The organism is Caballeronia sp. BR00000012568055, assembly GCF_029439455.1.
GTDB lineage: Bacteria > Pseudomonadota > Gammaproteobacteria > Burkholderiales > Burkholderiaceae > Caballeronia.
The window spans coordinates 57323-112865 of the sequence record NZ_JAQFVG010000154.1 but is presented as its reverse complement, the minus strand read 5'-3'; the positions used below and the strand labels follow the sequence as shown (position 1 = coordinate 112865).

57 protein-coding genes and 2 tRNA genes (2 of these 59 cut by a window edge) are annotated in these 55543 nt (G+C 61.5%); 25 read left to right on the top strand and 34 right to left on the bottom strand.

The window, feature by feature from the left end; translation table 11 throughout:
• The 13 genes from P7F28_RS08780 to P7F28_RS08720 all read right to left on the bottom strand — a co-directional run.
• On the bottom strand, positions 1-990 hold the 5' portion of the coding sequence (locus tag P7F28_RS08780) for a DegQ family serine endoprotease (RefSeq protein WP_277184118.1). Its footprint begins 567 nt before the window's first position; the window shows 990 of its 1557 coding nt (coding positions 1-990); the start codon lies at positions 988-990; its stop codon lies off the left edge, out of view.
• 17 nt (positions 991-1007) lie between these two features.
• Positions 1008-2051, bottom strand: coding sequence for a MucB/RseB C-terminal domain-containing protein (locus P7F28_RS08775; RefSeq protein WP_277184117.1), 1044 nt, complete (start codon positions 2049-2051; stop codon positions 1008-1010).
• A gap of 4 nt (positions 2052-2055) precedes the next feature.
• Positions 2056-2682 carry a sigma-E factor negative regulatory protein gene (locus P7F28_RS08770; protein ID WP_277184116.1) on the bottom strand — a complete coding sequence of 209 codons (627 nt, stop codon included), beginning with the start codon at positions 2680-2682 and terminating at the stop codon, positions 2056-2058.
• An 81-nt stretch (positions 2683-2763) separates the two neighbouring features.
• The gene (gene rpoE / locus P7F28_RS08765; RefSeq protein WP_277184115.1) at positions 2764-3363 is read right to left on the bottom strand and encodes an RNA polymerase sigma factor RpoE; all 600 of its coding nucleotides are present in this window, start codon (positions 3361-3363) and stop codon (positions 2764-2766) included.
• A 96-nt stretch (positions 3364-3459) separates the two neighbouring features.
• Positions 3460-3906 carry a protein YgfX gene (locus tag P7F28_RS08760; RefSeq protein ID WP_277184114.1) on the bottom strand — a complete coding sequence of 149 codons (447 nt, stop codon included), beginning with the start codon at positions 3904-3906 and terminating at the stop codon, positions 3460-3462.
• 32 nt (positions 3907-3938) lie between these two features.
• Positions 3939-5177, bottom strand: coding sequence for a beta-ketoacyl-ACP synthase II (gene fabF, locus P7F28_RS08755; RefSeq protein WP_277184113.1), 1239 nt, complete (start codon positions 5175-5177; stop codon positions 3939-3941).
• A 147-nt stretch (positions 5178-5324) separates the two neighbouring features.
• Complete coding sequence (gene acpP, locus P7F28_RS08750) at positions 5325-5564, bottom strand: acyl carrier protein (protein WP_004197638.1); 240 nt, start codon at positions 5562-5564, stop codon at positions 5325-5327.
• Positions 5565-5812: 248 nt separating this feature from the next.
• Positions 5813-6553 (bottom strand): 3-oxoacyl-ACP reductase FabG, encoded by a 741-nt coding sequence (fabG, locus tag P7F28_RS08745; RefSeq protein ID WP_277184112.1) that lies wholly within the window; start codon positions 6551-6553, stop codon positions 5813-5815.
• Positions 6554-6564: 11 nt separating this feature from the next.
• Positions 6565-7497 carry an ACP S-malonyltransferase gene (fabD, locus tag P7F28_RS08740; protein WP_277184111.1) on the bottom strand — a complete coding sequence of 311 codons (933 nt, stop codon included), beginning with the start codon at positions 7495-7497 and terminating at the stop codon, positions 6565-6567.
• A gap of 126 nt (positions 7498-7623) precedes the next feature.
• On the bottom strand, positions 7624-8613 hold the full coding sequence (locus tag P7F28_RS08735) for a beta-ketoacyl-ACP synthase III (RefSeq protein WP_277184110.1): 990 nt from the start codon (positions 8611-8613) through the stop codon (positions 7624-7626).
• Entirely contained in the window at positions 8613-9752 is a 1140-nt protein-coding gene (plsX, locus tag P7F28_RS08730; protein WP_277184109.1) for a phosphate acyltransferase PlsX, read from the bottom strand. Before plsX ends, P7F28_RS08735 begins: the two co-directional genes overlap by 1 nt.
• 136 nt (positions 9753-9888) lie before the next feature.
• Positions 9889-10068, bottom strand: a complete 180-nt coding sequence (gene rpmF, locus P7F28_RS08725) for a 50S ribosomal protein L32 (RefSeq protein ID WP_014191965.1) — start codon at positions 10066-10068, stop codon at positions 9889-9891.
• Between the two features lie 124 nt (positions 10069-10192).
• On the bottom strand, positions 10193-10813 hold the full coding sequence (locus P7F28_RS08720; protein ID WP_277184108.1) for a YceD family protein: 621 nt from the start codon (positions 10811-10813) through the stop codon (positions 10193-10195).
• Positions 10814-11112: 299 nt separating this feature from the next.
• Here P7F28_RS08720 and P7F28_RS08715 point away from each other — a divergent pair, with 299 nt between their 5' ends.
• Positions 11113-11724 (top strand): Maf-like protein, encoded by a 612-nt coding sequence (locus P7F28_RS08715; protein WP_277184107.1) that lies wholly within the window; start codon positions 11113-11115, stop codon positions 11722-11724.
• Positions 11721-12440 carry an SAM-dependent methyltransferase gene (locus P7F28_RS08710; protein ID WP_277184106.1) on the top strand — a complete coding sequence of 240 codons (720 nt, stop codon included), beginning with the start codon at positions 11721-11723 and terminating at the stop codon, positions 12438-12440. Before P7F28_RS08715 ends, P7F28_RS08710 begins: the two co-directional genes overlap by 4 nt.
• Positions 12441-12443: 3 nt before the next feature.
• Here P7F28_RS08710 and P7F28_RS08705 read toward each other — a convergent pair whose 3' ends face one another.
• The 4 genes from P7F28_RS08705 to rluC are packed head-to-tail and all read right to left on the bottom strand — an operon-like array spanning position 12444 to position 15463.
• The gene (locus P7F28_RS08705) at positions 12444-13403 is read right to left on the bottom strand and encodes a S49 family peptidase (protein ID WP_277184105.1); all 960 of its coding nucleotides are present in this window, start codon (positions 13401-13403) and stop codon (positions 12444-12446) included.
• Between the two features lie 21 nt (positions 13404-13424).
• On the bottom strand, positions 13425-13808 hold the full coding sequence (locus tag P7F28_RS08700; RefSeq protein ID WP_277184104.1) for a Rieske 2Fe-2S domain-containing protein: 384 nt from the start codon (positions 13806-13808) through the stop codon (positions 13425-13427).
• Positions 13805-14464 carry an HAD-IA family hydrolase gene (locus P7F28_RS08695; protein WP_277184103.1) on the bottom strand — a complete coding sequence of 220 codons (660 nt, stop codon included), beginning with the start codon at positions 14462-14464 and terminating at the stop codon, positions 13805-13807. Before P7F28_RS08695 ends, P7F28_RS08700 begins: the two co-directional genes overlap by 4 nt.
• Positions 14465-15463 carry a 23S rRNA pseudouridine(955/2504/2580) synthase RluC gene (gene rluC, locus P7F28_RS08690; protein WP_277184102.1) on the bottom strand — a complete coding sequence of 333 codons (999 nt, stop codon included), beginning with the start codon at positions 15461-15463 and terminating at the stop codon, positions 14465-14467.
• A 930-nt stretch (positions 15464-16393) separates the two neighbouring features.
• Between rluC and P7F28_RS08685 the strand changes: the two genes are divergently transcribed.
• The 6 genes from P7F28_RS08685 to P7F28_RS08660 all read left to right on the top strand — a co-directional run bounded on the left by P7F28_RS08685 (position 16394) and on the right by P7F28_RS08660 (position 23848).
• Complete coding sequence (locus P7F28_RS08685) at positions 16394-19696, top strand: Rne/Rng family ribonuclease (RefSeq protein ID WP_277184101.1); 3303 nt, start codon at positions 16394-16396, stop codon at positions 19694-19696.
• Positions 19697-19910: 214 nt separating this feature from the next.
• Positions 19911-21005 (top strand): GTP 3',8-cyclase MoaA, encoded by a 1095-nt coding sequence (gene moaA, locus P7F28_RS08680; protein ID WP_277184100.1) that lies wholly within the window; start codon positions 19911-19913, stop codon positions 21003-21005.
• Positions 20968-21621: a molybdenum cofactor guanylyltransferase MobA gene (gene mobA, locus P7F28_RS08675; RefSeq protein ID WP_277184099.1), complete on the top strand. Its 654-nt coding sequence runs from the start codon at positions 20968-20970 to the stop codon at positions 21619-21621. Before moaA ends, mobA begins: the two co-directional genes overlap by 38 nt.
• 81 nt (positions 21622-21702) lie before the next feature.
• Positions 21703-23007, top strand: coding sequence for a gephyrin-like molybdotransferase Glp (glp, locus tag P7F28_RS08670; RefSeq protein ID WP_277184098.1), 1305 nt, complete (start codon positions 21703-21705; stop codon positions 23005-23007).
• An 83-nt stretch (positions 23008-23090) separates the two neighbouring features.
• The gene (locus tag P7F28_RS08665) at positions 23091-23372 is read left to right on the top strand and encodes a hypothetical protein (RefSeq protein WP_277184097.1); all 282 of its coding nucleotides are present in this window, start codon (positions 23091-23093) and stop codon (positions 23370-23372) included.
• Between the two features lie 44 nt (positions 23373-23416).
• A complete protein-coding gene (locus P7F28_RS08660; protein WP_277184137.1) occupies positions 23417-23848 on the top strand; it encodes a GNAT family N-acetyltransferase in 432 nt (143 codons plus the stop codon).
• Between the two features lies 1 nt (position 23849).
• On the opposite strand, the gene P7F28_RS08655 is transcribed toward P7F28_RS08660, so the two are convergent.
• From P7F28_RS08655 to pncB, 5 genes are all read right to left on the bottom strand, one after another.
• Entirely contained in the window at positions 23850-25301 is a 1452-nt protein-coding gene (locus P7F28_RS08655; RefSeq protein ID WP_277184096.1) for a DNA recombination protein RmuC, read from the bottom strand.
• A complete protein-coding gene (locus tag P7F28_RS08650) occupies positions 25298-26281 on the bottom strand; it encodes a D-glycerate dehydrogenase (protein WP_277184095.1) in 984 nt (327 codons plus the stop codon). The genes P7F28_RS08655 and P7F28_RS08650 overlap by 4 nt, the downstream gene beginning before the upstream one ends.
• A 3-nt stretch (positions 26282-26284) precedes the next feature.
• Entirely contained in the window at positions 26285-27697 is a 1413-nt protein-coding gene (locus tag P7F28_RS08645) for a sodium:proton antiporter (RefSeq protein ID WP_277184094.1), read from the bottom strand.
• 4 nt (positions 27698-27701) lie between these two features.
• A complete protein-coding gene (locus P7F28_RS08640; protein ID WP_277184093.1) occupies positions 27702-28373 on the bottom strand; it encodes a lactate utilization protein C in 672 nt (223 codons plus the stop codon).
• A 126-nt stretch (positions 28374-28499) separates the two neighbouring features.
• Positions 28500-29690, bottom strand: coding sequence for a nicotinate phosphoribosyltransferase (gene pncB / locus P7F28_RS08635; RefSeq protein WP_277184092.1), 1191 nt, complete (start codon positions 29688-29690; stop codon positions 28500-28502).
• A gap of 283 nt (positions 29691-29973) precedes the next feature.
• On the opposite strand from pncB, the gene fdxA reads away from it, so the two are divergent.
• The 4 genes from fdxA (at position 29974) to lpxO (ending at position 31750) form a co-directional block, all read left to right on the top strand.
• Entirely contained in the window at positions 29974-30297 is a 324-nt protein-coding gene (fdxA, locus tag P7F28_RS08630) for a ferredoxin FdxA (RefSeq protein ID WP_277184091.1), read from the top strand.
• Between the two features lie 90 nt (positions 30298-30387).
• Positions 30388-30463, top strand: a tRNA-Asn gene (locus P7F28_RS08625).
• 107 nt (positions 30464-30570) lie between these two features.
• Positions 30571-30646, top strand: a tRNA-Asn gene (locus P7F28_RS08620).
• A 201-nt stretch (positions 30647-30847) separates the two neighbouring features.
• Positions 30848-31750 carry a lipid A hydroxylase LpxO gene (gene lpxO / locus P7F28_RS08615; protein ID WP_277184090.1) on the top strand — a complete coding sequence of 301 codons (903 nt, stop codon included), beginning with the start codon at positions 30848-30850 and terminating at the stop codon, positions 31748-31750.
• Here the strand turns inward: lpxO and P7F28_RS08610 are convergent.
• The 3 genes from P7F28_RS08610 to P7F28_RS08600 are packed head-to-tail and all read right to left on the bottom strand — an operon-like array spanning position 31744 to position 34453.
• Positions 31744-32325, bottom strand: a complete 582-nt coding sequence (locus P7F28_RS08610) for an LUD domain-containing protein (protein WP_277184089.1) — start codon at positions 32323-32325, stop codon at positions 31744-31746. The genes lpxO and P7F28_RS08610 overlap by 7 nt on opposite strands.
• Positions 32322-33713, bottom strand: a complete 1392-nt coding sequence (locus P7F28_RS08605; protein WP_277184088.1) for a lactate utilization protein B — start codon at positions 33711-33713, stop codon at positions 32322-32324. The genes P7F28_RS08610 and P7F28_RS08605 overlap by 4 nt, the downstream gene beginning before the upstream one ends.
• A complete protein-coding gene (locus tag P7F28_RS08600; RefSeq protein WP_277184087.1) occupies positions 33710-34453 on the bottom strand; it encodes a (Fe-S)-binding protein in 744 nt (247 codons plus the stop codon). Before P7F28_RS08600 ends, P7F28_RS08605 begins: the two co-directional genes overlap by 4 nt.
• Before the next feature lie 108 nt (positions 34454-34561).
• On the opposite strand from P7F28_RS08600, the gene P7F28_RS08595 reads away from it, so the two are divergent.
• The 6 genes from P7F28_RS08595 (at position 34562) to P7F28_RS08570 (ending at position 38994) form a co-directional block, all read left to right on the top strand.
• Positions 34562-35302 (top strand): FadR/GntR family transcriptional regulator, encoded by a 741-nt coding sequence (locus tag P7F28_RS08595; protein WP_277184086.1) that lies wholly within the window; start codon positions 34562-34564, stop codon positions 35300-35302.
• Between the two features lie 281 nt (positions 35303-35583).
• A complete protein-coding gene (locus P7F28_RS08590; protein ID WP_277184085.1) occupies positions 35584-36066 on the top strand; it encodes a CreA family protein in 483 nt (160 codons plus the stop codon).
• 56 nt (positions 36067-36122) lie between these two features.
• The gene (locus P7F28_RS08585) at positions 36123-36944 is read left to right on the top strand and encodes an AraC family transcriptional regulator (RefSeq protein WP_277184084.1); all 822 of its coding nucleotides are present in this window, start codon (positions 36123-36125) and stop codon (positions 36942-36944) included.
• 148 nt (positions 36945-37092) lie between these two features.
• Positions 37093-37761, top strand: a complete 669-nt coding sequence (locus P7F28_RS08580) for an AzlC family ABC transporter permease (RefSeq protein WP_277184136.1) — start codon at positions 37093-37095, stop codon at positions 37759-37761.
• Positions 37758-38081 carry an AzlD domain-containing protein gene (locus P7F28_RS08575; RefSeq protein ID WP_277184083.1) on the top strand — a complete coding sequence of 108 codons (324 nt, stop codon included), beginning with the start codon at positions 37758-37760 and terminating at the stop codon, positions 38079-38081. The genes P7F28_RS08580 and P7F28_RS08575 overlap by 4 nt, the downstream gene beginning before the upstream one ends.
• A 148-nt stretch (positions 38082-38229) precedes the next feature.
• Entirely contained in the window at positions 38230-38994 is a 765-nt protein-coding gene (locus tag P7F28_RS08570) for a DUF4088 family protein (protein ID WP_277184082.1), read from the top strand.
• A 16-nt stretch (positions 38995-39010) separates the two neighbouring features.
• Here P7F28_RS08570 and P7F28_RS08565 read toward each other — a convergent pair whose 3' ends face one another.
• The 3 genes from P7F28_RS08565 to P7F28_RS08555 form a co-directional block, all read right to left on the bottom strand.
• Positions 39011-41110, bottom strand: a complete 2100-nt coding sequence (locus P7F28_RS08565; RefSeq protein ID WP_277184081.1) for an ATP-dependent helicase — start codon at positions 41108-41110, stop codon at positions 39011-39013.
• Positions 41111-41259: 149 nt separating this feature from the next.
• Entirely contained in the window at positions 41260-41517 is a 258-nt protein-coding gene (locus tag P7F28_RS08560) for a hypothetical protein (protein ID WP_277184080.1), read from the bottom strand.
• Positions 41518-41535: 18 nt separating this feature from the next.
• Complete coding sequence (locus P7F28_RS08555) at positions 41536-41979, bottom strand: hypothetical protein (protein WP_277184079.1); 444 nt, start codon at positions 41977-41979, stop codon at positions 41536-41538.
• Positions 41980-42291: 312 nt separating this feature from the next.
• Between P7F28_RS08555 and P7F28_RS08550 the strand changes: the two genes are divergently transcribed.
• The 4 genes from P7F28_RS08550 (at position 42292) to fumC (ending at position 47473) form a co-directional block, all read left to right on the top strand.
• Entirely contained in the window at positions 42292-42513 is a 222-nt protein-coding gene (locus P7F28_RS08550; RefSeq protein WP_277184078.1) for an RNA-binding S4 domain-containing protein, read from the top strand.
• Between the two features lie 181 nt (positions 42514-42694).
• Positions 42695-44092: an MATE family efflux transporter gene (locus P7F28_RS08545; protein WP_277184077.1), complete on the top strand. Its 1398-nt coding sequence runs from the start codon at positions 42695-42697 to the stop codon at positions 44090-44092.
• 325 nt (positions 44093-44417) lie between these two features.
• Positions 44418-46007, top strand: a complete 1590-nt coding sequence (locus P7F28_RS08540) for a phospholipase D family protein (protein WP_277184076.1) — start codon at positions 44418-44420, stop codon at positions 46005-46007.
• Positions 46008-46057: 50 nt separating this feature from the next.
• The gene (gene fumC, locus P7F28_RS08535; protein ID WP_277184075.1) at positions 46058-47473 is read left to right on the top strand and encodes a class II fumarate hydratase; all 1416 of its coding nucleotides are present in this window, start codon (positions 46058-46060) and stop codon (positions 47471-47473) included.
• A gap of 9 nt (positions 47474-47482) precedes the next feature.
• Here fumC and P7F28_RS08530 read toward each other — a convergent pair whose 3' ends face one another.
• The 4 genes from P7F28_RS08530 to P7F28_RS08515 form a co-directional block, all read right to left on the bottom strand.
• Positions 47483-47914, bottom strand: a complete 432-nt coding sequence (locus tag P7F28_RS08530) for a type II toxin-antitoxin system VapC family toxin (RefSeq protein WP_277184074.1) — start codon at positions 47912-47914, stop codon at positions 47483-47485.
• Positions 47915-48169 carry a type II toxin-antitoxin system Phd/YefM family antitoxin gene (locus P7F28_RS08525; protein WP_277184073.1) on the bottom strand — a complete coding sequence of 85 codons (255 nt, stop codon included), beginning with the start codon at positions 48167-48169 and terminating at the stop codon, positions 47915-47917.
• 80 nt (positions 48170-48249) lie between these two features.
• Complete coding sequence (locus P7F28_RS08520) at positions 48250-48762, bottom strand: acyl-CoA thioesterase (protein WP_277184072.1); 513 nt, start codon at positions 48760-48762, stop codon at positions 48250-48252.
• A 237-nt stretch (positions 48763-48999) separates the two neighbouring features.
• Positions 49000-49134 (bottom strand): hypothetical protein, encoded by a 135-nt coding sequence (locus tag P7F28_RS08515; protein WP_277184071.1) that lies wholly within the window; start codon positions 49132-49134, stop codon positions 49000-49002.
• Positions 49135-49268: 134 nt separating this feature from the next.
• On the opposite strand from P7F28_RS08515, the gene P7F28_RS08510 reads away from it, so the two are divergent.
• Together P7F28_RS08510 and P7F28_RS08505 are read left to right on the top strand one after the other, a co-directional pair.
• Positions 49269-50000: a helix-turn-helix transcriptional regulator gene (locus tag P7F28_RS08510; RefSeq protein WP_277184070.1), complete on the top strand. Its 732-nt coding sequence runs from the start codon at positions 49269-49271 to the stop codon at positions 49998-50000.
• A 149-nt stretch (positions 50001-50149) separates the two neighbouring features.
• Entirely contained in the window at positions 50150-52273 is a 2124-nt protein-coding gene (locus P7F28_RS08505) for a DUF6600 domain-containing protein (RefSeq protein ID WP_370467277.1), read from the top strand.
• A 96-nt stretch (positions 52274-52369) separates the two neighbouring features.
• On the opposite strand, the gene P7F28_RS08500 is transcribed toward P7F28_RS08505, so the two are convergent.
• Together P7F28_RS08500 and P7F28_RS08495 are read right to left on the bottom strand one after the other, a co-directional pair.
• Positions 52370-53341, bottom strand: a complete 972-nt coding sequence (locus P7F28_RS08500) for a thymidylate synthase (protein WP_277184068.1) — start codon at positions 53339-53341, stop codon at positions 52370-52372.
• Between the two features lie 153 nt (positions 53342-53494).
• Positions 53495-54871 carry a sigma-54 dependent transcriptional regulator gene (locus P7F28_RS08495; RefSeq protein WP_277184067.1) on the bottom strand — a complete coding sequence of 459 codons (1377 nt, stop codon included), beginning with the start codon at positions 54869-54871 and terminating at the stop codon, positions 53495-53497.
• Positions 54872-55507: 636 nt separating this feature from the next.
• Between P7F28_RS08495 and P7F28_RS08490 the strand changes: the two genes are divergently transcribed.
• Positions 55508-55543, top strand: partial view of a hypothetical protein gene (locus tag P7F28_RS08490; RefSeq protein WP_277184066.1) — the start only. Its footprint extends 189 nt past the window's final position; the window shows 36 of its 225 coding nt (coding positions 1-36); it begins with the start codon at positions 55508-55510; its stop codon lies beyond the right edge, outside the window.

The following is a 55543-nucleotide window of genomic DNA, read 5'->3' as shown; positions in this document are numbered from 1 at the left end:
CGCCTTCGGCAAACCGAGCGAATCCGCGACATCCTTCGTCACTTCGCCAATCGCCACCGCGATACGACCACGCACGACCTTGCCCGACGTCTTGAGCTGATCGGCGACGCGCATGGCTTCATCGATCGGAATGGCGAACGAAATGCCCATGAAGCCGCCGGTCCGGCTGTAAATCTGCGAGTTGATACCGATAACCTCGCCCGCCATATTGATAAGCGGACCACCCGAGTTGCCCGGATTCACGGCCACATCGGTCTGGATGAACGGCAGGTAATCGCCCGTATCGCGTCCCTTCGCGCTGACGATGCCCGCGGTCACGGTGTTATCGAGTCCGAAAGGCGAACCGATCGCCAACACCCATTCGCCGACCTTCACCTTGTTCGAATCGCCGATGGTGATAGCAGGCAAGTTCGACGCGCTGATCTTGACCACGGCGACGTCTGTGCGCTCGTCCACGCCAACCAGACGCGCCTTGAATTCGCGCTTGTCGGTGAGCGTGACGTAGATGGTGTCCGCGTCGTCCACGACGTGCGCGTTGGTCATCACGTAACCGTCAGTCGAAAGAATGAATCCCGAGCCGACGCCGCTGCTTTGTTCCGAGTTGTCCTGGCTGTCGTCCGGCGTACGGCTGCCGCCCTTGCCCTGATCGCCGCTGCCGTCGCCTTTGTTGCCATCGCCCTTGCCGCCGCCACCGCCACCGCCGCGCGGCGGCTGGCCCGGCATCGGAATGCCAAAGAAGCGGCGGAAGAACTCGGACATGTCGCCTTCATCCAAGCCAGGCGGCAGGCCACGCAAATCGCTGCCCGAACCCACGCGCGAAGTCGTGCGGATATTCACCACGGACGGCCCGACTCGATCGACGAGCGTCGTAAAGTCGGGCAAGGTCACCGTGGGCACCGTCGCTGCCGCATTCGCCGTATGCGAAAAAAACGGCAGGCACACGGCGAGCGCCGCGGCCGCGATCAACTTGCGCAGCGAAGAGTTGCTCATATCTTGGAGGCCGAGATTTACTTGGAAGGCTTGTATTCTATGGTAGAAGCAAATTGCTGCAACGTAGCTTGCGGCACTTCACCCAACAAGGTGATCCAGAAATCTCCGCGCCGCTTCACGAGTACGTGCGTCGCGCCGCTGTTGCCCGCACCTTCCTTGCGCGTACTCTTCTCGACCGGTTCGACGAAAATCGAGATCGCGGCGAGCCCGTCGGAGTAGACGGCTTGATCGACCGGAATCGGTGGCTGGCCTTGCTGACTCGACGCCATCGGGCGACGCAGTTCGCGGATCAATCGGAAGCCGGGAATAGTCGGCGCGATCTTCCAGCCTTGCGCTTGCATATCGACCGGTTGCACCGGCGGCTTCACGACGGTCCAGCCCGTAGTGCTGCGCATGCCGTTGGCAATCGCAGCCTTGTCGATCGCTCCGCCGATACGCACCTGCGAGAACGACAACTGTTCGAGCACCTGACCATCGGTATCGAGCGTTTGTGCGCGGAGCAGCAAGCCGGTCTTGGCGTCTGCCCACAGCTTGTAGGCGAACCGATAGGCGTCTTTGGGATCGAGTTCCAGCACCTGGCTTTCCAGACCGGCTACGCGATCCGTGCCGAGCATCTTTGGCTCGTAGTTGCTGAGCACCTGATCGCCGCTGGTCGATAGAAGCGCCGGAAACGAATCCTTGCTCTGCCGATGTTCCACCACGAGCAAATGACGCTCGGGCACGAACGTGTACATATCGTCGTCGTGGCGCAGCATGCGACGCGGCGCGCCATCCAGACTTTCGAGCGATTCGTACTCGCCATCGCCACGCGTGGCGACGTGCGTGATCCGCGACGACTGAACCGTCGCGCCACGCTGATAGACGAACGTGCCCTCGTAATTCTGCTGTTGCGCCGCATCGTGGATGCGGTTGAGCAGAGCGGCGGCGGACTTGCGTTGGGCAGCGGGGTCGTCGCCTTGAGCGAATGCGGCGTGAGCCGTTGCCAACATCGCGGCTGCACAAAGCATTAACGCCGGCAGCCGCCCCCAATATTTTGTTTTATTCAACCGCACACTCTGCATCAAATTAATTGCCTTGCGTGACAGCCGCCGCGCGGATCAGCGGCATGGCCGCCGGCATGGCGGCCTGCTGCGAGAATTGCTGATGCGCTTCGAGGTATTGATCGAGGTCCGCATCACGGATGATGTTGGCCTCAGTCACCGGCGCACGCGGCGCTGCCGGAACCGTCGCCATCGCCACGTGCTGCACGCCATCGCCCGAACTGACGCTCGCGACCTGCGCACCCTGACGGCTATCGACGCCCTGCAACTGCGGCACGACGATCCACGTCAGCGTGGCCGCAGCGGCGGCGACCGCGAACGCCGGCACCATCCGGCGACGCAGCAAGCCGCCACGCGCCTTCTGCACCGATGCCGCCGGCGCCAGCACATGCGCCTCTGCCTCGAACCGTGCGGAGAACGATGCCATGAACGCGCTGCTGCGCGCCGGGCTTTCCGCGAGTTCGTCGGAACGCAGCGCGTCGCCGATCAGATGGTAATCCGACCACGCCGCGCGCTCGGGATTGCTCATTCCGGCGATGAACTGGCCGAGATCGCCCAATTCACCGAGCGATTCGCCATCCACGAATGCCGACACGCGCTCGCGCGGCAATGTCTGCGCCGAAACCTGTTTTTGCGTCGAAACCGACCCCATGATGCTCCCCATCTCAGACACTACCCCGTAGTGACACTACCTGACTCAGATATCGCGTCCCTGTCCCGTGGATTCCGCCGCCTACCAGCGTTTGCCTTCGGGAGTGTCCAACAATGGACGCAATTTTGCCGCAATGGCCTCGCGAGCACGAAAAATTCTGGATCTGACGGTCCCAATGGGGCAATCCATCATCTCGGCGATTTCCTCGTAACTCAGTCCTTCGATTTCCCGGAGCGTGATGGCGGTGCGCAATTCCTCAGGCAGCAACGCCATCGCAGCATTCACCGTCTCGGCGATCTGCTTGCTCATCAACATCGATTCGGGCGTGTTGATATCCCTTAGTTGGTCGGCGTCGGAGAAAGTTTCCGCTTCTTCCGCATCTGCTTCGGTAGAAGTGGGAGCGCGACGGCCCTGAGTTGCAAGATAGTTCTTCGCCGTATTGACAGCGATCCGATAAAGCCAGGTGTAAAACGCCGATTCGCCGCGAAACTGCGGCAGCGCGCGGTAGGCCTTGATAAAGGCGTCCTGGGCGACGTCCTCGACCTCGGCGGGGTCGCGCACGAGGCGCGAGATCAGTCGAATGATCTTGCGGTGGTATTTGGCAACCAAGAGTTCGAACGCAGCTTTGTCGCCTTTTTGCACGCGTTCGACCAGCACCTGGTCGATTTCTTTTTCACTCACCTAGTGGATTCCGTTTGGCTTGGTCTGTTGCGCGGACGGCTATTGTAACGTCACCGCACCGGGGTTCTCCCGGATGCTCATGCCCGGTTACAGTCTTTACAGGTAGGCTTGTGCGGCGCGGCGGGCGTGGACGGCGAGTTGGCGGAATGTGTCCGGGTCGATGGAATCGGCGGCGATCAGCAGCGTGCGTTTCTTATTCGACGCAAGCGTCAGCGCAAGAAAACGCCCGCCCAATTGCGCGCAGCCGACCATTTGCCAGTGATGCGCCTCGCCGGATCGATCCCACGTCGTAAGACTGTCCGCGTGCGATTCGATTGCAACCGGCTGCGCGTGCCACCAGCGGCGCGCCGCGAGAGTCAGTGCGGCGATGCTTGTGGACGATACGACCACCGCGTGGAACAAGCCGAAATGCCCGAGCACGCAACTAAAAACCGCTGCTCCCGCCATCGCGATAAAAACCGCCATTGCGGCGAGCAGAAAACGCGACGGCCGCATCGCGATCCGTGAATCACGATGCGGCCGTTCAACGCGTGCGCCCGTCATCTTCGACTTCCTTTCCGACGAGCGCGACGCGCTTAGTGACGCTTGAAGACCAGCGAACCGTTCGTGCCGCCAAAGCCGAACGAGTTCTTCACCGCGACATCGATCTTCATTTCCCGCGCGGTGTTCGCGCAGTAGTCCAGGTCGCACTGCGGATCCTGATTGAAGATATTGATGGTCGGCGGCGAAATCTGGTTGTGGATGGCCAGCACCGTGAACACGGATTCCAGCCCGCCCGCGCCGCCGAGCAAGTGCCCGGTCATCGACTTCGTGGAGTTCACGACGGCGTTCTTGGCGGCATCGCCCAATGCGCGCTTGATGCCAATGGTTTCCGCGATATCGCCGAGCGGCGTCGATGTGCCGTGCGCGTTGACGTAGTTCACCTGATCCGCGTTGACGCGCGCGTTCTTCAGCGCGTTGACCATGGCACGGCGGCCGCCGTCGCCATCTTCGGGCGGCGCGGTCATGTGATACGCGTCGCCGCTCATGCCGTAGCCGAGCACTTCGGCGTAGATCTTCGCGCCGCGTGCTTTCGCATGCTCGTACTCTTCGAGCACCATCACGCCTGCGCCTTCGCCGAGCACGAAACCGTCGCGATCCGTGTCCCACGGACGGCTGGCCGTCGAGGGATCATCATTGCGCTGCGACAGCGCGCGCGCCGCCGCAAATCCGCCGATACCCAGCGGCGACACCGTCGCTTCCGCGCCACCGGCGATCATCACGTCCGCATCGCCATATTCGATCAGACGCGATGCTTCGCCGATGCAGTGCAGACCCGTGGTACACGCCGTCACCATCGACAGATTCGGACCTTTGAGGCCGAAGCGGATCGACAGATGCCCGGAGATCATGTTGATGATCGACGCCGGCACGAAGAACGGCGAAATACGACGCGGACCGCGATTGAGCAGCTCGGTCTGCGTGACTTCGATCATCGGCAAACCGCCGATGCCCGAGCCGACCACCACGCCCACGCGCTCCGAGTTTTCATCGGTGATTTCGAGGCCGGAATCCTGCATGGCCTGCACGCCCGCCGCGAAGCCGTAATGGATGAAGGTATCCATATGGCGCGCTTCTTTTGCGGGCATGTAGTCTTCGATATTGAAGCCCTTCACTTCGCCCGCGAAACGCGTGGAAAAGTTCGTGGCATCGAACTTGGTGATATTAGCGATGCCCGACTTGCCCGCGACCAGATTGGCCCAGCCGTCGGCAACGGTATTGCCGACAGGCGAAACGAGCCCAAGGCCTGTAACAACAACTCGACGACGGCTCACGGTAACCCCTTATCCATAGAATGACGAAAAACAAAAGCCACAGCGGCCACAGGAAACCGCCCTGTGTGCCCTGTGGCTATTCATACGGTAGTTCGCCGCGACGACGCATCAAACGTGTTGAGCGATGAGTCGCGTACGCGTCCGGCCTTAGGCCTTGACGTTGGCGCGAGCGTAGTCGATCGCTTGCTGAACCGTGGTGATCTTTTCGGCCTCTTCATCGGGAATTTCCATGCCGAATTCGTCTTCCAGTGCCATCACGAGTTCGACGGTATCGAGCGAGTCAGCGCCCAGATCGTTCACGAACGATGCTTCGTTCTTGATTTCGGCTTCCGCCACGCCCAGTTGTTCGGCGACGATCTTCTTCACGCGCTGTTCGATGTTGTCCATGCAGCCCTCCGAGGGGAAAAAAGTTCAAAAATACGAGTGCGCGCATTTTATCAGGTTTGGACCCGCAAAATACGGCGCGTCAGTTCCATGCTCCGCCGTCCGCTGCGCTTCATCAAGCGTTCGCAACGGCGCAGCAATGTTTCTTATTCTGCCGCGCGTGGGTCGGTGCGCATCGTGCGTTCAGAGCATTTTGCGCGCCCGTCCCGGCGCGGATATTAAGCGAAAATCAGCGAAATGCCTATTACACCTTACATGTACATGCCGCCGTTCACATGCAGCGTCGTTCCGGTGATGTAACCGGCGAACGGCGAAGCCAGGAAAGCCACAGCATGCGCGATATCTTCCGGCGCGCCCAGTCGGCCAAGTGGGATAGACGCGGTGAGCGCGGTGCGCTGTTCTTCCGGCAAAACTTTGGTCATATCCGTGTCGATAAAACCCGGCGCGATGCAGTTGACCGTGATGCCACGGCTGCCGATTTCCCGCGCCAACGCGCGCGTCATGCCCGCCACGCCGGCCTTCGCCGCCGCGTAATTCGCCTGCCCCGGATTGCCCGAGCTTCCCACCACCGACGTGATATTGATGATGCGCCCACCGCGCGCCTTCATCATCGGACGCAGCACGGCGCGCGACAAACGGAATACCGCGCGCAGGTTCGTGTCGATCACAGCGTCGAACTCGTCGTCCTTCATGCGCATCGCGAGCTGATCCTTGGTGATGCCCGCGTTGTTCACGAGCACGTTCAGCCCGCCGAATTCCTTGACCGTCGAGTCGATGAATGCATCGGCGGCGGCTGCGTCGTTGACGTTCAGCACCGCGCCGCGTCCCTTCACGCCCGCTTGCTCGAACGCTTCGGTGATGGCTGCCGCGCCGCTTTCGCTGGTCGCCGTGCCGATCACCGTCGCGCCCTGCTTCGCCAATTCCAGCGCAATCGCCCGTCCGATACCGCGCGACGCGCCCGTCACGATGGCTACTTGCTTATCCAGATTCATGTCGTTCTTCCTCAGCCTGCGATCAGTTTGCGCGTTTCCTCAAGCGATGCCGGATCGAAGATCGAAGCACCAACCAGATTGCCGTCGATACGCTTCGTCAGACCCGCGAGCACCTTGCCCGGACCACATTCGACGATATGCGTCACGCCGTCCTTCGCCATTGCCTGCACGCACTCGACCCAGCGCACCGGACCGGCGGCCTGGCGCACGAGCGCGTCCTTGATCGCAGCGGGATCGTTGACCACGGCGACATCGATGTTATTGATCAGCGGAATCTGCGGTGCCTTGATTTCGACACCGGCGAGATACTCGCGCAGTTGATCCGATGCGGGCTTGAGCAGTGAGGAATGGAAAGGCGCGGAAACGGGCAGCGGCAGCGCGCGCTTCGCGCCCTTCGCCTTCGCCACTTCGCATGCCTTTTCGACGGCAGCCTTCGACCCGGCGATCACCACTTGCGCGGGCGCGTTGAAGTTCACCGCTTCCACGACGCCCGCCGACGATGCTTCGGCGCAGACCGCGCGCACGGTGTCATCGTCGAGGCCGAGGATAGCGGCCATGCCGCCTTCGCCCACCGGCACCGCGCTCTGCATGGCTTGCGCGCGGAAGCGCACGAGCGGCACGGCATCGGCGAAATTGAGTGCGCCCGCGGCGACCAGCGCCGTGTATTCGCCCAAACTGTGGCCCGCGACGATTGCCGGCTTCACGCCGACTTCCGCTTCCCACACGCGGTAGATCGCGTAGGCCGCGGTCAGCATGACCGGCTGCGTGTTTGTGGTCAGCTTCAGTTCTTCGGCCGGACCTTCGGCGATCAGCTTGCCGAGATCCTGACCGAGCGCATCCGACGCTTGTTGCACGGTTTCACGCACGACGGCGTGATCGGCGAAAGCGTTCAGCATGCCGATCGATTGCGAGCCCTGGCCCGGAAAAACGAACGCAAATTTCATATCGTCCTCGTTGAATTGGAATGATCCGCGATGTCTTCACGGACCGCGCGCTCGATTCAAAGCCAGCGCGCGGGGTCGTCGATGAAGGGGATCAGTTACGAATGAATGGAGGAATGATCGAGGGGATCAGACGCGAATGACCGACGCGCCCCACGTGAAGCCGCCGCCAACGCCTTCGATCAGAATGTTCTGGCCACGCTTGATACGGCCGTCACGCACCGCGACGTCCAGCGCGAGCGGAATCGATGCCGCCGACGTATTGCCGTGCTCACCGACCGTCACGACCATGCGCTCCATCGGCAAGCCGAGCTTGCGCGCCGTGCTCTGCATGATGCGGATATTGGCCTGATGCGGAATCAGCCAGTCGATGTCCTGCGGCGTGAGCTTCGCCTTTTCGAGCGCTTCGATCGCGACCTTTTCGAGCACGTTGACCGCGAGCTTGAACACGGCCTGACCATCCATATGCAGGAACGCGCTGCCCGAAATCACGCCGCCGTTCACGTTGCCCGGCGTGCAGAGAATGTTCGAATAGCTGCCATCCGCATGCAACGCGCTCGCGAGCACGCCCGGTTCATCCGATGCCTGCAACACGACCGCGCCCGCGCCGTCGCCGAACAGCACGCAGGTGGTGCGATCCTTGAAGTCGAGAATGCGCGAGAACGTCTCCGCGCCGACCACCAGCGCCGTGCGATTCATGCCGCTGCGAATCAGGGCATCCGCCGTGGCGACCGCATACGCGAAACCGGAACACACGGCCTGCACATCGAATGCCGCGCCATTGTTCTTGATGCCGAGCTTGTTCTGAAGCAGACACGCCGTGCTCGGAAACACGAAGTCCGGTGTGGAGGTCGCCACGATGATCAGATCGATTTCCTGCGCGTCGATACCCGCCGCCTCGATCGCTTTCCGCGATGCGATCAGCGACAAATCACTGGTGGTTTGATCGGGCGCGGCGAAGTGGCGTGCATGAATGCCGGTGCGTGCGACGATCCACTCATCGCTCGTCTCGACGCCTTGCTGCGCGAGACGATCCGCCAATGCCTGATTCGTGATGCGCTCGGATGGCAGATAGCTGCCGGTGCCGAGCACGCGAGCGTATAGGTTGGTTTGAGCCATTATGCCTTCGAGTGTAGCGCAGGTCCGGACTCGCCCGACGGCGGGTTCGATTGAATTGCCTGCTGCGTGTTGGGCTGCTCTGCCGACGGGGCGCTGTCACTAATAGACGCGTCGGGAACGGCGTCACGCACGGCGGGCGCGTTCTCGTTCATCGCGCGCACCAGGCGTTCGAGCACGCCATTTTTGACGGCATCATACCCGCGTTTGATAGCCCACTCAAACCCGAAGGCTTCCGCCGAGCCGTGACTTTTGATGACCAGTCCACGTAGGCCGAGCAAGGCCGCGCCGTTATATTGCGCGGGATCGACACGCTTCTTGAAACGTTTGAGCACGGGCATGGCGACGAGCGCCATCAGCTTCGAAGCAAACGAGCGGCTGAACTCTTCCTTGATGATATCGGCGAGCATTTTCGCCAAACCCTCGGAAGTCTTGAGCGCCACATTGCCGACGAAACCATCGCACACGACCACATCTGTCGTGCCTTTATAGATGTCGTTGCCTTCCACGTTGCCGTAGAAGTTGAGCGTGCTCGCGCGCAGCAACTCGCCTGCGCGCTTGATCGTTTCGTTGCCCTTGATGACTTCTTCGCCGATATTGAGCAAGCCGATGGTCGGCCGCTCGCGCCCTTCGATCGCGGAGACGAGCGCGTGGCCCATTTCGGCGAACTGCAAAAGGTGCTCCGGCTCGCAATCGACATTGGCGCCGAGATCGAGCACGGTGGTATAGCCTTTCTGGCTGGGCATGGCGAACGCGATCGCCGGGCGTTCGATACCCGCGAGCGTCTTCAGCACATAGCGCGAAACGGCCATGAGCGCGCCGGTATTGCCGGCGGAAATGCAGGTCTGCGCCTCGCCCTCTTTGACGAGATTGAGTGCGACGCGCATCGACGAATCTTTCTTCTTGCGCAGCGCGACTTCGACCGGGTCGTCCATTGCGACGACCTCGGTGGCGGGCACCACGGTCAGACGCGGCTCGTCCTGTGCCTTGCACTTTTTGAGCTGCGCGCGAATGGCCTGTTCGATGCCCACGAGCATCAGGTGCGCGTCGGCATGCGAGCGCACGAAATTGACGGCGGCAGGAACGGTCACGGCCGGCCCGTGGTCGCCTCCCATGCAGTCAATGGTTATCTTTACGGTCATGGAAAGCGACGATTTTCAGGCACAAAAAAGCGGCAGTGAAATGCCGCCTTCTTGTCGCACCGGGAAAGTGTCAAAAGCTTGCCGTGCGCGCACGACCGCGAAGCGGTGACGCGCATACAGCCCAAGCGTTAGACGCTTAGTCGTTCTTCGTCTTGACGACTTTCTTGCCACGATAGTAGCCGTTCGGGCTCACGTGGTGACGCAGATGCACTTCGCCCGTGCTCGGCTCGACGGCCAGCGGAGCGCCCGTCAGGAAGTCGTGGGAACGGTGCATGCCGCGCTTCGACGGCGACTTCTTGTTTTGCTGAACTGCCATGATTACTCCAGAAAAATTTTGCGAATTCTAACACAGCTCGATCCGCCGACAGCCCTTGGCTCAACGCCGTCGGGTTGGTCGAGTGCTGATCGCGCTTTCGTTTTCTTGCTACTGCAAATCTGTTTCAGTGCTTCTTGTCGTCCGGTCCGCCCGACTTCAGCTTTCCGAGAACGGCAAATGGATTCGGCTTTTCGGCCTCGTCCTGCGCGCCGCCTTCGTCCGCCTCGTCGTCACTGCCCGCGAGCAGGCTTTCGTGCACTTCGGGACAGACGTTGTGCTTCGGCACGAGCGGCAAGGACAACAACAGCTCCTCTTCGATCAAGTCGACGAGATCGAACTGGCGCGAGCCCACGATCACATCGACTTCATCGTCGTCGAGCGGAAATTCGTCCGCCTCTTCCTCCGTCGCCACGATCCGATAGGTCGCGTCAACATCGACATGCTGCGAATACGGCGTCAGGCAACGCTGGCACAAGAGATACACCGAGCCGTGCACCGCGAGACGCAGATAGGGCTGCGGCGCTTCCGTGCCGTCGTCCTGCAATTCCGGCTGGGTCGAACCTTCACCCTGCCAGGTGAACACGGTATCGCGGTCTGGCGCATCGGCCGGGACTTCGGCTAACATGCGCGGCATCTGCGAGACACGCAGCGCGCCTGCTGCCTGCCGGCCGCTGGTGGCGAAATCGTAGAGATCGAGCGCGCGCGGGTCGGCGGGGCTCGCAGGTTTGCCAGGATTCTGAGTCATGTGCGCTCCTGCATGGGCCGTGCGTTGTGTTCTGCTTCCGGTGAGCATTCAGTATGCACCGACGGCGCGCGGGAGGCAGGCGTGGCTTGCCCGAATTTGCACCGTGCGGAAAAACGTGCTGCATTCCTGCACCGGAATCGTCGGCTGGTTTCTTATATGCACCTTATGTGCAATAAGATCAAACCGATGAAAAGCCCAAAATCATATCGGCTTTATTCTTTCGAGTCAAATACTTAAAGTGTGCGCGGATCACCCTCCCCGCGACGCTGAATTTTCATCAATTTACGCGAATTTCGTTTATGTCCGAGGCTTCAAACACGCCGATGCGCCTGGTTCTGGCGTCCAGTTCCCGTTACCGCCGCAAGTTGCTCGAGCGCCTGCGCGTGCCGTTCGAGGTTGCGTCGCCCGATATCGATGAGACGCCGTTATCCGGCGAAACGCCCGAGCAGACTGCGCTGCGCCTGTCGATCGCCAAGGCGCGCGCGGCGGCCGAGCGGTTTGCCGATGCGCTCATCATCGGTTCCGATCAGGTTGCCACGTTTGATGGCCAGCAGATCGGCAAGCCCGGCACGCACGAAAACGCCGTCGCGCAATTGCAGTCGATGCGCGGCCGCGATGTCGAATTCCACAGCGCGCTCTGCCTGTTCGATACGCGCACCGGCGACGTGCAATCCGCCGATATCGTCACCCGCGTGCGATTCCGTGATCTTTCGGACGCGGAAATCGAAGCGTATTTGCGCGCCGAAACGCCTTACGACTGCGCGGGAAGCGCGAAATCGGAGGGATTGGGCATCGCGCTGCTCGACGCGATTGAATCCGACGATCCGACCGCGCTGATCGGCCTGCCGCTGATCGCGCTGACGAAAATGCTGCGCGCGGCGGGCTTTTCCGTTCTGGGAGCACGAGCATGAGCGGCACTCTCTATCTGATCCCAAACACACTCGGCGATGGCGATGCAGAAGCGCTCACGCAAGTGCTACCCGAACCGGTACGCGCGCAGGCCGCCGCGCTCGGCTATTACATCGGCGAAAACGCGAAAACGACGCGCGCGTTCCTGAAGAAAGTCGGCACGACGCGGCCGATTCAGGAAATCGAAGTGCGCGAATTGAACGTAAACACACGGCCCGCTGAAATCGACCACTTGCTCGCGCCGATTCTGCAAGGCACGGACGCCGGTCTCGTGTCGGAAGCCGGCTGCCCCGCCGTCGCCGATCCGGGCGCGCTGCTGGTCCGCCGCGCGCACGATCGCGGCGTGAAAGTGGTGCCCTTCGTCGGACCGAGTTCGATTCTGCTTGCGCTGATGGCATCGGGAATGAACGGCCAATCCTTCGCGTTCAACGGTTATTTGCCCGTCGATGCAAACGAGCGCGGCAAGCGCCTGCGCGAGTTGGAAGTGCTGTCGCGCAAAGCCAATCAGACGCAAATTTTCATCGAAACGCCCTATCGCAATAAGGCGATTCTGGAGACGCTGATCGCCACTTGCGCGCCGTCCACTTTGATCTGTGTTGCCGTCGATTTGACGTTGCCGGGCGAAACCATCATCACGCGCACGGCATCGAGTTGGAAGAAGGCGAGCGCGCCGGACCTGCACAAGCGTCCGGCGATTTTCCTGCTGCTCGGCGCGTAAGCCTCAGCGCATCTGCACCTTGCCGCCGAACGTCAGCGCACGAACGGCGGCATCGCCGATCGATGCGCCAAAGCGTTTCACCACGCGCTCGCTGATGCTTTCCTTCTGCGTGTAATCGACGATATCCGGCTGCTTGATGACTTCGCGCGCGACGTAATTCGCGTCGCCGAAGCCATCGGCGAGACCGAGATCGACGCTTTTCGCGCCCGTCCAGAACATGCCGGTGAACATATCCGGATCGTCCTTCAGACGCGCGCCACGGCCTTGCTTCACGGCATCGATAAATTGCGTGTGGATCTCATCGAGCATGTCCTGCGCGTGCGCGGTCATTGTCGGCGTTTCGGGCGAAAACGGATCGAACGCGCCCTTGTTCGCGCCGGAAATGTGCATGCGGCGCTGCACGCCGAGCTTGTCCATCAGGCCGGTGAAGCCGAAGCTATCCATCAACACGCCGATCGAACCAACGATGCTGGCTTTATCGACGTAAATCTTGTCGGCCGCCGCCGCGACGTAATAACCGCCCGATGCGCACATATCATCGACCACGACGTAGAGCGGCGTTTTCGGATATTTGGCACGCAATCGACGGATTTCGCCGTACATGATGCCCGCCTGCACCGGACTGCCGCCCGGACTGTTGATGCGCAGAATCACGCCCGCCGTGTTGTCGTCTTCGAACGCGGCTTGCAGCGCGCCGTCGATATTGTCGGCGCTCGCATCGCCACTCGATGAGATTTCGCCCTGAAGATCGACCAGCGCCGTGTGCTTGCCAGCCTTCGCCACGCGATCGCCGGTGAAATTGAACACGCCGAACGCGACCGCCGCGATCACGCCGAGAAACACGAAACGGAAGAAGATACGCCAGCGCCGTGCCGCGCGCTGTTCGCGAATCGCGGCCAGCGCGATGCGTTCGAGCGCCTCGCGCTCCCAGTTGTCATTGCGCGGCGGAAGATTGTCGGACATATAGATAGTGGAAAGGAAAAATCAGGCGGGACGCAAAGCGTCGTCCGGAAGCCAGAAGACGCCGCGGCCTTCGGGTGTGTCGCGTTCCTCGACGGTCACGGCCCGCAGCCGCGCGCCGCGGCACGGTCCGCCGACGCATTTGCCCGTGTCGGGTTCATAGATCGCGCCGTGCGTGGCGCACATCAAGTATAGGCCCGAGCTTTCGAAGAACTGGCCCTCGTTCCAGTCGAGTTCCATCGACACGTGCGCGCAGCGGTTGAGGTAGCCGAATGGCTTGCCGTCGTATCGGACAAAGAAGACGACGGCGTCGCCGCTCGCGTCTTTCGCGTTGAGACGCACGCCCGCGCCGCCATCCACCAGTTCATCCGATGCACACACTCGCACGGCGTCATGCACGGCGGTCATGCGTGCTCCCGCAGCCAGCCCGCCAGCGACGCGATGCTGTCCGCGCAGAACTTCGGCTCCAGCGCGACCAGCGAATCCGCCGGATGCGCGCCGTAACCCACGCCGATGCCCGCCACGCCGGCGTTGATCGCCATTTGCAAATCGTGCGTGGTGTCGCCGATCATCACCGTGCGCGCCAAATCCTGCCCGAGTTCGCGCGTGAGTTCGTGCAGCATGGCGGGATGCGGCTTCGAGAAGGTTTCATCGGCGCAGCGCGTGCCGTCGAAGGCGCTCGTGAGCCGCACTTCGTCCAGCGCGCGGTTCAGTCCGACGCGGCTCTTGCCCGTCGCGACCGCGAGGAAATAGCCCTGATCGCGCAATTCCTGCAGCAGTTCGCGCACGCCGGTGAAGAGTTCGGTCTTCTGCCCCATCGTCAGGAAATGGAAGCGGTAGCGCTCGGCCAGACGCGGGTAATCGGACGGATCGAGCGTCGGTGCGCAGATTTGCAGCGCATCCTTCAGCCCGAGACCGATCACGAAGCTCGCGGATTCATCGGCGGGAATGGGGAGGCCGAGGTCGCGGCAAGCCGCCTGAATGCTGCGCGCGATATGGGCGGTCGAGTCCATCAGCGTGCCGTCCCAGTCGAAAACGATCAGATCGAATTGCCGCCGTGCCATTTATTGTGTCTCGATATTTTTGAGTTGTTCGATAAAGCGCTTGCATTCCGCAGGCAGCGGCGCTTCCAGTTGCAAAGTCTCGCCCGTCGCCGGGTGCGTAATTTTCAGGCGATACGCATGCAAAAACATGCGTTTCAGCGACGGTTTCGCACTCGGACGCGCCAATTCCTTGTTTAAGGCGAAGTCGCCGTACTTGGCGTCACCGGCAATCGGCAGGCCGAGGCTCGCCAGATGCACGCGAATCTGATGCGTGCGGCCGGTCTTCAGTTCCGCCTCGACCCACGCGTAATCCTGCCATCGCTCGATCAGATTGAAGACCGTGTGTGACGGCAGCCCATTTTCCTGGATGCTCACGCGCCGCTCGCCATCCGCCGCGACGTACTTATGAAGCGGCGCTTTCACCACGCGCCGACGGCCCCAGTCCGGCTCCCACTCGCCGTGCCCGACCGCGTAATACCGCTTGTCGATGCGATTCTCGCGAATCTGCTCATGCAGATTGACGAGCGCCGCGCGCTTCTTGGCCAGCATCAGCACGCCCGACGTCTCCCGATCCAGCCGATGCACCAGCTCAAGAAACTTCGCCTGCGGCCGCGCATTGCGCAATTGTTCGATCACGCCGAACGCCACGCCACTGCCGCCGTGCACCGCGACGCCCGACGGCTTGTCGATCACGATCAGATGATCGTCTTCGAAAAGAATCGGGAATTCTGCCGCGGGTGCGTTCGATGAAACCGGCGCTTCGTCCTGCTGCGCCACGCGAATCGGCGGGACGCGCACCAGATCGCCCAGTTCCAGCCGATACGCCGCATCGATCCGGCCCTTGTTCACGCGCACTTCGCCGCTACGGAGAATCCGGTAAATATGGCTTTTGGGCACACCCTTGCAGACGCGCAGCAAAAAATTGTCGATACGCTGTCCGGCGGCGGTTTCGTCGATTTCGATCATCGACACCTGCTCGCTTGCGACCTGTTTATGGGATGTTTTGCCTAACTCATTCATTCTGAATATAATTTGCGAGCAGCCTGAAAACGTCGAGACTTAGGATCAAGCCTTGACCGAGATTGATCAGACTGTAACGGTGCAAGCGATAAACCGTTATTTTACTTGCGCCCAGGGCCGGTTGCTCACCCGGAAAATCGAGCAACGAGTTGCACGCACGGCGATATCACCGGCAAGGACGGAGCCCACAGGCGCGTTCGGTCGTGTCGATCGCCGACGGTAACGGATTTTTGGTCAAAAAGAATCTTACCGGCGAGAAGCGGTGGCGTTTGGAAGTCAGTTCCACGCCAGCCCGAGTCGGCTCACACTGCCATCAAGTGTGAGCGAAACAGGCAAATCGAAGCTCGCCGGTTGCGAACAACCGACGACGCTTTTCGCTGCTGCGCTCATTTCTGCGAAGCGCGATCTGTCAAAAACAATGCGTCGCGATGAGGCGAGACACGGTGTGAACGCGGACGGAAACCAGTCTGCGCAAACGCCAGCGCGGTACGACAGCAAACACGCAGGCCGGAAACACTGCATCGCGAAGCGAATGCGCGAGGCCGTTCGGGTCTTGTTGTCGCCGTCGGGAGGAAAGTGGCTCTTGCAAAGAGCGCAGCGGCTTCAGCGCGTCTATTTTGAGACGCGGAACCCGCAGCGCCGCCGTCCATCCTCGCCGCGAGCCGCGCCGCGTCGGCGCCTCGTTGCGCCCTGTTTCGACGAGGCATCGTCAGCTTGTTCGCATGTGCCCCAAGGCCTGGCCGCCGCGCTTTTCGCGAGCGTCCTGTGCCCGCTTTCGGCAATTCTCCCGCCAGAAGTCCCGCTCCAGCGTGCTTTGTGACAACACAAAAAAGTGGCACGCCTCACCTCCTGCCTCGCGCGCACGACGTTTTCCGTCACCTGCGCCGATTCGCCTGACGAGGGAAAGCGGAGCCGCTCTGGAGCCGTTCGATGAAACGCATGCTGTTTAACGCGACGCAGCAAGAAGAATTGCGCGTCGCCATTGTCGATGGGCAGAAGCTCATCGATATCGATATCGAAACCGCCGGGCGCGAACAGCGCAAAGGCAACATCTACAAGGGAGTGGTCACCCGCATCGAGCCGTCGCTCGAAGCCTGCTTCGTCAACTACGGCGAAGATCGTCATGGCTTCCTGCCGTTCAAGGAAGTCGCGCGCCAGTATTTTCGCGATGGCGTCGAGATGCGTTCCGCACGCATTCAGGACGCGCTGCGCGAAGGTCAGGAACTGATTGTTCAGGTCGAAAAGGAAGAACGCGGCAACAAGGGCGCGGCCCTGACCACGTTCATCTCGCTGGCCGGACGTTATCTCGTTCTGATGCCGAACAACCCGCGCGGCGGCGGTGTATCGCGCCGGATCGAGGGTGACGAGCGGCAGGAATTGCGCGAGACGATGGCGCAGCTCGAACTGCCGGAAGGCATGAGCATCATCGCGCGTACTGCCGGTATCGGCCGGTCGGCGGAAGAGCTGCAGTGGGACCTGAACTACCTGATGCAACTGTGGCGCGCGATCGAAGCCGCGTCGCAGAGCGGCGTGTCCGGCCAGCCGATGCTGATTTACCTCGAATCGAGCCTGGTCATTCGCGCGATCCGCGATTACTTCCAGCCGGATATCGGCGAAATTCTGATCGATACGACCGAAATCCATGACCAGGCGCGCGCCTTCATGGATATCGTGATGCCCGACAACCTGCAAAAGGTGAAGCGCTATCACGACGACGTGCCGCTGTTCTCGCGCTTCCAGATCGAGCATCAGATCGAAACGGCGTATTCGCGCACGGTGCCACTGCCTTCGGGCGGCGCGATCGTGATCGATCACACCGAGGCGCTGGTCGCCATCGACGTGAACTCGGCGCGCGCGACCAAGGGCGCGGATATCGAAGAAACCGCCACGCGCACCAATCTCGAAGCCGCCGACGAAGTCGCGCGTCAGCTTCGTCTGCGCGATCTGGGCGGGCTGATCGTGATCGACTTTATCGATATGGAGTCGGCCAAGAGCCAGCGCGAAGTCGAGCAACGCCTGAAAGACGCGCTCAAGCACGACCGTGCGCGCGTACAAATGGGCAAGATTTCGCGCTTCGGGTTGATGGAACTGTCGCGTCAGCGTCTGCGTCCGGCGCTGTCCGAAGGCAGCCACGTGACGTGCCCGCGTTGTAACGGCACGGGCCATATCCGCGATACTGAATCGTCCGCGCTGCAAGTGCTGCGGATCATTCAGGAAGAAGCGATGAAGGAAAACACCGCGGCGATTCATTGCCAGGTGCCGGTCGAGGTGACCGCTTTCCTGTTGAACGAAAAGCGCTCGGAAATCAACAAGATCGAGTCGCGCTTCAAGGTCAATGTCGTTCTGATCCCGAACAAGCATCTCGAAACGCCGCACTACAAGCTCGAACGTCTGCGTCACGACGATGCCCGTCTGGACGAGCCGCGCGCGTCGTGGAAGATGGCCGTCGAGGCGGCAAGCGAGCTGGAATCGGAAACGGGTTACAGCAAGCGCGCCGAGGAAGTGAAGCCGAAGCAGGAAGCGGCGGTCAAGGGCATCACGCCCGAGAAGCCCGCGCCGAGCGCGGTGCCCAAGGCGGCGCCGGTCGAAGCGGCTGCGGTGGCTCCGGCTCCGGTGGCCGCGAGCGGCGGGTTTATCGCGTGGATCAAGAATCTGTTTGGGATTCAGCCGGAAGTGAAGGCAGCGCCGGCTCCGGTCGAAGTGCAGCCGGTCGCGCGTCCGCAGCGTGAGCGTGGCGAACGCTCGGGTGGTGGCGATCGCAATCGGAATCGTCGTGGCGGTGCGGCGCGTGATGGCGCGAGCCGTGATGGTGCGGCGGCTGGCGGTACGGCGGCGGCGGGCACGGGCGGCAATGGTCGTCAGGGTGCGCGTCGGGAAGATCGTGAAGCGCGTGGTGGTCGTGAAGGACGCGAAGGACGTGAAGGACGTGAAGGCCGTGAGTTGCGCGAGCCGCGTGAGGCTCGGGAAGCGCGCGAAGCACGTGAGCCGCGTGAGGGTCGTGAACCGCGTGAGGCACGTGAAGCACGTGAGCCGCGCGAATCGCGTGAACGCGCGCCGCGTCAGGAAGGTGCGGAGCGTCAGGAACGTCGCGAGCGCCCGGATCGTGCGGAAAAGGCTGAACGTGGCGAACGTGCGGAGCGCGCCGAACGTGGCGAGCGCCGCAAGCCGCAACCGGACGCCGCCGTCGAAGCGCTGACGCAAGGCGAAACGGTGCCGTCGGAAATGGTCGATACAGCACAGGCAAATGCCGATGCTGGTTTCGATCCGAATTCGGCCGATCAGAACGCGCGTGACGGTGAAGAGCGTCGTCGTCGTCGTCGCGGCCGTCGTGGTGGCCGTCGTGAGCGCGAAGAAGATGGCATGACCGTGAATCACGCCGCCGATGTCGCGGAAGCGGAAGGTGCGACGGAAACTGCATCGTCGGCACAAGCTGGCGTGTTCGATGCGGAAGCCGCGCAGGAAGCGGCGGCGCGTCGTGAGCCGCGTCATGTCGAGGCTGTTGCGCCGGTGGTTGCTGCCGCGCCGGTCGAAGCGAAGGCGCCGGAAGTCGTTGAGACGCCTGCCGCAGTTCCTGCTCCAATCGAAAAGCCGGTCGAAGCGAAGATCGAAACGCCTGAACACGCGCCCGATTTCTTCACGAAGCAGGCTGCTGCGCCGTCGATCGACAATCCGTTTGGTCCGACGCCGAAGGCCGCCGAAACCAAGCCTGTCGATCCGTTCGTGCCGGCAGCAGTCGAGGCCGAAGCACCGAAGCACGTCGAACCGACGCAACCGGTGGAAACGGTCAAGCCTGTGGAAGCGCCTGCGCCTGTTGCCGATGCCGCGCCAGTTGAGCCGGTCGTTGCGGCGGAAGCCGAGCCGGTAAAGGTCGCTGCTGTCGCTCCGACGCCGGAATCGACGGTGGTTGAGCCGGCCGAGGCCGTGGTTGCGAAGGCAGAGCCGGTTGCAGTCGAATCGGAACCGGTGAAGGCGTTCGAGCCCGTCGCCGCACCCGCTCCGGCTCCGGCCCCGGTCGCGCGCCCTGCCGCGAAGATGTCGGCAGAATCGCTCCAGCCCATGCTGGAAAACGCCGGCCTCATCTGGGTCAACACCGACGCCGACAAGCTGCGCGAAGCCAGCGCAGCGGCCGCCCGCGAAGCCGCGCCGATCCGCGCGCCGCGCGAGCGCAAGCCGCTGCCGCCGGTCGATACCGCACCGATGCAGCAGGTGGAAACCAGCAAGAGCGCGCACTAAGCCGGACCGCGCACTCATTTAGCGGTAAGTAGTAACAAAAAAAACGCCATCGATCCCAATCGATGGCGTTTTTTTCTGCCTAATGGTCGGAACTGAATGGGTGGAAAACCTGATCTCACACATCAACATGGATGACGACCGTAAAAAGCGCCATCCGCTAAAATGAACGGGACGTTACAAGACCCGAACAAGACCCGATTTCGCAGATAAAACCATGTCCCGACGCATTATTCCCCTGGCCGACATCAGCGCGATCCCGGATTTCTCCGGCATCGCGGCGTTGCCGTCCGGGCGGCTGACGGACACGCTCGCGCGCCCGCTGCGCGATCTGCGAATCTCGGTGACCGATCGATGCAACTTCCGCTGCGTGTACTGCATGCCGCGCGAAGTCTTCGACAAGGACTATCAATTTTTGCCGCACGCGGCGCTGCTGTCGTTCGAGGAAATCGAGCGGCTGGCGCGTGTTTTCGTCGCGCATGGCGTCGAAAAAATCCGGCTGACAGGCGGTGAACCACTGCTGCGCAAGAACATCGAATTTCTGATCGAGCGTCTCGCGATGCTGCGCACACCCGAAGGCCGTCCGCTCGATCTCACGCTCACCACCAATGGTTCGCTGCTGGCGCGCAAGGCGCAATCGCTGAAAGATGCGGGTTTGTCGCGCGTCACCGTCAGTCTCGACGCCCTCGACGACGCCCTCTTTCGCCGCATGAACGACGCCGATTTCGCGGTCGCGGACGTGTTGCACGGCATCGAAACGGCGCAGGCGGTCGGACTTGCGCCGCTCAAGGTGAATATGGTCGTCAAGCGCGGCACGAACGATCAGGAAATCGTGCCGATGGCGCGGCTGTTCAAAGGCAGCAGCGCGGTGCTGCGCTTCATCGAATACATGGATGTGGGCGCGTCGAACGGCTGGAACATGAGCGAAGTGCTGCCGTCCGCGCAAGTCGTCGATTTGATCGATGCGCATTTTCCGCTGATCCCGCTCGAAGCCCATTCCGCCGCCGAAACCGCGCAGCGTTGGGGCTATGAAGACGGCAGCGGTGAAATCGGCGTGATTTCGAGCGTGACGCGCGCGTTTTGCGGCGACTGCACGCGCGCCCGGTTATCGACGGAAGGCAAGCTTTATCTCTGCCTCTTCGCCAGTTCGGGCCACGATCTGCGCGCGCTGATCCGCAACGGCGCAACCGACGAAGAAGTCGCCACCGCCGTCGCGCGCATCTGGCAAGCGCGCGGCGACCGTTACTCGCAGTTGCGCGGCAGTGCAACGGACAATGTGCGACGCGTCGAGATGTCGTACATCGGCGGCTGAGCGCGTGAGCGACGTGTCGAACATCACCGGTTTGTTGCTCGCGGGCGGGCGCGGCTCGCGCATGGGCGGCGTCGATAAAGGCATGCAGCCGTTTCGCGGCGAACCGCTCGCGCTGCACGTGCTGCGCCGACTCGCGCCGCAAACGGGCGCGGTGCTTATCAGCGCAAATCGCTCGATTGACGCCTACACGCAATTGGGCGATGCCTTCCACGCAGGCGTCATCGCAGATTCACACGTGAACTATCCCGGCCCGCTCGCGGGCATCGCGGCGGGCCTGCGCGCCGCCGATACGGAATTCGTCCTCACCGCGCCCTGCGATGCACCCTTCACCGACCCGCAACTCGGCGCGATGCTGATGCAGGCGCTGGTGGCATCGAACACGGATATCGCTTACGCGGCGACGATGGAACGCGATGGCGAACGCACCGCGCATCCGGTTTTCGCGCTGCTGCGCGCCTCGCTTGCCGACGATCTCGACGCCTGGCTCGACGCAGGCGAACGCAAAGTCCGCGCGTGGTACGTACGCCACAGGGCAGCCGAAGTGCCTTTTGCCGATGATCGTGCGTTTTACAATATCAATGATCTGAAACAGTTGGCTGAATGTGAACGCCCTTAGCGCGTCGCATTCCGATCGATTTTCCACACGCGGTTGATGCCGCTTCTTTCGCCGATTCCGGCCGCGATTTCGCTCCGATTCATGACCACGCCCAGGCAATTTTCCAGTTGCGTCACGTACTACGACCCGAACGCGCTTCCCGTTGAAGCCGCTCAGGCGATCGTGCGCGAATGGGCGATGCCGCGCGCGGGGTCGTCATCGGCGGAACAGGTGAAATTATTCGATGCGCTCGGCCGCGTGCTCGCGCATGACGTGATTTCGCCCATCGACGTGCCCGCGTTCGACAACTCCGCGATGGACGGCTACGCGTTCGCCGGCGGCGTGCTCACGAACGCCAGCGAGACGATCGGCCTGAACGTCGCGGGCACCGCGCTCGCGGGCCGCCCGTTTGCCGAAGCACCGCGCGCGGGCCAGTGCGTGCGCATCATGACCGGCGCGCTGATGCCGCCCGGCTGCGACACGGTCGTGCCGCAAGAACTCGTCGTGCGCGACGGCGACATTATTCGTTTTGCTTCCAGCGCCTTACGTGCTGGCCAAAATCGCCGACTGTCGGGCGAAGATCTCGCGCGCGGCAAACCGGCGTTGCGTGCGGGGCGCGTGGTGCGTGCATCGGATCTCGGTCTGCTGGCCTCGCTCGGTATTGCCGATGTCGCGGTGAACAAGCGCATCAAGGTCGCGTTCTTTTCGACCGGCGACGAACTGCGTTCCGTCGGCGAGCCGCTCGTGCCCGGCAGTCTCTACGACAGCAACCGCTACACCCTTTTCGCGATGCTCAGGCGTCTCGGCGTCGAGACGATCGATCTGGGTATCGTGCGTGACGATCGCGCGTCGCTCGAAACAGCGCTGCGGCAAGCGACGGAAGCGGCCGATGTCGTCATCAGCTCGGGCGGCGTCTCGGTCGGCGATGCCGATTTCACGCGCGATCTGATGAACTCGCTCGGCGACGTCGCGTTCTGGAAGATCGCGATGCGCCCCGGCCGCCCGCTCGCGTTCGGCCGCCTCTGGTCCGGTCCGCGCGCGGGCACGGGCGAATCCGCGTTGTTCTTCGGCTTGCCCGGCAATCCGGTCGCGGTGATGGCGACGTTCTACTTCATCGTGCGTGAAGCGCTGCTCGCCATGTCGGGCGCGGAACATCAACCGCTGGTCAAGATCCGCGCCCTCTGCGGCGCGCCGATGAAAAAACGCGCGGGCCGCACCGAGTTTCAGCGCGGTATCGCCAAACGTGACGACGACGGCGTGTGGCACGTCGTCACCACCGGCCCGCAAGGCTCGGGCGTGCTGAGTTCGATGAGCGATGCCAATTGCTTCATCGTGCTCGAACACGCGCGCGGCGACACGGATATTGGCGACGAAGTCGAAATCGTGCCGTTCGATGGCCTGATCTGACGCGCCTATCGTACGGATCGCACGGATCGCTCGGCATTGCCATCACCATCATTCCATTCATCGAAAGACGGGGTTTTACGTCCATGAAAAAGCAGATCTCTTTCATCGCACCAGGACAGACAGCGAAAGCGCTGATCCTCGTGTACCTTACGTTCAGCGTGCCGATCGTGCTGCTGGCCGCGTTGATCGCGTTCCTGCAATATGGCCCGTCGGCGGTGGAAGTGAGCACCGTGTTGAGCGCGCTGCTGCTGAACGCGATTCTCGGTTTTGTGCTGCTGTGGATCGCGTGTCACGCGTATAACTGGGTGGCATCGCGTTTCGGCGGCATTGAAATCGTCTTGTCCGACGCACCGGAGGAAGCGTGACGCAACCCGTTATTCGTTCAGCCACGCCCGATGATGTCGGCGCAATGTTCGCGCTGATGGTCGAACTCGCCGAATTCGAAAAGCTTACGCACTTGTTCATCGCGACCAAGGAAGACGTGCACGATGCGCTGTTCGGCGCGCGTCCTTCGGCGGAAGCGCTGGTGGCCACGCAGGACGATAAAGTCGTTTCCTACGCGCTGTTCTTCCACAACTTCTCGACCTTCCTCGGCAAGCGCGGTCTGTATCTGGAAGACCTCTACGTGCAGCCCTCGCAGCGCGGCACCGGACTCGGCACGCTGATGCTCAAGCGTCTCGCGGCGTTGGCGGTGGAACGCCAGTGCGGGCGCTTCGAATGGTCCGTGCTGGACTGGAACCAGAACGCCATCGACTTCTACGAGAAGATGGGCGCGACGGTGTTGCCCGACTGGCGCATCGTGCGCATCACGGGCGACGCGCTCGATCAGTTGGCAAAGTAAGTCAAAGCTCGTCGTCGCTCTCTTCGGGCGGCGACGCATCCCCAAGCAATCCCGCTGCTTCTTCTCCCGGCAAGGCTTCGACATCGCGCAGACGCTTGTCCATCTGACGCGTGCGCGTTTGCGCCGCTTCGATCGAACGCGTCACGGTTTCGAGCTGCTGTTTGGTCTTGGCGAGCACGGTGCTGAATCGGCCGAACTCGGTTTTGACTGCGCCCAGCACTTGCCATACTTCGCTCGAACGCTTTTCGATGGCCAACGTTCTGAAGCCCATTTGCAGGCTGTTCAACAACGCGGTCAGCGTCGTCGGCCCCGCCACGCTCACGCGATACTCGCGCTGCAAAAAGTCCGTCAGTCCCGGACGACGCAACACTTCGGCATACAAACCTTCGGTCGGCAAAAACAGCAACGCGAAATCCGTCGTATGCGGCGGCGCGACGTATTTCTGCGCGATGGATTTCGCCTCCGCGCGCAGCCGCCCTTCCAGCGCACGCGATGCTTCTTCCACCGCCAGCGGATCGGCACGTTCCTGCGCTTCGATCAAACGCTCGTAGTCTTCGCGCGGAAACTTCGCATCGATCGGCAGCCAAACGGGTGTGGCGATATCGCCCGGCGTGCCGGGGGCATCGTGACGGCCGGGCAGCTTGATCGCGAACTCGACGCGCTCGCTGCTCTTCGGAATCGTGGCGACGTTCTTCGCGTATTGATCGGGCGTCAGCAGTTGTTCGAGCAGCGATTCCAATTGCACTTCGCCCCAGATGCCGCGCGTCTTGACGTTGGTGAGCACCTTCTTCAGATCGCCGACGCCTGCCGCCAGCGTCTGCATCTCGCCAAGCCCGCGATGCACCTGCTCCAGCCGATCCGAAACCAGCTTGAACGATTCCCCGAGCCGTTGCTCCAGCGTCGCGTGAAGTTTTTCATCGACCGTGCGGCGCATTTCTTCGAGCTTGGTCGCGTTGGTCGCTTCGATATCCTTCAGACGCGCTTCGAGCGTTGCGCGCACTTCCGCGAGACGGCGTTCGTTCGCCTCGGACAGTTGACCGAGCGTTTGCGTCATGGAATCGGCGAAGCGCTTGAGCGCGTTGCTCTGATCTTCGCGCGCCTGCTGGCTTTGCTGCGCGAGTTGCTGGGCGAGCGCATCGAACTGAGCGTTTTGCACGCTCGACGTGCTCGCCAACTGCGTCGCCAGCGTTTGATGAAACTGCGTGAAGCCGCTCTGCGATTCCATCCGCGACACGCGTGCCGTCTCCGCGATATCGCCGCGCAAACCGCGTTCGAGCCGTTCCTGCGCGCGCGCGTGCGCTTCGCCCATATCGTTGACGTGATCGGCGAGCGCGGCGAATTCGTCGAGCACATCGGCGTTCGATGCACGTCGCATCATCGCCAACAAAACGATCAGCGCAATCAGCAACGCAATCGCCAGCAAGGCGATTGCGCCGTACAACAGTTCGGTCATTTCTTGAGTACGTCCGGGTTGATCGGATTAGGCGGATTGCCCGCGCGCGGGCCTTCACCCAATCCGGCGATGAGATTGTCCGCCGCGAGATTGGCCATCGCGCGGCGCGTGCTTTCGGTCGCGCTGGCGATATGCGGCGTCAGCACGACGTTGTCCAGCAGCATGAAATCGGGATTGAAGTTCGGCTCGCCTTCGAATACGTCGATACCCGCCGCCGCGATCTTTTTCGCGCGCAAGGCTTCGATTAACGCCGCATCATCGACGATCCCGCCGCGCGCGATATTCGTCAGCGTCGCCGTCGGCTTCATCAACGCGATTTCCTTCGCGCCGATCGTGTGATGGCTTTCCTTCGTGTACGGCAGCACGAGCACGACGTGATCCGCGCGCTTCAGCAAATCTTCCTTCGACACATATTCCGCATTCAGCGCCGATTCGATATCCGACGCCAGCCGCGAACGGTTGTGATAAATCACGCGCATATCGAAACCCGCCGCGCGCCGCGCCAGCGCCTGCCCGATGCGCCCCATGCCGATCACGCCGAGCGTCGAGCCGTACACATCGCTGCCGAGAAACGCGTCGAACGCCCACTTGCCCCATTTGCCCGCGCGCAGAAAATGCTCGGATTCCGTCACGCGACGCGCCGCTGCCATCATCAGCGCCCAGCCGAAATCGGCGGTGGTTTCGTTCAGCACGTTCGGCGTGTTGGTGCCGAGCACGCCGTGCGCGTCGAAGGCGTGCATATCGAAATTATTGAAGCCGACGGCCATGTTCGCTACGACCTTCAGATTCGGCGCGCCCGCGAGTTCGGTTTCGCCGATCACGTCGCCTGCGGTGAACGCGCCGTGTTTATCGGCAAGGCGCAGTTGCAGTTCTTCCTGCGGCATGACTTCGCCGAGGTTGGCATCGACATCGAAATATTGTTGGAGGCGTTCGATCACGTCCGGGAACGTGGGACGCGCGACGAGCACTTTCTTCTTCATCGGTTACTCCTGGAAAAAAAGCCAGCCCATAACGGCGAAAAGCGGCAGAAGGACGATGCACGACCACGCGAGATAGCCGAAAAAACCCGGCATGCGCACACCGCGCGATTCCGCAATTGCCTTCACCATGAAATTCGGCGCATTGCCGATATACGTGTTCGCGCCCATGAAGACCGCGCCCGCCGAAATGGCGGCGAGCGTTGTGGCGTCGGTGGTCATGAGCGTGTTGGCATCGCCACCGGCGAGATTGAAGAACACGAGATAAGTCGGCGCGTTGTCGAGGAACGAGGACAACAATCCGGTCGCCCAGAAGTAGGCGAGATCGATCGGCTTCCCATTCGAATCCGATACCGCGTGCACGATGCCCGCGAACGCGCCTTCGCTGCCCGCGCGCAAGATCGTGATAACCGGCGCGATGGTGATGAAGATCGCCGCGAACAGCTTCGCCACTTCTTCGATCGGCGCCCAGTCGAACGCGTTGCCTTCGCGTGCTTTCTTCGGCGTCAATACGAGCGATGCGATCAGCACAACGACGAGCAAGGTATCGCGCACGAGGTTTTGCAGTGCGACGTGCGTGCCCATCACGTCGAACGAAACGTTGGGCTTCCAGATGCCGCTCATCAGCACCAGCGCGATGATCGCCACGAGCAGCGCGAAATTCACCTTTCCGTCGATGCCGAGCGGCGGCGAGTCAGGCGTCGGATCGACGAATGCGCTGCGGGATTCTTCGCGCTTGTGCCAATAGAAACTGTCGAGCGCGTAAAAAATCGCGAGCAGCGCGATGCAGATAAAGAGCATCGGCAAGGCGAGATGAATTGTCGTCCAGAAGAAGCCGACGCCATTCAGAAAGCCGAGGAACAAAGGCGGATCGCCGAGCGGCGACAACGAACCGCCCGCGTTCGCGACAAGAAAGATGAAGAACACGACTACGTGCACGACGTGCTTGCGGTTATCGTTCGCGCGCAACAGCGGACGGATCAGCAACATGGCCGCGCCCGTCGTGCCCATGATGCTGGCAAGCGCGGTGCCGAGCGCGATCAATCCGGTATTCAGCGCCGCCGATCCATGCAGATTCCCGCGCACGCAAATCCCGCCCGCCACCGTATAAAGCGACGCCAGCAGAATAATGAACGGCACGTACTCTTCGAGCATCGCGTGAACGAGCACGCCCGCCGCCGTGCCGAAGCCAAACGCCAACGCAAACGGCACGACGAACGCCAGCGCCCACAGCGCCGCGATCTTCCCGTAATGGTGATGCCAGACTTTGTTCGCAACGAGCGGAAACACCGCGATCGACAGCAGCATGCCGACGAACGGAATGCCCCACGCAGCCGAAAGCGTCGCGCCATCGAGCGATGCAGCCGAAGCGTTTGCAGCAAAACCAAACGCCGATAATCCGATCAAAACGCGCCGCACCGATTCACGCCCCGCGCACAATAATCACATGCACGCGATACGGCCCATGCGCGCCCAGCACGATGGTCTGCTCGATATCGCCGGTGCGCGACGGACCCGACACGAAGTTGACCGCGCGCGGCAACACGCCGTGTTCTGCACGGATCAACGCGAACGCATCTTCATGCGCGGCCACGATGCGCGACGCCGGCACGACAGCGATATGCGTCTGCGGCAACAGCGCGCCGGACGCGGGCGTTTCCGGTCCGGACAACAAGACAAGCGACCCGGTTTCCGCCGTCGCGCAAAAACATCCGGTGATGCCGACCATATCGGCGTCTTCCGGCTTGCGAAACGCCGCCTGAATCCCCGCCGATGCAAACGGCAAATCAGCGAGCGCAGGCCACGCGACGACATCAACAGAAAGGGCAAGCGAATGAAGATAACGCGCGGCTTCCGATGGCGCATCGGCCAAAGTCTCGACTTCGGCGACGGTGCTGGAAAGCCGCTCGGCTTCGAGACGGAATCGCGCGATCAACTCATCGCGCGTGGCGGGAAGTGGCGGACGGGGACCGGCCGGATGGCGCGCGACGTAATCGTCAGCGGCAGCGCGTTCGGCATCGGTCGATGCGCCTTGCCTGCCCTGCGCATTGCGGATGCGCGCAAATATATTGCGGCGCGCGGCCGATGTGTCCATGATGCCGTCCTTGTGTGTGCGTGCTTGAGAAAGCGTCATGGAACGAATTCAACGACGCGTTCCGATTATAGCGAGCGTGTCTGGCGCGAAAACCTCGGCCAGACGGCATAGGCCAAATGCACGAACTCAGAGTTCCCCGACCGGCTGCTCGATGCCGAACACCTGACGCAGATAGGCGAGATACGCCTTGTCATCGCACATATTCTTGCCGGGCGAATCCGAGAGCTTGGCGACCGGCTGGCCGTTGCATCGAACCATTTTGATGACGATCTGCAAAGGGTGATAGCCCAGATCATTGGTCAGATTCGTGCCGACGCCGAACGCCAGTTGGCAACGTCCACGGAAGCGTTCGTAGAGTTGCAGCACTTTGGGAATGTCGAGCGCGTCGGAGAAAACGAGCACTTTGGTGCGCGGATCGCAGCGGTTCTCTTCGTAATGGCGGATCAGGCGCTCGCCCCAGTCGAACGGATCGCCGGAATCGTGTCGCGCGCCGTCGAACAGCTTGCAGAAGTACATATCGAAGTCGCGCAGGAACGCTTTCATGCCGTACACATCCGACAACGCGATACCCAAATCCCCGCGATATTCCTTCGCCCACATTTCGAAGCCGAAAATCTGCGAGTCGCGCAGACGCGGACCGAGCGCCTGACACGCCTGAAGATATTCATGCGCCATCGTGCCGAGCGGGCGCAGGCCGTGTTTCATCGCGTAGAACACATTGCTGGAGCCGGCAAACTGCGCGCCGAGCCGCTCCTTTAGCGTCAGCACCACTTCTTCGTGCCACTGCTTCGAAAAACGGCGACGCGTGCCGTAATCCGCGATCTTGCAATCGGAATATTCGGGCGGCGTGGCAAGCAATTTGATCTTGTCGCGCAGCCGTTCGCGGCCGATTTCGAACTCCGGTTTGCGCTGCGTATTGCGGAAATACACTTCGTTGACGATCGCCAGCACCGGGATTTCAAAGAGGATCGTATGCAGCCACGGCCCTTTGATATCGATATCGATTTCCCCGTTGCCCTTGGCCGACGGCGCAATCGTGATGGACTTCTCGTTCAGATGAAACAGCGCGAGAAAGTCGATGAAATCGCTCTTGATGAAGCGCATCTGCCGCAGATAATCGAGTTCGTCTTCCTTGAAGCGCAGATTGCAGAGCTGGCGCACTTCATCGCGAATCTCGTCGATGTACGGCACCAGATCCACTTTCGGAGTCCGGCAACGGAACTTGTACTCGACGTTGGCCGCGGGAAAGTGATGCAGCACGACCTGCATCATGGTGAACTTGTAGAGGTCGGTATCGAGCAGCGAATGGATGATCATGGTTCGGACTGGAACATCGAAACGATATAAACACGCGCCGCGTGTCTCGTTTCATGTTACCCGAATGTGCGCGCCCTCACCCATCATACGGACCCCTTTAGTGTCCCTTTAATGTGCCTTTAGCGCTGAGGCATAAATAAATCACCAATCGATATAAGCCGCGCCCCGCCGGGTCTGCGCTGCGTTTTACCGTTACGCTACAATACGCGTTTCCGCAAGCGACCCCTCCGGCCGACGTAGCCATCGGGCGCTGCCCCCACGAATTCCGCATGCAGGAGCCCGAATGACTCACGTTGTGACCGAAAGCTGCATCAAGTGCAAGTTCACCGATTGCGTGGACGTGTGCCCGGTGGATTGCTTCCGCGAAGGTCCCAACTTTCTCGCGATCGATCCGGACGAGTGCATCGACTGCGCCGTGTGTGTGGCCGAATGCCCGGTGAATGCGATCTACGCCGAAGAAGACGTGCCCGGCGATCAGCAGCACTTCACCGAACTGAACGCTGAACTCTCGCGCGGTTGGCCGAGCATCACCAAGACCAAGGCGCCGCTGCCCGAGTCGGATGACTTCAAAGACGTGAAGGACAAGCTGGACATGCTCGAACGTTAAGCGTTAGTGCAATAAGCTGTATTGAATGAGGATTGAGCGTTGACAGGTTTGCAAACGCTCCCTATAATTCCGCTTCTCTGTTGTTGATGTTCCCCGATAGCTCAGTCGGTAGAGCGCCGGACTGTTAATCCGTAGGTCCCTGGTTCGAGCCCAGGTCGGGGAGCCAAGAAGCTCATCAGCTTCGTTTATCAGCATCAGCAAGGTTTCACAAGAAGCCCAGTTAGTTGTTCAGACTGGGCTTTTTAGTCGGTTAAGTTGTTTCGTTGTAGCAGGTCCCCGATAGCTCAGTCGGTAGAGCGCCGGACTGTTAATCCGTAGGTCCCTGGTTCGAGCCCAGGTCGGGGAGCCAAAAGCTTCACATCAAGCTCCGACACAGTTTCAAGCGAAAGCCCAGTCAAATCGACTGGGCTTTTTTGCTTTTCAGCCGACAAATCCCAACGCTTCCCATAGCTCAGCATTTCATTTCGCGATTCAAGCGAGCTTTTTGTATCGGTTTCATAATTTAAAGATACATGCGAAATGCCGCGTTTGATCGCGGAAGGAGCATCCAATGCGCTGGGTTGTTCTGTTGATCTTTATCGCCTGCGCCGCGTACACGCACTGGCGCGGAAAGGTCCGGCACGGATTCTTCCGGCAGCTTTCCGATCATTCGACCTTCATGTCGCCGGTGAACAGTTTTCTCTATCTGTTCTCCAGTGTGCCGGCCACGCCTTATTTACAGCCATCCCTTTTTCCCGATCTCGCGCCGATCCGCGCGCAATGGCAAACCATCCGCGCCGAAGCCATTGCGCTGCATGAAGCGAGCAAGATTCAGGCGGCAGAAAAGTACAACGACATCGGCTTCAACTCGTTTTTTCGACGTGGCTGGCGGCGCTTTTATCTGAAGTGGTACGACCGCCCGCATCCGTCGGCGGTGGCCGTGTGTCCGAAAACGCTGGCGATACTGCAAGGCATTCCATCGGTGAAAGCGGCGATGTTCGCGATGTTGCCGCCCGGCGGCACGCTCACGCTGCATCGCGGTCCGTACGCGGGTTCGCTGCGCTATCACCTCGGGCTGGACACGCCGAACGACGACGGCTGCGCGATCATCGTCGATGGCGAGCGTTATTCGTGGCGCGACGGCGAGGAAGTCGTGTTCGATGAAACCTATCTGCACTGGGCCGAGAACAAGACGGACAAGGACCGCATCATCCTGTTTTGCGATATCGAACGGCCGATGAAATTTCGCTGGGCGCAGGCCGTGAATCACGCGATGGGCGTGTTTTTGATGCGCGCGACGGCTTCGCCGAACGAAGCGGGTGATCGCACCGGCGCGTTGAATCGCGCATTCAGGTATCTGTATCAGATTCGGCTGGTCGGCAAGCGGTTGAAGGCGTGGAACCGGACGGTGTATTACATCGTCAAGTGGCTGCTGTTCGGCGGGATTGCGGTGGCGATTTTCTGGCGCTATTGAATCCAGACGACCGTGAGCGAGCGCACGCCCTGTGCGCCGCGAATCAGCACGCCTTCGATATCGGCGGTGGCGGATGGTCCGGTGACGAGCACCGCATATCGCGCCGACTTGAAATCGTCCCGTCGATACACCTGCTGCAAGCCCTCGACCAGCGTGGATGGATCGAGCAATACGACGAGAGGCTGCGCGCGATAGCCGATCGAATTGACGATGTACTCGCGCTCGCTGAACCACACCGAGCCGGTTTCCGCGACACCGAAGCGCCCTTTCACCACGCCCACATCCACATCTTCGAGCGATGCAGGCACGGTATCCGGCGATAACGCGCGCGTGCCGTGTACGCCATCGACCGCAGACGCAACGACAGCTGAAGAACCGAACCGCGCCGCGATCAACGCGTTCACTTCGTCCAGCGAAGACGCCTCGACACACGTCCCGCCCATCGCCGTCAGCGCGGTGAAGAAGCGCGCCTTCAAATCACCTTCCGGCGTCGCGAACAACGGCACTTCGGGACGCGGACGCGCCACCGGTTGCGCCGCCCGAATCTTCGATAAAAACGCGTCGCGAGTCGTCATTTGGCTGGCTTCCGGTTCTTCTTGTACCACTCGTGGAAAGTCTCGGCGGGCGCATCGGGCAAATCGCGGCCGCGTCCCCAGATATTGAGCGGGTTGTACAGCACGAAGTTCGGCAGCCGCTTCAGCGCGCCGCCGAGCGACGCCACCGTCGCACGATAAAGCGTCGGACTGGCGAGCAAGCGCCCCGCCATCTTCAGCACTTCCTGCTTCACGAACGGCACCTCGTGTTTCTCCGCGATCACCTCGCGCCACCTGTAAATCTGCTCGTGGATATTCACCTTCACCGGACAGACGTTCGTGCAACTGCCATTCATCGTCGATGCAAACGGCAGTGCGCTGTATCGCTTGAGGTCGTGAGTCGGATTGATGATCGCGCCGATCGGCCCCGAGTACGTGCCGCCATACGACAAGCCACCGCTGCGCCGATACACCGGACACGTGTTCATGCACGCGCCGCATCGGATGCATTTCAGCGAGTACCAGAAATCCTGCATCGCGAGGCGCTCGGAACGGCCGTTATCGACGAGGATAAAGTGCATCTCCGTGCCGGGACGCGGCGCGCGAAAGTGCGACGTGTATTGCGTGATCGGCGACCCGAGCGCGCTGCGCGACAACATGCGGACGAACAGCCCGAGATCGGCGATCGTCGGAATGATCTTCTCGATTCCGATCGACGCAATATGCAGCGGCGGCACATTCGCCGATAAATCCGCGTTGCCCTCGTTCGTGCAGACCACGACCGTTCCCGTCTCCGCGACCGCGAAATTGCAGCCCGTCATGCCCGCCGTTTTCTCGCGCACGAAGTAAGGCCGCGTATTCATCCGCTGACTTTCGGCAAGATAATGAATGTCACTGTTCTTCGGATCTGTACCGATAGTCTTGCCGAACAGTTCTGCCACATCGGCCCGTAACTTGTGAACAGCGGGCACGACCATATGGCTCGGGTCCTGATGATCGAGCTGTTGGATGCGCTCGCCCAGATCGGTTTCCATCACCGTGATGCCGCGCGGTTCGAGATAGTCGCGCATATAGCATTCGTCGGTGAGCATCGACTTGCTTTTGACGAGTGCGGTCATGCCGCGCTCGCTCATCAGTTGATGAACCAGCGCGTTGTGCTCTTCCGCGTTGGCCGCGAAATGCACGACCACGCCGTTCTTCGCCGCCTGATCCGCGAACTGCGCGATGTAATCGGCGAGATTGGATAGCGTGTGTTCTTTGTTCGCGGATGCCAGCTCGCGCATCGTCTCCCATTCGGGGATGCCGTGCGCTTGTGCATCGCGCTTGCTGCGCAGGTCCCACAGGCGTTTGTCGTGGAAGGCGACGTGATCGGGCTTTTGCAGGAACGCGCCCGCTGCTTTGGCGTGATCGATGCGTACCGTTTTGCTCATCCTCGCGCTCCGTTGAGAACCTGCGCAATATGGATAAAGCGCGCATCGAGCTTCATGCGTTCGGCGCATCCTTGTTGGTGCATAAGGCAAGACATATCGCCCGACACGATGTACTCCGCGCCCGCACCGACGTGATCGCGCACCTTGTCTTGTCCCATTCGCACCGACACGGCCTCTTCGGTCACGGAAAACGTGCCGCCGAATCCACAGCACTCATCCGGCCGCGCGGGTGCCACGAATTCGATGCCCTTTACGCCTTCCAGCAACGCGCGCGGTTTCGAAAACGGCGTCGCCGCGACTTCAGAGTTCGACGTTTCCCGCAGATGCCGCACCGCGCTGCAACTGTTATGCAGCCCGACGCGATGCGGAAACTCGGCCCACGGGAATTCGCGCACGTTCAAAACATCGTGGAGAAATTCGACCAGTTCGTAGGTATTGCGGCGGACTTTCTGCACTGCGCTGGTCTGCTCGATCGCCGTGAAATGTTCACGCACGTGATGCGTGCAACTCGCCGATGGCCCGACGATATGGTCGTAATCCGCGAAGTTGCGCGCAAATACCCGCTCCGCGCCGGCCGCTTCCTTGTGCGCGCCGCTGTTCGCCATCGGTTGGCCGCAGCAGGTTTGGTCCGGCGGGTAATCCACATCGACGCCAAATCGCTCCAGCAATTCAAGCGTGGCAATGCCGATCTGGGGATAGAACGCATCGATAAAACAGGGAACGAAGAGCGCGACTTTCATGGCCATCCAAATGCGAGGGGATCTTTGGTAAGCTTGGTCTGACCAAGACTTTAATGAGATGCGATCGGCGTGTCAAACTGCGCCACCGCAACGAATCGCGAAAAATTCATGACCTTTCAGCCCGTCCATTCACACGCCTACACGCGCGTGCGCCTGTCCGATGTCGTATCGACGCAAATCAGAGAGCTGATTTCGACCGGATCGCTGATGCCCGGCGAGCGTCTGCCCGCCGAACGCGATCTGGCCGAGCAGTTGAACGTGTCGCGGCCATCGCTGCGTGAGGCGTTGATTCGGCTGGAATCGGATGGATTTATTCGCGCGGTCGGGCGCGGCGGGTTTGTCGTCTCCGATGTGACCGCGCCGCTGGTGTCGCATCCGCTGGCGGCGCTGCTCGAACAGCAGCCGAACGCCAGCGCCGATGTGCTCGAATTACGTCACGGTCTGGGAACGCTCTCCGCCGCGTACGCCGCTGAGCGCGCCACGGACGCCGATCTCGCGCGCATTGCGGAAGCGTTCGAGGCGCTGGAAGACGCCGTCGCGGAGAAAAGCACACGCATCGCCGAAAAGGATGCGGCTTTCCATCTGGCTATTGCCGATGCCACGCACAACATCGCGCTCGCGCACGTCATGCACGGCCTGAACGAGCTGATGCGCGAATCCATGCTCACGTCGCATCGTCTGATCGATTACGACGATGAAGTCGAAGCCGCTCTGCTCGCCCAGCATCGCGCGATGCTTACCGCCATCGTCGCCCACGATGCAGCCCGTGCCCGCGAAGCGGCAGGCGCACATCTGGACTATGTGCGCGCTTTTTACCGCGATCGTCCGGTAAAACTGCCTATGAAATGACCAATCCGTAACGCTAAAGTAATTGAAGCTAGGACTACACCTACACGCGTTTCAGACATGCACGGCTGACGGCGAACGTTCGTATTCGCGATACTGAACTCACTGAAAACGACACGCGATGGAGGACGACATGCCCTATCTTCTCGGATGGTTGCTCGGTGTTCCGGTGGTGGTTCTGGTGATCCTGTACCTGATCTTCCATTGATCGACGGTGTTTCGCGGGAAAGACAAAAGGGCGTCGTTACAATACGACGCCCTTTTCTATTTTCCGAAGGATTCCGATGAAACCGCTCTTGCCGAATCTGCCACTCGCCGCATCGCTCGTCTTGCTTCTCGGTGCGGGGTTCGCGCACGCGGAGGAAATCGCGAGCGTCAACACTAACTTCCGCTTCACCGGCTCCGACCGCGTCACCGTCGATGCCTACGACGATCCGCTCGTGCAAGGCGTGACGTGCTATGTATCGCGGGCGCGTACGGGCGGCGTGAAGGGCACGCTCGGGATCGCGGAAGATCCGTCGGAAGCGTCGATTGCGTGTCGCCAGGTCGGGCCGGTCAAGATCGCGCAACCGCTCAAGCAGAAAAGCGATGTGTTTTCCGCCAGCATGTCCTTCATCTTCAAGACGCTGCACGTCGTCCGAATTGTCGATGCCAAGCGCAATACGCTCGTCTATCTGACCTACAGCGACCGCATCGCGACCGGCAGCCCGAAAAACAGCGTCACCGCCGTGCCGATCACCGATGGCACGACCATCCCCGTGAAGTGACGGCATCGACGTTGTAGACTGGACGGTCCGCTGTTTCCATCGGATCGAATCGAGCCATGAAACCCGCCCATTTCCGCGATGCCGCGCGCTACTGGCGCTCGCCGCTCCTGCCCGGCGCGGATATGGTCACGGCCGAATACTACGATCACGAATTCACGCCGCACTGGCACGACGCCTACACCGTGCCCGTGATCGAAGCGGGCGCGGAATGTTATGACTATCGCGGCGCGCATCATGTGGCGGAAGCGGGTTCGGTGCCGGTGATCAATCCCGGCGAGTTGCACACGGGCGCGCGGGCGGTGGATTCGGGCTGGCGGTATCGCGTGTTTTATTTGCCGGTGCCGTTCGTGGAGGCGCTTGCGGAAGAGGTTTTCGCGCAGAAGACCGCGTCGCCATGGTTTCCCGTCGATATCATTCGCGACAATGACTTGGCGCGGCGGTTGATTCGTGCTCATTACGCGCTCGAATCGGCAGCCGATTTGCTCGCTGCCGAAACCGCATTGGTCGATGCCGTCTCCACGCTCATCGCGCGTCACGCGACTGAACGCCCCTCACGCTCCGTCATTGCCACCGACGCCGTACGCGTCGAATCGATGAAATCGCGTCTCGCCGATGATCTGCTCGCGCCCGTCACGCTGACCGAACTCGCGCAGACGGTCGGGCTATCGACGTTTCATGCGGCGCGGCTTTTTACGCGTGAGACCGGTTTGGCGCCGCATGCGTGGCGCAATCAGTTGCGTATCGTGCGGGCGCTGCCGGCGCTGCGGGCGGGTGCATCGGTCACCGAGGTCGCGGTGGAAAGCGGCTTCACCGATCAAAGTCACTTCACGCGGCACTTCAAGCGTGTGTTCGGCGTGCCTCCTGGCCGCTGGCGCTGAAACGCGCGACCGCAAGAACGTACAAGCGCCCAAGCGAATGCTTCGCTTATCCTCCCGGCCAAAGGAGGACATCTTGAACGCATCACCCGTCACCACTTCGTCCGACGCCCGCCGCGAGTTCATCGCCGGGGCGCGCGACACCATTCCGATGATGGTCGGCGCCGCGCCCTTCGGCGTCATTTTCGGCACGCTCGTCACCGCCAGCCCGCTCGCGCTGTGGCACGGACAGCTTATGTCGCTGGCGGTGTTCGCGGGCTCGGCGCAGTTCATCGGCATCGGTCTGATTGCGGGGAACGCGAGTTTCGCCGTGATCTGGGCGACGACGTTCGTCGTCAATCTGCGGCACGTGCTCTACTCCGCGACGCTCGCGCCCTATGTCGCGCGTCTGCCCGTGCGCTGGCGATGGGCGCTGTCCGGCCTGCTCACCGATGAAGTCTTCGCCGTCGCCTACGCGCATTATCAAAAGCGCGCGCCGGGCGAGATCGGTCCGCATTACTTCTTCGGCTCGGGCCTGGCGATGTATCTGAACTGGCAGGCGTGGACGCTGATCGGCCTGCTGTTCGGCGCGGCGTTTCCCGGCCTCAAATCGCTCGGGCTCGACTTCGCGATGGTCGCGACTTTCATCGCGATCATCGTGCCGCAGCTCGTGGCCGTGCGATTCGTCGCGGCGGCGCTGGCCTCAGGCGTGCTGGCGTTCGCGTGGCAAGGCTGGCCGTACAAGCTCGGGCTGCTGGCGGCGGTGCTGGTGGGCGTCGTGATCGGCATGTTGGTGACCGTGGCCGAGGCCAAGCATCGGCTGAAGGAGCGCACGCAATGAACTACGTCGTTCTGATTCTCGGCATGGCGCTGGTGACGTATCTGATCCGCGCCGCCGTGTTCGTGCTCGGCGAGCGCGTGCCGTTTCCGCCGATCGTGCGTAGCGCGCTGTCCTTCGTGCCGGTGACCGTGCTCACCGCGATCATCGTGCCGATGACCGTCTCGCCGCACGGCAACGGCGCGGAGATCACTTGGCGCAATCCGCAACTGGTCGCGGCGCTCGTCGCCATCGTGGTTTGCTTCGTAACGAAGCGGCCGCTTTTGACCATTGCCGTATCGCTCGTGGTGTTCTTTGCGTGGCAATTCGCCGTGCTCAAATAGGCGCTCAGCGGGAAGAAAAGCCAAACCTTTCAACCCGCACTCAAGTTCTCGTGATTCAAGCCGATATCAGTAACGAACGGACTCCGTCGAGAGAGCGGCGCCGGAAGCATTGCCGCACCGGGGAAACCGGGCGGATACGGGAACCAACATGCGTCAAATCACCCTTTCGTTTCGCGAAGAGACCTTAGCCTCGCTGCATCGAGACTTCGAGTCGTTTCTTCGCTTGTCGCTCAAGCTCGACCCGCAGTTCGTGACGCCCTCGTTCGAGGACTTCCTGCGCGCCAAGCTGCTCGACAATCCGACACCCCTGACCGAGCAGGCGGTGGCGCGTATGCTCACGCACGGCCAGTACGCGTGGGCCAAGCGGGCGCTGGACAAGGAATTTCCGGAAGTCGTCGAAATGCTGATCCGGCAGGCCGCCGAACACGGTTTCGCGTTCGCGATCCGTTCGGACTGGAGCGCCGAAGACTTGATCAACGCGTCGCGCGCACTGGCGACGGCCATCGTCACCGAAGCCAAGGGCGATGCCTCGCAGATCGACATGCTCGCCGCGCAGATGAAGTCGGCCGCGGAAGATATCCGCGAAGTCGAAGGGAGAATGCAGACGCCCGCCTTCCGTCTCGCGGACTCGCTGCGTCAGCGCGTGTATGAGACGAAGATCGCGACGGAGAACAGCGTCGGGTCGAACGCGCGCGAGAAGCTGGGCGAGTTGCGTTGTCTGCTGCGGCTTGGCATTTTCTATGGTTCGATCCAGAAGCAGGAAGCGCAGCAAGTGCTCGAATATATGCGCTCGCTGCGTCCGGAATTGTTTATCGACGAACCGTACGATGGCTTCACGCGATTCGCCTCGTGGCTGCGCAGCATTTTCGCGCCCGCGCCGCGTATGCCGAAGACATCGCGGGCGCAGCGTTAAGCGCGTTACGCGCGGGTTAGTCCCACATCCCTTTCAGGCGCGCCGCGATATCGATCTTCGCTTTCGCGGCAGCCGCCAGTCCTGCCGCCGTCGGCACGGCGGGCGCGATGACAGGTGGCCACGCGGCCGCTTCGAAGTGCGTCATCACATGCTGCGGAATGAAGCGCGTGCGCTGCGCCCAGACGTGTCGATCGCCCAGATGCGTCTGGTTATGCACGTAAAAGCGCTGCGGCGTGACGATATGCAGATCTTCCTTCGCACGCGTCATCGCCACGTATAACAGCCGCCGTTCCTCGTCGATTTCCTCGTCGCTGCCCGTACCCAGATCAGACGGAATGCAGCCGTCCACGCCATTCAGCACGAACACGTTGCGCCACTCCTGACCCTTCGCAGAATGGATGGTCGAGAGAATCAGATAGTCTTCGTCGAGCATCGGCACGCCGGATTCGTCACTGGTGGCGTCGGGTGGATCGAGCGTGAGTTCGGTGAGAAAGCGCTCGCGCGTCGGATACGTCGCCGCGATGCTCTCCATTTGCAATACATCGCCGATACGAATGGCCGCATCTTCATGATTACGTTCGAGATGCGGCTCGTACCATCGGCGAATCATTTCGAACTCGGCGGGCCAGCCGCTTTCGCGTCCGACGAGTTTCGCCATCAAACCGACGAAGCGTGGCCAGTCTTCCAGCGCGCGCGCCGGAGCCGGAAACGAAGCGATCGCACGCGCCGTATCTTGCGCGACGCTATCGAGCAAACGCCCCGCAATCGCCGGCCCAATGCCCGGCATCAATTGCGCGACCCGAAAACCCGCGACGCGATCACGCGGATTCTCCGCCCAGCGCAGCACCGCGAGCACATCCTTCACATGCACGGAATCGAGAAACTTCAGCCCGCCGAACTTCACGAACGGAATGTTCCGCCGCGTCAGTTCGATTTCGAGCGTCGCGCTGTGATGCGCCGCGCGGAACAGCACGGCCTGCGCCTTGAGCTTCATGCCGCCCTCGCGCGCCTCCAGCACTTTCTCGACGATATAGCGCGCCTGATCCGCTTCGTCCGATACGCTCACCACGCGCGGCTTCTGCGCCGATGCCTTGTCGGTCCACAGGTTCTTCGTGTAGCGCTCGGACGCCAGATCGATCACCGCGTTCGATGCCGCGAGAATCGGCTGCGTCGAACGATAGTTGCGGTCGAGCGTGACGGTCGCGGCGGGCGGATCGAAGTGCTGCGGGAAGTCGAGGATATTGCGCACGGTCGCGCCGCGGAACGAGTAGATCGACTGCGCATCGTCGCCGACGACGGTGAGGCCGCGGCCGTCCGGTTTCATCGACAGAAGGATGGTGGATTGCAGGCGGTTCGTGTCCTGATACTCATCGACGAGCACGTGATCGAAGCGGCTGGAGAGATCGGCGGCGATCGTTGGTTCGGCTGCAAGGTGCGACCAGTAGAGCAGCAGATCGTCGTAATCCAGCACGCTTTGAATCTGCTTCGCGTGGACGTAGGCGGCGAACAGGCGCTTCAGGTCCGCTTCCCACTCGCGGCACCACGGAAACGACTGATCGAGCACCTGCACGAGCGACGCGCCCGTGTTCACCACGCGCGAGTAAATCGAAAAACAGGTGGACTTGGCCGGAAAGCGCTTTTCCTTCGATGACAAACCGAGTTCGTGCCGCACGAGGTTCATCAGATCGGCGGAGTCTTCGCGGTCGTTGATGGTGAACGATGGCGCGAGTCCGACGAGATCGGCGTAGTCGCGCAGCAGACGCGCGCCGACGCTGTGGAACGTGCCCGACCACGTCAGCCCTTGTGCGATGGCGCTTTTGCTGCCGAGCGCGTTCATCGCGATGCGCGTCACACGGCGCGTCATTTCCATCGCCGCGCGCCGCGAAAACGTCAGCAGCAGAATGCGATGCGGGTCCGCGCCCTTCACCAGCAAATGCGCGACGCGATGCGCCAGCGTGTTCGTCTTGCCCGATCCCGCGCCCGCAATGACGAGCAACGGACCGCCGCATCGGTTCGGCTGATCGATGCCGAATTCGACCGCCTGACGCTGTGCTTCGTTGAGCTTGGCGAGATAGGACGCGGCGGCGGGTTCAGCGGTTTCGGGAAGCGTAAGCACGGAGCGAAAGTAGCGTCAAAAAGAGTGACGCACACTGTATATCCATACAACCCGCGCACGCAAGTCATTGCCGATAAAGAGTTTTGTCCCCATAAAAACGGCCCGCCTTCGTGCTGCAAGGCGGGCCTGTCTTTGCGAACAGAAGCGCGTTATTCAGCGTCCTTCGCGTTCTTCACCTTGGCATCGGCGGCGGCTTCGTTTGCCTTCGATTGCGCCTCGGTCTTCTTCTTGTCCGCCTTCGCCTGCGCGACGTCGGCTTCCTTATCGGCCTTGGATTGCTTCTTCGCGGCCTTCTGATCGGCCTTGGTTGGCGCGTCGGTCGTGGTTTGAGCAAAGGAAGCCGCGCTCGCGCCCGTCAGCGCACAAGCCACCAACGCGGTCAGCAATACATTTTTGGATCGATTCATCGTGTTCTCCCTCGCCTCTTACTGCGACGAACCGCCTTCCTTCGGCACGCTCGTCGTGGTGGTCGCGTTGGTCGTATTGGTCGCGGATTCGTTCAGCTCGGCCTTCGCGGCGTCCTTGTCCGCCTTGCGATTGACCTTGGCGTTGCGCACCTGCTCCTTGTATTGCGCCTTGGCCTGCTTGTTCTCGGCCTTCAACTCAGCCTTCGATGCCTTCTTCGATGCGCGATATTCGGCATTCGCCTGTGCATCGGCGTTGCGCTTCTGGACCAGCGGATCGGTCGGTGCGGGCGCGGTCAGGTTTTGCGGCGGCGGCGTCACGGGCGCGGCCTGCATCGCTTGCGGTTGTGCGGGCTGCATGGCCGGTTGGGTCGGTTGCATCGGCTGAGCGGTTTGGGCGTAAGCGCCGGTGGCGGTCAGTGCGGCAACGGCGGTAGCGATCAACAGATTACGAGCGCGAGTCATGAGCGAGTCCTCTCTATGTTGGCGCCGGCGGGCGATTAAAAATTAAAGTGATGCGCCGCACGGCTTTGTCGATTTGGAGAATGACCGAAGCTGCATCGATCAAAGTTACAGACCGGGCGAGAAACAGGCGAGTTCGCGGAAATTAGCGACTGTTACCTGCGGTTTCATCTCGCTACAATTTGCAGATGCACCGCGTGCGGCACGTTCGTCTGTTTAAAGCACGGTCGGACATGCGTCAGCACGGCGCGTGCCTATCACTGGTTACTGCTGGTTTATGATGGCCGCCCTTTCAATCGCTTTGCTCTTTTCACCATGCCGCCACTCCAATTCACCCTCACCGGCGATTTCATCGAACTGCACAATCTGCTCAAACTGATGGGCCTCGCCGACAGCGGCGGCTCCGCGAAAGCGCGCGTCGCAATGGGCGATGTCACCGTCGATGGCAAAGTCGAATTGCGCAAGACCGCGAAGATTCGCGCCGGTCAGAAAGTCATGCTCGATGGGCAGACCATCCGCGTGCGCGCGCCTGAATAAACAACTTGTGCACAAGCGTCCCACGCTTGTCAAAACCCGGCCAAAACTTGGCTATAAGCACGCGCGACATCGACATGCCGCGTGCGAGGCAATAAGCTAGTCATCTTTCGTTCAGGTTTCAGCGCAGGACCATCGCGCGGGATCGGCGTTCGCGCCCGATCCGTTCCTTCCCCTTCCGATCATGCAATCGCAATTCACGCGCGCCAGCCGCGCGCACCAAGGGCCGCCGACGCTGACGCGGCACGCAGTCGATACCGCGCGCCTCGCTGCGCCGCTCGCCATCGCACAGCTATCGCAAATGGCAATGGGCGTCACCGATACCATCCTGCTCGGCTCGCTCGGCCCCGATGCGCTCGCGGCGGGCGGTCTCGGCGCGAATCTGTTCTTCGTCGTGGTGACGCTGTTGCAGGGCGTGCTGACATCGGTGAGCGTGTCGGTGGCGCATGCGCGCGGGGCGAATGCGGAAGATCGCGTGCCGGGCATCTACTGGACGGGTTTGCTGCTGTCCGTGCTGCTCGCGGTGCCCGCGTTCGTGCTGCTGAGTTATGCCGAAGCGATTCTCGTCGCGTTTCACGAACCGGCGTTGCTGGCGAAAAACGTCGGCGAATATTGCGCGGTGCTGCGCTGGAGCACGCCGGGCAGTCTGATCGGCGTGGGCATGATGCGCGCGTTTCTGCCGGCTATCGGCGCGGCGCGCAGGCTGTTGTGGGTATCGATCGGTGGCGTGTTCGTGAATGGCTTTCTCAATTACGGGCTGATACACGGCGCGTTCGGCCTGCCGCGCGAAGGCTTTCTCGGCTCCGCGATGGCCACGACTATCACCGTTTGGCTGACGGCATTGGCGCTGATCGCGTTTCTGCATCTGCGGCCGCGTTATCGGCATTTCGTCACACGTGCCCGCGTGCGCTTGCCGCTGATGGGCGAATTGTTCGGCATCGGCTGGCCGGTGGCGATTACGTATGGCGTCGAATCGAGCTTGTTTCTGGCGACGGGCCTGCTGGTCGGCACGCTCGGCGAAGCGCCGCTGGCCGCGCATCAGATCGCGCTCAACGTGGCATCGGTGGCGTTTATGGTGCCGCTGGCGATCGGTCAGGCAGCGAACGTGCGCGTCGGATATTGGATCGGCGCGGGCGTGCCGGTCGCGGCGCGGCATGCGGGTTTCGTCGCTATCGCGCTGGGCGTGGGCTTCATGATGTGCTCGGGCTTCGTGCTGATCGTCGCGCCTCACGCCATCGTCGGCCTGTATCTGCATCTCGATGATCCCGCCAACGCCGCCACCGTCGCGCTGGCGGCAAAGCTGCTCGGCGTGGCCGCCGTATTCCAGATTGTCGATGGCATGCAGACCGTCGGCTCCGGCTGTCTGCGCGGCCTTAAGGACACACGCATTCCGATGCTCGCCGCCGCGTTCGGCTACTGGGGCGTCGGCTTTCCGGTCGGCTATCTGCTCGCGTTCCACTTCGAACTCGGCGCGAAAGGCTTGTGGTGGGGACTCGCCGCCGGGCTCGCCAGCGTGGCCGCGCTGATGACGCTGCGGTTTCATCGAATCAGCCGTCGATTCGTACAAGCCACCGCCAAATAAGCAGCCAAGCTGCGCGCAAATATCGAAAGCACGATTCCTTGGTTGGCCGACACCAAACCCTTGGTTACGATGAAACCGTCTCTTCCTTGAGACTCCATTGACAGGGGTTCCCGCCCGCTCTCGCCGAGCGGGCTTTTTTTTGCCCCTTCTCCTCCGATGGATAGCGCGCCCTCGCCCCGAATTCCCCTAGAATAATTTCGAGATACGCACCCGAGAACGCAAATTGCTACTCACGCGGCGCTAAATCGAAAACAAGCGAACCACTAAAACGAGGAATCGCGCAGTGCTGCACAACCGGGGAATCATCAAAACAATTCGCGATGCCATGCTCATCGCGACTTTCAGCGCCTTGCTCACCGCCTGCGCGACCCGTCCACCCGCCACGGCCTACGACCGGCCGGTCACGCACGCGCTGTCGCCAGGCGAAACGACGCCGCTCGGCACCGCGCTCGCGCCGCTGGAACGCCAGCATCCGGATCAGTCCGGCCTGCGCCTGCTCCCTACCGGCACGGATGCGCTTCAGGCCCGCATCGCACTCGCGCGTGCGGCGACGAAGACGCTGGACATGCAGTACTACATCGCCAACGAGGACAACACCGGCAAGCTGCTGCTCTCGGCGGCGCTGTACGCGGCGGATCGCGGCGTGCGCGTGCGTATGCTCGTCGATGACCTGAATTTCAAGGACATCGACCAGATCATGGCGGCGCTGAATTCGCACGACAACATCGAAATTCGCGTTTTCAATCCGTTCGGCAGCGCGCAACGCAGCTTCTCCGAGCGCACGCAGAACATCTTTTCGAACGTCGATCACTTCACGCGCCGCATGCACAACAAGGCGATGATCGCGGATAACCAGATCGCCATTGTCGGCGGCCGCAATCTGGGCGATGAATACTTCAGCGCCAGTCCGACGCTGCAGTTCCGCGATCTCGATATGTTCACCGCGGGTCCGGTCGTGCCGAAGATTTCCGCGAGCTTCGACGAGTATTGGAACAGCACGATCGCGTATCCGCTGCGCGTGCTCAACAAGCAAAAGTTCGATGCCGCCGAACTCGATAAAACCCGCGACGATCTGCGCGCGCACTGGCGCGCCCAGGCCGATCCGCTGAACGCGCGTCCGCTCAACGCGACGCCGCTGGCGCAGCAGATTGCGCGTGACGAACTCGGGCTGGTCTGGGCGCCGACCGAATTCTGGGCCGATTCGCCGACCAAAATCTCGAATCCGAGCGACGACTACAAAAGCCCGCCGATGGATCGCTTAGCCTCGCTTTTGAAGGACGCGCAAAGCGAATTCCTGATCCTGTCGCCCTACTTCGTCCCGCACGATGCCGGCGTCAAAGCGCTCGGCGATCTGGCGCAGCGCCACGTGCGCGTGGCCGTGCTGACCAACTCGCTCGCCGCCACCGATGCCGTCGCCGTGCAGGCGGGCTACGGGCCGTATCGCGTGCCGCTGCTGCGCGAAGGCGTCGAGTTATACGAATTCAAGCCGATCCAACCGCCCGGTGAAGGACGCCCGCCCGCCGGTCTGTTCGGCTCGCAATCGCGCGCCAGCCTCCACGCGAAGGCATACATGATCGATCGGAGTATCCTCGTCATTGGCTCGATGAACCTCGATCCGCGCTCGGCCAAGCTCAATACCGAACTCGCGCTCGTGGTCCACAGCAAGCCGATCGCCGATCAGACCGCCAGGCTCTTCGATCGCGGCATCTCGCCGGAAGTGAGCTGGCGCGTGGAACTGGCGAGCGCGGCGGTGCGGGCATCGCTTGCGCGCACCGGCTCGCCGCAATCCGGCCTCGTCTGGACGACCGTGGGAAACGGCTCGACCGTCACCTACGACTTCGATCCCGAGGCCGGCTTTTATCGCAATCTGATGACGGGCATTTTCACGCTCCTGCCCGTCGATTCGCAGCTTTGACGGAGCGCCCGCGCGTTCCGTCCCGTCAAACTTCCTGAGGACTTCACGCCATGTCACATGACGCGCAAGGCACAAGCGGCAACGTACGGATGGAAAAGGACACGTTCGGCGAAATCGCCGTGCCGAACGACAAGCTCTGGGGCGCGCAGACGCAGCGTTCCTTGCAAAACTTCAAGATATCGACGGAAAAGCAGTCGCCCGAATTGATCACGGCGCTCGCGATCATCAAGCACGCGGCGGCCGAGGTGAACGAAGGGCTGAAGGTGCTCGACGGCAAAAAAGCCAAGGCGATCATGGATGCCGCGCAGGAAATTATCGATGGCAAGCATCCGGACGAATTTCCGCTGGCCGTGTGGCAGACGGGTTCGGGCACGCAGACCAATATGAATCTGAACGAAGTGATCGCGAATCGCGCGAGCGAGTTGCTCGGCGGGCCGCGTGGCGAAGAACGCCATGTTCACCCGAATGACGATGTGAACCGCGGACAGTCATCGAACGATGTTTTTCCTACGGCGATGCATGTCGCGGCGGCGGTCGCGATTCACGAGCAGTTGATTCCGAAGCTCAAGACCCTGCGCGATACGCTCGCGAAAAAGTCGAAGGAATTCGACGACATCGTCAAGATTGGCCGCACGCATTTGCAGGACGCGACGCCGCTGACGCTCGGGCAGGAATTCTCAGGATACGTGGCGCAGATCGATCAGGGCATTCGCCATGTCGAAGCGACGCTGCCGCATCTTTATCAACTCGCGCAAGGCGGCACGGCGGTCGGCACGGGCTTGAACGCGCATCCGGAGTTTGCAAAGAAAGTGGCGGCGGCGATCGGCAAGCTCACCGGCCTGCCCTTCGAAACCGCGCCGAACAAGTTCGAAGTGATGGCGGGCGCGGACGCACTGGTCGCCGCGCACGGCGCGCTGAAAACCGTGGCCGCAAGCCTGATGAAGATCGCCAACGATGTGCGCTGGCTCGCAAGCGGCCCGCGCTGCGGACTTGGCGAATTGTCGATTCCGGAGAACGAACCGGGAAGTTCGATCATGCCGGGCAAGGTCAATCCGACGCAGTCCGAAGCGGTCACGATGCTCTGCTGCCAGGTCTTCGGCAACGATGTCGCGGTGAACTTTGGCGGCGCGAGCGGCAACTTCGAACTCAACGTGTTCCGCCCGATGATCGCGCATAACGTGCTGCAATCCATCCGCCTGCTCGCGGACGGCGCGCAGAGCTTCAACGATAACTGCGCGGTGGGCATCGAGCCGAATCGCAAGCGGATCGATAGTCTGCTGAACGAATCGCTGATGCTGGTGACGGCGCTGAATCCGCATATCGGCTATGACAAGGCCGCGCAGATCGCGAAGAAGGCGCATAAAGATGGCTCGACGCTGAAGGCCGCCGCGCTCGCGCTCGGGCATGTGACCGAGCAACAGTTCGATGAGTGGGTGAAGCCGGAGGAGATGGTGGGGAAGCGGTAAACCTACGCGTCACTGCGCGGCAGCGGGTTCCCACGGATTAACGACGCTCACGCCGCACGGAGAAAAATCGGCCACGTTTCTCGTCACAATCGTCATGCCGTGTACGAGAGCCGTGGCCGCGATGTAAGCATCGCGCTCAGGGCGCGGATCTGGCACATGGAGCTTTGCGCATCGCGTAGCGACGGCCGCATCAAGTGGCAACGTGCGATCGGTGAACTCGGGAAGAATGCGAGTACGCAGCCACATGCGCAATCGCGTGCCTTGGTCAGGGTCACGGCGCTCCATCCGCAAAACACCCATTTCCAGTTCGAACAGGGTTACCACGGAAATGTAGAAATCCGATGCGTCGCGGTCCAGCAGCCACGACATCACATTGGCGTCGGCTTTTCCGTCGCCGGCTTTTCGCAATTCAGAAATTACGTTGGTATCGAGCAAAAACATTTATTCAAAATTGGCCGGTCGTGGAAGTTCACGTGAGCGAGGAAACTCGACATCCACCGCTGCAAGACCCGGCATGGATAGCGCTTCGACGAGACTGCGCTTCTTCCCGGTCAAGCGCTGATACTCCTCAATGCTCAAAAGCACATGAGACGGTCTGCCCCGATCAGTGATGAACACCGGGCCGTCCTTGGTGGCCTTTTTTGCGCGCGTGACGTCTTGATTAAGCTCTCTGCTGGATAAAGTGGTGATGGGCATAGCTCATCTCCTCGCATACATACAATGTAGGAATGTTACTACATTTTATGCAGCTGCACCATATCGTCAAACCTTGAGCTTTAAACCTTCCCCGCCGCCACCTCTTCCGGCTTCAATTCGACAATCGCGTCCAGCGCGTCCTTCACGTCCATCGCGTACTTCGCCAGCCGCTTTTCCTCGTCCGTTTCCGGTTCGAATGTCGGCACGGGCGTGGGCTTGCCTTGCTCATCGACGGAGACGAAGACCATCAGGCAATCCGTGGTCTGCTGCAATTCGCCGACTTTCGGATCGCCCGCGTGGACGGAAATGTGGATGTGCATGCTGGTGCGCCCCGTCGCCACCACGCGCGCGCGCAGTTCGACGAGATTACCTACCAGAATGGGGCGGCGAAAACGGATATTGCCGACGCTCACCGTCACCGCGTATCGCCCGGACCACATGGCGGCGCACGCATAGGCGGTTTCGTCGATCCATTTCATCAGCGCGCCGCCGTGAACCTTGCCGCCGAAGTTGACCGACGTCGGCTCGGCCAGAAAGCGGAAGGTGGTTTCGGCGCGGCTTTTAGGCACGGTCGGGATAATCGGCGTATTCATGTGGAGGCTCTTTTGTATGAAGCGTGATGCGCCGATTATAAGTTCGCCAAAAGCTGTAGGGCCTGTTCACATATAGACGGCCACGCGTTGCCCTACGGGCAACCCTGCGAGAACACCCGAAATCGGGCGCATGGCGGCGTCGCTCGTCGCTTGTTTGGCTCGCCAAACGGCACTCCTCACTCCTTGCCCTGCACCCGATTTCGAGCGTTCGCGTGGCCGTCTCTATGTGAACAGGCCCTAGTTGTGAACCGTGACGCCCTGATCGATCGTCCCGTACATCGTGATGCTGCCGCCACCGCCCGACGATGACGACGGCGCGCCCGCACAGCCCGCCAGCAAGGCGATCAAAGCGGCAATGAAGAACTTGTTCATGTCGATGTTCCTGCAACGTTCAATGCAGCGATTCTAGCGCCGGCTATCGTGTATCGACATTTCGGCGCGCGGTGAAACATCGGTTGCGGATGCGCGTTAGAGTGAATACATTCCCTCGTTCATCCGAGTCAATCATGCTCCCGGACCACGCTCACCATTTCCCCGGCCTCACGCGCATCGGCGCATTGCTCGCCGATCCTGGCCGCGCCGCCATGCTCTGGTCGCTGATGGACGGCACCGCGCGTCCCGCAGGCGAATTGACGATGATCGCGGGCGTATCGCCATCGGCGGCGAGCGGGCATCTGGCACGACTGACGGAAGGCGGGCTGCTGGCGATGGAAGTCAGCGGACGGCATCGCTATTACAGGATCGCGACGCCGGATATCGCCGCGGCCATCGAAGCGCTGGCGACGCTGGCCCGCGCGAGCGCGCCGCAACGCGAGCCGGAGCGTCGCCCGAGCGCGGTTCCCATCGATATGCGATACGCGCGAACCTGCTACGACCATCTCGCGGGCGAACTCGCTGTGCGTCTCTTCGATTCGATGCTCACGCGCAACTGGCTCACGCTCGCCCCGAACGACAGCGAAAAACAAGGCGCGACGCCACTCGATGCCACGCCCGAAGGCGCGCAGGCATTGACGGAACTCGGCATCGATATCAAGGCGCAGCGGGCGCGGCGGCGGCGTTTTGCGTGTACGTGCATCGACTGGAGCGAGCGGCGGCCGCATCTGGGCGGCGCGTTGGGCGCGGCATTTCTGGAAGCGTGCGAGACGCATGGGTGGATCGAGCCGACCGCCAAACGCCGCGTGTTGCGCGTGACGCCTTCTGGACGTCAGCATTTCGAGCGCTTTTTAAATACACCGTAAACAAACAAGCAAAGCTTTGTTACGCGCACCGCGCGCCGGTTACAAACCACAGCGCCCGGATACAAGCGCGAACGATACATTGATCCTGAGGCCGTGCGGCTAACCACGCACACGACAACGCCAAACGAGCGCGGCCGACGGAGAAGATGATGAAGACCAGAATTTGTATCGCTGTCACGCTCGCGCTGCTTTCGATGCAAGGCGTCGAAGTGCTTGCGCAAACGCCGCCGGGGGAAATCGCGGCACCGAACGCACCGAATGCATCGAGCCAACAAGGCGATCCACCCGGACGCGTCGCGCGGCTGAACTACACGGCCGGCACCGTGACGACCGAGCCGGTCGGCGCTTCCGACTGGAGTTACGCGCAGATCAATCGCCCGCTCACGACCGGCGATCAGCTCTGGAACGATGCCAACGCGCGCTCGGAAATGCATATCGGTTCGACGGCGGTACGGCTCGGTTCATCGACCGCGCTGTCTGTCCTCGCGCTCGACGATCGCACCGCGCAGCTCAAAGTCACGCAAGGCACGCTGTCGATGCGCGCGCGTGAAGTTGCGCCCGGCACGCAATACGAAGTTGATACACCGAACGCCGCGCTTGCCATGACCACGCCCGGCGATATGCGCATCGACGTCGCGCCGGATGGCCGTGCGACCACCGTGACAGTGCGCAGCGGCGGCGTCACCGCTTATGGCGATGGCGGCTCGGTGCAACTCGCGCCCGGTCAGCAAATGACCTTCGAGGGCACCAATCTCCAGCAGGCATCGGCGAATGCCGCGCCCGCGCCCGATACCTTCGATCAATGGGCCGCCAGCCGCGATGCCGCCGAAGATCGCTCGATTTCGGCGCGCTACGTCTCGCGCGATATTCCCGGTTATCAGGATCTCGATGCCAACGGCACGTGGCGCAACGATCCGTCGTACGGCGCGATCTGGGTGCCGAATGCGGTATCGGCGGATTGGGCGCCGTATCGGCAGGGACATTGGGTATGGCAGGCACCGTGGGGCTGGACCTGGGTCGATGACGCGCCGTGGGGCTTCGCGCCGTATCACTATGGCCGATGGGCTTACGTCGGATCGCAATGGGCGTGGGTGCCGGGTCCGATGGTGGCGAGCGCGCCCCCGCCCGCGTATGCGCCCGCGCTGGTCGGTTTCGTCGGCGATGGCGGCGGTGGCGTGGATTGGAACGTGGCGCTGACGATCGGCGGGATCGCGGCAGCGGGCGTCGCGTGGTTTCCGCTCGGGCCGGGCGAACCGTGGCGGCCGCATCACGATGGCTGGAGTCCGCGTTACTACGAGCAGGTGAATCGCAATGTTTATATCGACAGGTCGGTGGGGATTCACAACACGTACGTGAATTACCACGCGCCGCGCGGCCTGACCGCTTTGCCCGCAAATATGTTCGTGCGTGGTCAACCGGTTGGCCGGCAGCCCTACGCCGTCGATCCGTCGCGTTGGCATAATCCGCGATTCTTTGCGGGCGCACCGGCGATCGCGCCGACGCACGAGAGCTTCGCGCCGGGTGCGCGCCGCGCGGATGACCGGCCGCCGCAGAGCTTTGCGCGTCCAGTCGTGGCGACGCGTCAGCCGCCGGTTGAAGGTGCGTATGCGCATCGTCCGCAGGGATTCGATGATGTGCATATCGTTGCGACGCATGGGCCGGCGCGCGCGGTGATTACGCCGCATTCGCCGCCGCAAGGTGCTCAGCCCACGCAACCCATGCACGCGATGCAAGCGCAGCAACCGCCGACCCAACAGCCGATGCATCAGCCGAACAGCGTGCCGCGTCCACCGCAGAATCCGCAGCAGTTCGGTGGCGAGCCGCGAGTTTATCGTGGCGGACAGGAAGCGCCGCCGCATGCCGAAGCCAACGCTCGTCCGATGCAAGCGCCCCACGTCGAACACGGCGCGCCCAATGTGCCAATGCAAACCGCGCAGCCTCACGCGCCGCAACCGCAGCCGCAGCCGCAACCGCAACCGCAGCACGCGATGGCGCAACCGCACGCGGAAGCACCGCGCCAGCAATGGCACGCCGAAGCGCCGCCGCCGCGCGCCCAGCAAGCGCCTCAGCCTCAGCCGCAACAGCAGTTCCATCAGGAGCAGGCGCGTCAACAACAAGCGCGTCAGGAACTGCCGCATCAGCAGCCTCAACCGCAACAGCAGTTCCATCAGGAGCCACCGCAGCAGCATCAGCAGGTGCATCAGGAGCCACCTCACCCGCAGCCGCAACAGCAGCAACCGCAACATGCCGACAACGAGCATCACCACGGCTGACAGGCTAACCGGCTAACAAAACGCCTGCGGTAAAAACGACGACGCGCGGTCCAGGCCGCGCGTTTCGCTTTTGAAGCAGGAAAAGCCAGAGCCGCCTTACACGGCCATTGGCGCGGTCAGCGGATCGTGATGTTTATAACCTTCGAGCGCGAAGTCCTTTGGCTCGACCTTTTCCAGCCATTCCGGTTCATATCGTTTGGTCACCGCATAATCCGGCACGCGATCCGAAATAATCAACTGCGGACTGGCGAACGGCTCGCGCTTCAATTGCTCTTTGAGCATATCGAGCTGATTCTCGTAGATATGCGCATCGCCGATAAAGTACGTGAACCAGCGCGGCTTATAGCCCGTCAATCGTCCGACCAGATGCAGCAGCGCCGCGCCTTCGGTGAGATTGAACGGCGTGCCGAGGCCGACATCGTTACTGCGAATGTAGAGACACAGCGAAATCTCGCCCGTCACCGCGTTCGGCAGGAACTGATACAGCAAGTGGCACGCAGGCAGCGCGATTTCATCGAGCTTGGCCGGGTTCCAGGCATGAAACAGAATCCGCCGATCCGTCGGGCGCTCGATGATCGTATCGAGACACTGGCGCAATTGATCGATCGCCTTGTACAGCAGCACCTGCTCGCGCCCGTTTTCGACGAAGCTCGTCACGAGCTGATAGCCGCGATTGGTTGCATCGACGATCTGATCGCCGGAGGAAGCGTCCACGAGCTTGTACGCGGGCCACTTGCGCCACTGCACGCCGTACACATCGCCGAGATCGTCCTCGCCTTGCCGATACGGATTCTCAAGCCACTGCGGGTTCTCATTGGCATTCGCGTCCCAGACCTTGCAGCCCAGCGCGCGAAAATCCGCCGCACTCTTCGATGCGCGCAGAAAACCCACCATCTCGCCGATTGCCGACTTGAACGCGAGCTTCTTCGTGGTCACGGCGGGAAAGCCCTGCTGCAAATCGAAACGCAACATCGCGCCCGGCATGCTGATGGTACGGATGCCCGTGCGGTTTTCCTGCCACGTGCCGGTATCGAGAATCGCCTGAACGAGCTCGAGATACTGTTTCATTCGATGTTCCTTGGGGCGCGGCGCGTGGCCGTGCAAAAGAATAGGCGCAAAGGAAAGATTTTAACGCGGCCAAAACGTAGCCGCCGATTCAGCCCGCACAAAAGAAAACGGGCGCTTTTCAGCGCCCGTCCAAAGCAATCACGAAAATGGTTGTCAGCCGCGCGTGGCGTGCTCCGTGGGCGCATCGACTTCGATATGCCGCATACCATGCGCACTCAATAGCCGATACAGCGTCACCCGCGAAATGCCGAGCTCATGCGCGGCATCGCCCAGACGGCCACGATGACGCAGCAATGCGAGTTCGATCGCTTGCCGCTCCGCCGCCTCACGCGCCTGCGCCAGCGAAACCGGCGCGACTTCCACGTATTCGCCGAGTTCGAGATCGCGCGCGGTAATTTGCCGCCCTTCCGACATCACGATCGCCCGCCGCACGCGATTGATCAGCTCACGCACATTGCCAGGCCAGCCATAGTTATGGATCGCGGCGATCGCATCCGGCGAGAATCCGCGCAGCCGACGGCTTGCATCTTTTTTGAAGCGATCGAGCATATGCTTCGCCAGCAGTTCGATGTCCTTGCCACGCGCGCGCAGCGGCGGCTCATCGATCTGCAGCACGCACAGACGGTGATACAAATCCGCGCGGAATCGCCCTTCGATCATCGCGGTCTGCATATCGACGTGCGTCGCCGAAATGATGCGGACATCGACCGGTGTCGAACCGTGGCCGCCAAGCCGCTCGACTTTGCGTTCCTGCAGAAAGCGCAACAGGCTCGCCTGGCTTTCCAGCGGCAAATCGCCGATTTCATCGAGGAACAGCGTGCCGCCGTTGGCCGCTTCCACGCGACCGATCTTGCGCTGATTCGCGCCCGTAAATGCGCCACGTTCGTAGCCGAAGAGTTCCGATTGCAGCAGATGCGCGGGAATCGCGCCGCAGTTGATGGCGACGAACGGCTGATCGCGACGCGCCGAGCGCTCGTGAATGGCCACTGCCGTCAGTTCCTTGCCCGTGCCCGATTCGCCGGAGATGAACACCGGCGCGTCCGTCATCGCAACTTTGCGGATGGAGCGGAACAGCGCGAGCATGGCATCGCACGAACCGACCATTTCGCCTTCCGCGCGCCCTTCGCGCGAATCGTTCGATGCTGCGTCGTGCAGCGCAACCATGCCGTACGCGTGACCGACCGAATCGACCACGCGGTCGTTCGATGTCGGCAGCGTCACATAATCGAAACAATAGTCGCGGATGAGGCGGCGCACCGCCGCGTCTTCGAGCTGTCCGGAAACCGTGGCCGCGACCCAGCCGACGTTCGTCATGGTCAGCGACGATTCGAACGCCGCCAGTTCGTGTGATTCGAATTGACTGGACAAATCCAGCAGGCCGCCAATGGCCAGGTCGCTGCGCAGTGCCTTGCGCGTGTCGCGCGCGCTGGACACGATTTCGATGTGCCAACCACGCTCTTCGAATCGCGCGCACAGCGCCTCGCTTGGATCGCGAGTCACATAGATGAGTTGCCGCCGAGCGACGTCCATTATTCAGATCCTTGGTTCAACGTTCGTTGAAAAAGGTCGCGTGGTTCAGGCGCTATGCTGCATGCAAACGACGATGCCCTCGCGCGTCGTGACGAGTGGTCATGCATGTCCAGGTGGCCCCGAGGACACGGCGTCTCTCACCCCCGTCTCCTCTGTCGCGAATTCCTTTTTGTCTGATTCTGCGCCGTTTTTGAGACACTACTATAAACCAGAAACCCCGCAAACAAATATCGATACTAGGCTTCAGATTAGCGACAAAAACTGCCACAGGCCCGCACAGAAAGAATTTCTCACACTTTTTAAAAACCCTTACCGCAACTTTTAATAAGACAAAAGCTTATACCTGTTTCTCAAGAAAATCTTGTTTTTCTGCCTCAATGTTTCAGACGTGAAACGTTTTCCTGTTTTTTCAGCCTGCAGATTTTGCCGAAACGCCCGTGTAGCCAAGGCCCGCAATGTCTGGCACGCGAATCGCTTTTCGCGTCTTGCGCAAACTGGCAAAAATGGCTTATATCGAACGCGCGTTTTACCGTGTTTCAGCCTTTCGGTCATATCAATCGCTAATACCGGCCGAGTGAATCCTTTATTCCCGGAATATTTAATTCGGGAATAGTTACCTTGGGATATTGTCGTCAGATGGCTCTCGATAGCTTCTTACCGCGCGATGATTTC

What these genes read in the sequence shown, in the direction of transcription:
- P7F28_RS08590 (WP_277184085.1), top strand. Translation starts at nt 35,584, where the DNA reads ATGAAACCGCTCTTGCCGAATCTGCCACTCGCCGCATCGCTCGTCTTG.
- rpmF (WP_014191965.1), bottom strand. Translation starts at nt 10,068, where the DNA reads ATGGCAGTTCAGCAAAACAAGAAGTCGCCGTCGAAGCGCGGCATGCAC.
- P7F28_RS08580 (WP_277184136.1), top strand. Translation starts at nt 37,093, where the DNA reads ATGATGGTCGGCGCCGCGCCCTTCGGCGTCATTTTCGGCACGCTCGTC.
- glp (WP_277184098.1), top strand. Translation starts at nt 21,703, where the DNA reads ATGACCACGCCCAGGCAATTTTCCAGTTGCGTCACGTACTACGACCCG.
- P7F28_RS08520 (WP_277184072.1), bottom strand. Translation starts at nt 48,762, where the DNA reads ATGAATACGCCGATTATCCCGACCGTGCCTAAAAGCCGCGCCGAAACC.
- P7F28_RS08665 (WP_277184097.1), top strand. Translation starts at nt 23,091, where the DNA reads ATGAAAAAGCAGATCTCTTTCATCGCACCAGGACAGACAGCGAAAGCG.
- P7F28_RS08685 (WP_277184101.1), top strand. Translation starts at nt 16,394, where the DNA reads ATGAAACGCATGCTGTTTAACGCGACGCAGCAAGAAGAATTGCGCGTC.
- P7F28_RS08710 (WP_277184106.1), top strand. Translation starts at nt 11,721, where the DNA reads ATGAGCGGCACTCTCTATCTGATCCCAAACACACTCGGCGATGGCGAT.
- P7F28_RS08530 (WP_277184074.1), bottom strand. Translation starts at nt 47,914, where the DNA reads ATGTTTTTGCTCGATACCAACGTAATTTCTGAATTGCGAAAAGCCGGC.
- P7F28_RS08775 (WP_277184117.1), bottom strand. Translation starts at nt 2,051, where the DNA reads ATGCAGAGTGTGCGGTTGAATAAAACAAAATATTGGGGGCGGCTGCCG.
- P7F28_RS08495 (WP_277184067.1), bottom strand. Translation starts at nt 54,871, where the DNA reads ATGGACGTCGCTCGGCGGCAACTCATCTATGTGACTCGCGATCCAAGC.
- P7F28_RS08605 (WP_277184088.1), bottom strand. Translation starts at nt 33,713, where the DNA reads ATGAGCAAAACGGTACGCATCGATCACGCCAAAGCAGCGGGCGCGTTC.
- moaA (WP_277184100.1), top strand. Translation starts at nt 19,911, where the DNA reads ATGTCCCGACGCATTATTCCCCTGGCCGACATCAGCGCGATCCCGGAT.
- P7F28_RS08515 (WP_277184071.1), bottom strand. Translation starts at nt 49,134, where the DNA reads ATGAACAAGTTCTTCATTGCCGCTTTGATCGCCTTGCTGGCGGGCTGT.
- P7F28_RS08705 (WP_277184105.1), bottom strand. Translation starts at nt 13,403, where the DNA reads ATGTCCGACAATCTTCCGCCGCGCAATGACAACTGGGAGCGCGAGGCG.
- P7F28_RS08720 (WP_277184108.1), bottom strand. Translation starts at nt 10,813, where the DNA reads ATGACTCAGAATCCTGGCAAACCTGCGAGCCCCGCCGACCCGCGCGCG.
- P7F28_RS08660 (WP_277184137.1), top strand. Translation starts at nt 23,417, where the DNA reads ATGTTCGCGCTGATGGTCGAACTCGCCGAATTCGAAAAGCTTACGCAC.
- P7F28_RS08545 (WP_277184077.1), top strand. Translation starts at nt 42,695, where the DNA reads ATGCAATCGCAATTCACGCGCGCCAGCCGCGCGCACCAAGGGCCGCCG.
- P7F28_RS08610 (WP_277184089.1), bottom strand. Translation starts at nt 32,325, where the DNA reads ATGACGACTCGCGACGCGTTTTTATCGAAGATTCGGGCGGCGCAACCG.
- P7F28_RS08695 (WP_277184103.1), bottom strand. Translation starts at nt 14,464, where the DNA reads ATGGCACGGCGGCAATTCGATCTGATCGTTTTCGACTGGGACGGCACG.
- P7F28_RS08700 (WP_277184104.1), bottom strand. Translation starts at nt 13,808, where the DNA reads ATGACCGCCGTGCATGACGCCGTGCGAGTGTGTGCATCGGATGAACTG.
- acpP (WP_004197638.1), bottom strand. Translation starts at nt 5,564, where the DNA reads ATGGACAACATCGAACAGCGCGTGAAGAAGATCGTCGCCGAACAACTG.
- fdxA (WP_277184091.1), top strand. Translation starts at nt 29,974, where the DNA reads ATGACTCACGTTGTGACCGAAAGCTGCATCAAGTGCAAGTTCACCGAT.
- P7F28_RS08500 (WP_277184068.1), bottom strand. Translation starts at nt 53,341, where the DNA reads ATGAAACAGTATCTCGAGCTCGTTCAGGCGATTCTCGATACCGGCACG.
- P7F28_RS08525 (WP_277184073.1), bottom strand. Translation starts at nt 48,169, where the DNA reads ATGCCCATCACCACTTTATCCAGCAGAGAGCTTAATCAAGACGTCACG.
- P7F28_RS08585 (WP_277184084.1), top strand. Translation starts at nt 36,123, where the DNA reads ATGAAACCCGCCCATTTCCGCGATGCCGCGCGCTACTGGCGCTCGCCG.
- P7F28_RS08655 (WP_277184096.1), bottom strand. Translation starts at nt 25,301, where the DNA reads ATGACCGAACTGTTGTACGGCGCAATCGCCTTGCTGGCGATTGCGTTG.
- P7F28_RS08600 (WP_277184087.1), bottom strand. Translation starts at nt 34,453, where the DNA reads ATGAAAGTCGCGCTCTTCGTTCCCTGTTTTATCGATGCGTTCTATCCC.
- P7F28_RS08640 (WP_277184093.1), bottom strand. Translation starts at nt 28,373, where the DNA reads ATGGACACATCGGCCGCGCGCCGCAATATATTTGCGCGCATCCGCAAT.
- P7F28_RS08575 (WP_277184083.1), top strand. Translation starts at nt 37,758, where the DNA reads ATGAACTACGTCGTTCTGATTCTCGGCATGGCGCTGGTGACGTATCTG.
- P7F28_RS08540 (WP_277184076.1), top strand. Translation starts at nt 44,418, where the DNA reads ATGCTCATCGCGACTTTCAGCGCCTTGCTCACCGCCTGCGCGACCCGT.
- lpxO (WP_277184090.1), top strand. Translation starts at nt 30,848, where the DNA reads ATGCGCTGGGTTGTTCTGTTGATCTTTATCGCCTGCGCCGCGTACACG.
- P7F28_RS08595 (WP_277184086.1), top strand. Translation starts at nt 34,562, where the DNA reads ATGACCTTTCAGCCCGTCCATTCACACGCCTACACGCGCGTGCGCCTG.
- P7F28_RS08510 (WP_277184070.1), top strand. Translation starts at nt 49,269, where the DNA reads ATGCTCCCGGACCACGCTCACCATTTCCCCGGCCTCACGCGCATCGGC.
- P7F28_RS08770 (WP_277184116.1), bottom strand. Translation starts at nt 2,682, where the DNA reads ATGGGGTCGGTTTCGACGCAAAAACAGGTTTCGGCGCAGACATTGCCG.
- P7F28_RS08505 (WP_370467277.1), top strand. Translation starts at nt 50,150, where the DNA reads ATGAAGACCAGAATTTGTATCGCTGTCACGCTCGCGCTGCTTTCGATG.
- P7F28_RS08760 (WP_277184114.1), bottom strand. Translation starts at nt 3,906, where the DNA reads ATGACGGGCGCACGCGTTGAACGGCCGCATCGTGATTCACGGATCGCG.
- fumC (WP_277184075.1), top strand. Translation starts at nt 46,058, where the DNA reads ATGTCACATGACGCGCAAGGCACAAGCGGCAACGTACGGATGGAAAAG.
- fabD (WP_277184111.1), bottom strand. Translation starts at nt 7,497, where the DNA reads ATGAAATTTGCGTTCGTTTTTCCGGGCCAGGGCTCGCAATCGATCGGC.
- P7F28_RS08550 (WP_277184078.1), top strand. Translation starts at nt 42,292, where the DNA reads ATGCCGCCACTCCAATTCACCCTCACCGGCGATTTCATCGAACTGCAC.
- P7F28_RS08735 (WP_277184110.1), bottom strand. Translation starts at nt 8,613, where the DNA reads ATGGCTCAAACCAACCTATACGCTCGCGTGCTCGGCACCGGCAGCTAT.
- rluC (WP_277184102.1), bottom strand. Translation starts at nt 15,463, where the DNA reads ATGAATGAGTTAGGCAAAACATCCCATAAACAGGTCGCAAGCGAGCAG.
- P7F28_RS08560 (WP_277184080.1), bottom strand. Translation starts at nt 41,517, where the DNA reads ATGAATCGATCCAAAAATGTATTGCTGACCGCGTTGGTGGCTTGTGCG.
- mobA (WP_277184099.1), top strand. Translation starts at nt 20,968, where the DNA reads ATGTGCGACGCGTCGAGATGTCGTACATCGGCGGCTGAGCGCGTGAGC.
- fabG (WP_277184112.1), bottom strand. Translation starts at nt 6,553, where the DNA reads ATGAATCTGGATAAGCAAGTAGCCATCGTGACGGGCGCGTCGCGCGGT.
- P7F28_RS08715 (WP_277184107.1), top strand. Translation starts at nt 11,113, where the DNA reads ATGTCCGAGGCTTCAAACACGCCGATGCGCCTGGTTCTGGCGTCCAGT.
- P7F28_RS08570 (WP_277184082.1), top strand. Translation starts at nt 38,230, where the DNA reads ATGCGTCAAATCACCCTTTCGTTTCGCGAAGAGACCTTAGCCTCGCTG.
- pncB (WP_277184092.1), bottom strand. Translation starts at nt 29,690, where the DNA reads ATGATCATCCATTCGCTGCTCGATACCGACCTCTACAAGTTCACCATG.
- P7F28_RS08555 (WP_277184079.1), bottom strand. Translation starts at nt 41,979, where the DNA reads ATGACTCGCGCTCGTAATCTGTTGATCGCTACCGCCGTTGCCGCACTG.
- P7F28_RS08650 (WP_277184095.1), bottom strand. Translation starts at nt 26,281, where the DNA reads ATGAAGAAGAAAGTGCTCGTCGCGCGTCCCACGTTCCCGGACGTGATC.
- plsX (WP_277184109.1), bottom strand. Translation starts at nt 9,752, where the DNA reads ATGACCGTAAAGATAACCATTGACTGCATGGGAGGCGACCACGGGCCG.